45 protein-coding genes and 1 tRNA gene (2 of these 46 cut by a window edge) are annotated in these 57,671 nt (G+C 65.9%); 31 read left to right on the top strand and 15 right to left on the bottom strand.

All coding sequences use genetic code 11. From position 1 onward, the window contains the following. The 4 genes in view from AC1DYS_RS07150 to AC1DYS_RS07165 are tightly spaced (at most 33 nt apart) and all read right to left on the bottom strand, a layout consistent with a single transcriptional unit that may run on beyond the window. Positions 1 to 423: the start of an MFS transporter gene (locus tag AC1DYS_RS07150; protein ID WP_477897510.1), read on the bottom strand. Its footprint begins 825 nt before the window's first position; 423 of the gene's 1,248 nt are visible here — the first part of the coding sequence; its start codon is at positions 421 to 423; the stop codon falls past the left edge of the window. 33 nt (positions 424 to 456) lie between these two features. Continuing rightward, positions 457 to 1,224 (bottom strand): ABC transporter permease, encoded by a 768-nt coding sequence (locus AC1DYS_RS07155; RefSeq protein WP_477897512.1) that lies wholly within the window; start codon positions 1,222 to 1,224, stop codon positions 457 to 459. Beyond that, positions 1,221 to 2,042, bottom strand: coding sequence for an ABC transporter ATP-binding protein (locus AC1DYS_RS07160; RefSeq protein ID WP_477897514.1), 822 nt, complete (start codon positions 2,040 to 2,042; stop codon positions 1,221 to 1,223). The genes AC1DYS_RS07155 and AC1DYS_RS07160 overlap by 4 nt, the downstream gene beginning before the upstream one ends. Continuing rightward, positions 2,039 to 2,872 (bottom strand): alpha/beta hydrolase, encoded by an 834-nt coding sequence (locus AC1DYS_RS07165; RefSeq protein WP_477897516.1) that lies wholly within the window; start codon positions 2,870 to 2,872, stop codon positions 2,039 to 2,041. The genes AC1DYS_RS07160 and AC1DYS_RS07165 overlap by 4 nt, the downstream gene beginning before the upstream one ends. On the opposite strand from AC1DYS_RS07165, the gene AC1DYS_RS07170 reads away from it, so the two are divergent. After that, entirely contained in the window at positions 2,871 to 3,482 is a 612-nt protein-coding gene (locus AC1DYS_RS07170; protein WP_477897518.1) for an ABC transporter ATP-binding protein, read from the top strand. The genes AC1DYS_RS07165 and AC1DYS_RS07170 overlap by 2 nt on opposite strands. Positions 3,483 to 3,990: 508 nt before the next feature. On the opposite strand, the gene AC1DYS_RS07175 is transcribed toward AC1DYS_RS07170, so the two are convergent. Next, the gene (locus tag AC1DYS_RS07175) at positions 3,991 to 5,031 is read right to left on the bottom strand and encodes an ABC transporter substrate-binding protein (RefSeq protein WP_477897520.1); all 1,041 of its coding nucleotides are present in this window, start codon (positions 5,029 to 5,031) and stop codon (positions 3,991 to 3,993) included. 51 nt (positions 5,032 to 5,082) lie between these two features. Continuing rightward, positions 5,083 to 6,387, bottom strand: coding sequence for a guanine deaminase (gene guaD, locus AC1DYS_RS07180; protein WP_477897522.1), 1,305 nt, complete (start codon positions 6,385 to 6,387; stop codon positions 5,083 to 5,085). Between the two features lie 160 nt (positions 6,388 to 6,547). Between guaD and xdhA the strand changes: the two genes are divergently transcribed. The 3 genes from xdhA to xdhC are packed head-to-tail and all read left to right on the top strand — an operon-like array spanning position 6,548 to position 11,275. Further along, on the top strand, positions 6,548 to 8,098 hold the full coding sequence (xdhA, locus tag AC1DYS_RS07185; protein WP_477897524.1) for a xanthine dehydrogenase small subunit: 1,551 nt from the start codon (positions 6,548 to 6,550) through the stop codon (positions 8,096 to 8,098). Next, positions 8,095 to 10,464 (top strand): xanthine dehydrogenase molybdopterin binding subunit, encoded by a 2,370-nt coding sequence (gene xdhB / locus AC1DYS_RS07190; RefSeq protein WP_477897526.1) that lies wholly within the window; start codon positions 8,095 to 8,097, stop codon positions 10,462 to 10,464. Before xdhA ends, xdhB begins: the two co-directional genes overlap by 4 nt. A gap of 4 nt (positions 10,465 to 10,468) precedes the next feature. Further along, positions 10,469 to 11,275, top strand: a complete 807-nt coding sequence (xdhC, locus tag AC1DYS_RS07195) for a xanthine dehydrogenase accessory protein XdhC (protein ID WP_477897528.1) — start codon at positions 10,469 to 10,471, stop codon at positions 11,273 to 11,275. 23 nt (positions 11,276 to 11,298) lie between these two features. Here the strand turns inward: xdhC and ppc are convergent, their stop codons facing one another. Continuing rightward, positions 11,299 to 14,094: a phosphoenolpyruvate carboxylase gene (gene ppc / locus AC1DYS_RS07200; RefSeq protein WP_477897530.1), complete on the bottom strand. Its 2,796-nt coding sequence runs from the start codon at positions 14,092 to 14,094 to the stop codon at positions 11,299 to 11,301. A gap of 121 nt (positions 14,095 to 14,215) precedes the next feature. Here ppc and hemC point away from each other — a divergent pair, with 121 nt between their 5' ends. The 6 genes from hemC (at position 14,216) to AC1DYS_RS07230 (ending at position 19,628) form a co-directional block, all read left to right on the top strand. Further along, on the top strand, positions 14,216 to 15,157 hold the full coding sequence (gene hemC, locus AC1DYS_RS07205; protein ID WP_477897532.1) for a hydroxymethylbilane synthase: 942 nt from the start codon (positions 14,216 to 14,218) through the stop codon (positions 15,155 to 15,157). Between the two features lie 3 nt (positions 15,158 to 15,160). Further along, positions 15,161 to 15,913: a uroporphyrinogen-III synthase gene (locus AC1DYS_RS07210; protein WP_477897534.1), complete on the top strand. Its 753-nt coding sequence runs from the start codon at positions 15,161 to 15,163 to the stop codon at positions 15,911 to 15,913. After that, complete coding sequence (locus AC1DYS_RS07215; protein ID WP_477897536.1) at positions 15,910 to 17,016, top strand: uroporphyrinogen-III C-methyltransferase; 1,107 nt, start codon at positions 15,910 to 15,912, stop codon at positions 17,014 to 17,016. Before AC1DYS_RS07210 ends, AC1DYS_RS07215 begins: the two co-directional genes overlap by 4 nt. 5 nt (positions 17,017 to 17,021) lie before the next feature. Then, complete coding sequence (locus tag AC1DYS_RS07220; RefSeq protein WP_477897538.1) at positions 17,022 to 18,266, top strand: heme biosynthesis HemY N-terminal domain-containing protein; 1,245 nt, start codon at positions 17,022 to 17,024, stop codon at positions 18,264 to 18,266. Between the two features lie 35 nt (positions 18,267 to 18,301). Further along, positions 18,302 to 18,378: transfer RNA gene (locus AC1DYS_RS07225), tRNA-Arg, on the top strand. 266 nt (positions 18,379 to 18,644) lie between these two features. Beyond that, positions 18,645 to 19,628 (top strand): aldo/keto reductase, encoded by a 984-nt coding sequence (locus tag AC1DYS_RS07230; RefSeq protein ID WP_477897540.1) that lies wholly within the window; start codon positions 18,645 to 18,647, stop codon positions 19,626 to 19,628. A 16-nt stretch (positions 19,629 to 19,644) separates the two neighbouring features. Here AC1DYS_RS07230 and AC1DYS_RS07235 read toward each other — a convergent pair whose 3' ends face one another. Both AC1DYS_RS07235 and AC1DYS_RS07240 read right to left on the bottom strand, forming a co-directional pair. Continuing rightward, positions 19,645 to 20,322: a GntR family transcriptional regulator gene (locus AC1DYS_RS07235; RefSeq protein ID WP_477897542.1), complete on the bottom strand. Its 678-nt coding sequence runs from the start codon at positions 20,320 to 20,322 to the stop codon at positions 19,645 to 19,647. Positions 20,323 to 20,423: 101 nt separating this feature from the next. Next, positions 20,424 to 23,285 carry a YncE family protein gene (locus AC1DYS_RS07240; RefSeq protein ID WP_477897544.1) on the bottom strand — a complete coding sequence of 954 codons (2,862 nt, stop codon included), beginning with the start codon at positions 23,283 to 23,285 and terminating at the stop codon, positions 20,424 to 20,426. Between the two features lie 227 nt (positions 23,286 to 23,512). Between AC1DYS_RS07240 and AC1DYS_RS07245 the strand changes: the two genes are divergently transcribed. Beyond that, the gene (locus tag AC1DYS_RS07245) at positions 23,513 to 26,203 is read left to right on the top strand and encodes a winged helix-turn-helix domain-containing protein (RefSeq protein WP_477897546.1); all 2,691 of its coding nucleotides are present in this window, start codon (positions 23,513 to 23,515) and stop codon (positions 26,201 to 26,203) included. Between the two features lie 146 nt (positions 26,204 to 26,349). After that, a complete protein-coding gene (locus tag AC1DYS_RS07250) occupies positions 26,350 to 26,898 on the top strand; it encodes a carboxymuconolactone decarboxylase family protein (protein WP_477897548.1) in 549 nt (182 codons plus the stop codon). 21 nt (positions 26,899 to 26,919) lie between these two features. Here AC1DYS_RS07250 and AC1DYS_RS07255 read toward each other — a convergent pair whose 3' ends face one another. Then, positions 26,920 to 27,747 carry a helix-turn-helix domain-containing protein gene (locus AC1DYS_RS07255; protein ID WP_477897550.1) on the bottom strand — a complete coding sequence of 276 codons (828 nt, stop codon included), beginning with the start codon at positions 27,745 to 27,747 and terminating at the stop codon, positions 26,920 to 26,922. A 69-nt stretch (positions 27,748 to 27,816) separates the two neighbouring features. Beyond that, complete coding sequence (locus AC1DYS_RS07260) at positions 27,817 to 29,118, bottom strand: PQQ-dependent sugar dehydrogenase (protein ID WP_477897552.1); 1,302 nt, start codon at positions 29,116 to 29,118, stop codon at positions 27,817 to 27,819. A gap of 128 nt (positions 29,119 to 29,246) precedes the next feature. Here AC1DYS_RS07260 and AC1DYS_RS07265 point away from each other — a divergent pair, with 128 nt between their 5' ends. From AC1DYS_RS07265 to greB, 13 genes are all read left to right on the top strand, one after another. Continuing rightward, positions 29,247 to 30,074, top strand: coding sequence for a transporter substrate-binding domain-containing protein (locus AC1DYS_RS07265; protein ID WP_477897554.1), 828 nt, complete (start codon positions 29,247 to 29,249; stop codon positions 30,072 to 30,074). Positions 30,075 to 30,176: 102 nt separating this feature from the next. Next, positions 30,177 to 30,602, top strand: a complete 426-nt coding sequence (locus AC1DYS_RS07270; protein WP_477897556.1) for a hypothetical protein — start codon at positions 30,177 to 30,179, stop codon at positions 30,600 to 30,602. A gap of 183 nt (positions 30,603 to 30,785) precedes the next feature. Continuing rightward, positions 30,786 to 32,387, top strand: coding sequence for an ABC transporter substrate-binding protein (locus tag AC1DYS_RS07275; protein WP_047499061.1), 1,602 nt, complete (start codon positions 30,786 to 30,788; stop codon positions 32,385 to 32,387). Between the two features lie 65 nt (positions 32,388 to 32,452). After that, complete coding sequence (locus AC1DYS_RS07280) at positions 32,453 to 34,468, top strand: M13 family metallopeptidase (RefSeq protein ID WP_477897558.1); 2,016 nt, start codon at positions 32,453 to 32,455, stop codon at positions 34,466 to 34,468. 4 nt (positions 34,469 to 34,472) lie between these two features. Next, positions 34,473 to 36,494, top strand: coding sequence for a M13 family metallopeptidase (locus AC1DYS_RS07285; RefSeq protein WP_477897560.1), 2,022 nt, complete (start codon positions 34,473 to 34,475; stop codon positions 36,492 to 36,494). A gap of 65 nt (positions 36,495 to 36,559) precedes the next feature. Next, entirely contained in the window at positions 36,560 to 38,164 is a 1,605-nt protein-coding gene (locus tag AC1DYS_RS07290; protein ID WP_477897562.1) for an ABC transporter substrate-binding protein, read from the top strand. After that, positions 38,161 to 39,738: an ABC transporter substrate-binding protein gene (locus tag AC1DYS_RS07295; RefSeq protein ID WP_477897564.1), complete on the top strand. Its 1,578-nt coding sequence runs from the start codon at positions 38,161 to 38,163 to the stop codon at positions 39,736 to 39,738. Before AC1DYS_RS07290 ends, AC1DYS_RS07295 begins: the two co-directional genes overlap by 4 nt. Further along, the gene (locus AC1DYS_RS07300; RefSeq protein ID WP_477897566.1) at positions 39,738 to 40,766 is read left to right on the top strand and encodes an ABC transporter permease subunit; all 1,029 of its coding nucleotides are present in this window, start codon (positions 39,738 to 39,740) and stop codon (positions 40,764 to 40,766) included. Before AC1DYS_RS07295 ends, AC1DYS_RS07300 begins: the two co-directional genes overlap by 1 nt. A gap of 10 nt (positions 40,767 to 40,776) precedes the next feature. Next, positions 40,777 to 41,688, top strand: a complete 912-nt coding sequence (locus tag AC1DYS_RS07305; RefSeq protein WP_477897568.1) for an ABC transporter permease subunit — start codon at positions 40,777 to 40,779, stop codon at positions 41,686 to 41,688. Beyond that, positions 41,685 to 42,659 carry an ABC transporter ATP-binding protein gene (locus AC1DYS_RS07310; protein WP_477897570.1) on the top strand — a complete coding sequence of 325 codons (975 nt, stop codon included), beginning with the start codon at positions 41,685 to 41,687 and terminating at the stop codon, positions 42,657 to 42,659. Before AC1DYS_RS07305 ends, AC1DYS_RS07310 begins: the two co-directional genes overlap by 4 nt. Further along, entirely contained in the window at positions 42,656 to 43,663 is a 1,008-nt protein-coding gene (locus tag AC1DYS_RS07315) for a dipeptide ABC transporter ATP-binding protein (RefSeq protein WP_477897572.1), read from the top strand. Before AC1DYS_RS07310 ends, AC1DYS_RS07315 begins: the two co-directional genes overlap by 4 nt. Before the next feature lie 85 nt (positions 43,664 to 43,748). Then, positions 43,749 to 45,539, top strand: a complete 1,791-nt coding sequence (locus AC1DYS_RS07320; protein ID WP_477897574.1) for a thiamine pyrophosphate-requiring protein — start codon at positions 43,749 to 43,751, stop codon at positions 45,537 to 45,539. Between the two features lie 46 nt (positions 45,540 to 45,585). Continuing rightward, positions 45,586 to 46,155, top strand: a complete 570-nt coding sequence (greB, locus tag AC1DYS_RS07325; protein WP_477897576.1) for a transcription elongation factor GreB — start codon at positions 45,586 to 45,588, stop codon at positions 46,153 to 46,155. 124 nt (positions 46,156 to 46,279) lie between these two features. On the opposite strand, the gene AC1DYS_RS07330 is transcribed toward greB, so the two are convergent. The 4 genes from AC1DYS_RS07330 to AC1DYS_RS07345 all read right to left on the bottom strand — a co-directional run bounded on the left by AC1DYS_RS07330 (position 46,280) and on the right by AC1DYS_RS07345 (position 50,935). Further along, positions 46,280 to 48,565: a RelA/SpoT family protein gene (locus AC1DYS_RS07330; protein ID WP_477897578.1), complete on the bottom strand. Its 2,286-nt coding sequence runs from the start codon at positions 48,563 to 48,565 to the stop codon at positions 46,280 to 46,282. A 99-nt stretch (positions 48,566 to 48,664) separates the two neighbouring features. After that, complete coding sequence (gene rpoZ, locus AC1DYS_RS07335; RefSeq protein ID WP_047499045.1) at positions 48,665 to 48,868, bottom strand: DNA-directed RNA polymerase subunit omega; 204 nt, start codon at positions 48,866 to 48,868, stop codon at positions 48,665 to 48,667. A 32-nt stretch (positions 48,869 to 48,900) separates the two neighbouring features. Next, entirely contained in the window at positions 48,901 to 49,521 is a 621-nt protein-coding gene (gene gmk, locus AC1DYS_RS07340) for a guanylate kinase (protein ID WP_047499196.1), read from the bottom strand. 178 nt (positions 49,522 to 49,699) lie between these two features. Further along, on the bottom strand, positions 49,700 to 50,935 hold the full coding sequence (locus tag AC1DYS_RS07345) for a YbfB/YjiJ family MFS transporter (protein WP_477897581.1): 1,236 nt from the start codon (positions 50,933 to 50,935) through the stop codon (positions 49,700 to 49,702). A 353-nt stretch (positions 50,936 to 51,288) separates the two neighbouring features. On the opposite strand from AC1DYS_RS07345, the gene AC1DYS_RS07350 reads away from it, so the two are divergent. From AC1DYS_RS07350 to lpdA, 6 genes are all read left to right on the top strand, one after another. Further along, positions 51,289 to 51,576 (top strand): hypothetical protein, encoded by a 288-nt coding sequence (locus AC1DYS_RS07350; RefSeq protein WP_477897583.1) that lies wholly within the window; start codon positions 51,289 to 51,291, stop codon positions 51,574 to 51,576. Between the two features lie 173 nt (positions 51,577 to 51,749). Next, positions 51,750 to 52,010 carry a TfoX/Sxy family protein gene (locus AC1DYS_RS07355; RefSeq protein WP_477897585.1) on the top strand — a complete coding sequence of 87 codons (261 nt, stop codon included), beginning with the start codon at positions 51,750 to 51,752 and terminating at the stop codon, positions 52,008 to 52,010. Beyond that, the gene (locus tag AC1DYS_RS07360; protein WP_477897587.1) at positions 52,000 to 52,869 is read left to right on the top strand and encodes an ADP-ribosylglycohydrolase family protein; all 870 of its coding nucleotides are present in this window, start codon (positions 52,000 to 52,002) and stop codon (positions 52,867 to 52,869) included. Before AC1DYS_RS07355 ends, AC1DYS_RS07360 begins: the two co-directional genes overlap by 11 nt. Positions 52,870 to 53,191: 322 nt before the next feature. Beyond that, on the top strand, positions 53,192 to 55,864 hold the full coding sequence (gene aceE, locus AC1DYS_RS07365) for a pyruvate dehydrogenase (acetyl-transferring), homodimeric type (RefSeq protein WP_477897589.1): 2,673 nt from the start codon (positions 53,192 to 53,194) through the stop codon (positions 55,862 to 55,864). A gap of 8 nt (positions 55,865 to 55,872) precedes the next feature. Further along, positions 55,873 to 57,495 carry a dihydrolipoyllysine-residue acetyltransferase gene (gene aceF, locus AC1DYS_RS07370; RefSeq protein WP_477897591.1) on the top strand — a complete coding sequence of 541 codons (1,623 nt, stop codon included), beginning with the start codon at positions 55,873 to 55,875 and terminating at the stop codon, positions 57,493 to 57,495. Positions 57,496 to 57,509: 14 nt separating this feature from the next. After that, positions 57,510 to 57,671: the 5' end (the start) of a dihydrolipoyl dehydrogenase gene (gene lpdA, locus AC1DYS_RS07375; RefSeq protein WP_477897593.1), read on the top strand. It continues 1,605 nt past the right edge of the window; 162 of the gene's 1,767 nt are visible here — the first part of the coding sequence; its start codon is at positions 57,510 to 57,512; its stop codon lies beyond the right edge, outside the window.

Below are 57,671 nucleotides of genomic sequence, written 5' to 3' on the forward strand. Positions count from 1 at the left end.
CGTCGGCACCACGCGCGACAGCGCGGCCACCTCGGCGATGTTGAAGAACACATAGAGGCTGCCCTCGGCGAATGCGACAGCGTAGATGTGCCAGAGCGTCAAGGAATCGAACCACAGCGCCAGCGGAATGGTGAGCACCACCACGGCACGGAGTACGTCGCTCACGATCATCACGCGCTTGCGGTCCCAGCGGTCGATCAGCGCACCGACCGGCAGGCTGAACAGCAGATAGGGCAGAGCGCGCAGCGCTGACGCCAAGCCAGCAGCGCCGGGGGATTCGGTGATCGCCAGGATCAGCAGCGGGTAGATGATGGCTGCGGCGCTGGACCCAAGCGTGGACACGACCTGGCCGCTCCACAGCAGCATGTAGTCGTGGTTCTTCCACAGCGTTGCGGCGGCGGGTTCTCGGGGCGGTGTAGTCACGTCGGGGGCGACGATATCCGATCAGCTGACGGCTCAGTTGTGATTGGAACCACGGTGCGCCCAGCCGGTGGTGCGCTTCTCGATCACGGCAAAGAGTTCGTACATCGCCATGGCCATCGCACCCACCACCAGCAGGCCGGCAAAGGCCAGACCCATCTGCATTGACGAGCCGGCCGAGATCAGCAGGTAGCCGATGCCCTCATTGGCGGCGGTCATCTCCGACACCGTGGTGCCCACAAAAGCGAGGGTGATCGCGACCTTCAGCGAGCCGTAGAAGTACGGCATCGAACGTGGCAGGCCCACCTTGATGAGCACGTCCCAGCGCTTGGCGCCGAGCACGCGCAGCACGTCTTCGAGCTCGGGCTCGAGCGTGGCCAGACCGGTCGCGATGTTGACGGTGATGGGGAAGAAGGAGATGAGGAACGCGGTGAGCACCGCCGGCCCGACGCCGATGCCGAACCACACCACGAGGATGGGCACGAAGGCGGCTTTCGGGAGCGCGTTGAACGCCGTCATCAACGGGTACATCGCCGCGTAAGCCAGGCGCGAGCTGCCGATCAGAAAGCCGAGCAGCGTGCCGACGACGATGGAGATGCCGAAGCCCACCATCGTGACCCAGAAGGTGCGCCATGCGTGCCCAGCGATCACGCCCTTGAACTCGAACAACTGCGTGGCGATGCGAGAAGGCGCGGGGAAGATGAACTCCGAGACATTGAAGCCGCGGCAGATCAGCTCCCACAGCAGCAGCACCGCGATCAACAGCAGCCAGGGCGCGAGTTGCAAACGCTGAGCCTTCGTCATTGCGCTGCCTCCACCACGCCACCCGCCGGCTTGCGAATGGCGCCGATGTGCTCGCGCAGCTCGAGCACGATGTCGGTGAACGGCTTGGTGTAGGTGATTTCTAGTTCGCGCGGCCGCGGCAGTTCGATCTTGCGCTGGACCAGCATGCGGCCCGGGCTGCGGCTCATCACATACACCGTGTCTGCCAGGAAGACGGCCTCGCGCAAATCGTGCGTGACGAGGATCACATTGAACTGCTGCACCGTCTGCAGGTCGCGCAGGATGCACCACAGCTCTTCGCGCGTGAAGGCGTCGAGCGCGCCGAAGGGCTCATCGAGCAGCAGCATCTTGGGTTCGTGGATCAACGCGCGGCAGATCGATGCGCGCTGCTGCATGCCGCCCGAGAGCTGCCACGGGAACTTGTCTTCATATCCGCCTAGCCCCACGCTCTGCAGCAGCTTGCGCGCCTTGTCGGCGTAGGCTGCGCGTTCCTTGCGGAAGTTGCTGCGGTAGGGCTCGACGATCTCGAGCGGAAGCAGCACGTTGTCCAGCGTGGTGCGCCAGGGAAGCAGCGACGAGGCCTGAAAGGCCATGCCGGTGATCTTGAGTGGGCCGCTGACCTCCTTGCCATCGATCAGGATGCTGCCTTGCGAAGGCATCTTCAGGCCGGTGGCCAGCTTCATGAAGGTGGACTTGCCGCAGCCCGAAGGCCCGACGATCGCGATGAACTCCCCGCGCCCTACCTGCAGGGAGATGTCTTCGACGGCGAACCGCTTTTTCGCCAGCAGCTCGTCGTTGTACGCGAGCCAGACATTGCGAAAGTCCACGAAACTGGTCATGTGGGAGGTGATTTGGGCAACTGGTTGATGACAGACTTCACGGCCTGCTGGTAGAGCTGAGGCGCCTCGCGGTGCAAGCCGCTGTGGCTGCCGCCGGGCACTTCGAGCCACCGCACGCCGGGGCGCGCAGCATCACGCAATTTTCGGCCCAGCTCCACCGGCACCGTCTTGTCTTCTTGGCCGTGCATCATCAGGATGGGCGCGTCGACCTTGCCGATCTTGTCGATGGAATCGAACTTCTGGCGGGTGATCCACGAGGCCACGGTGCCGATCATGCCCACCGACGCCGCCACGTCGGGCAGGTTAGTGAAGGTCGATTCGGTGATGAGTGCGGCGTAGTCGACGAGGTAACGCTTGCGGCTGGCCAGGTCGATCGCCACGCCGCCGCCCATCGAGTGGCCGAAGATCACGCGCTTGCGCGGGTCGGGCACGTGCTGGATGAACTCCGTCCAGGCCACGTCGGCGTCATCGAGAATGGTTTTTTCGGACGGGATGATGGGCGAGCTGTCGCCCCAGCCGCGGTAGTCGACCGCCATCACCGCGAAGCCGGCATCGCGCAGGGCTTCGATCTTCGGGTAGTTGCGGTACAAGCTGCGGAAAGTGCCGTGCAGGTACAGCAGCGCGGGTGCGTCGGGGTTGTCTGGCTGCGGCATCCACCAGATCTCGAGCTTGTCTTTGGTGCCGATGGCTGCACCGGGCACGCTCACCGAATACATCTCGTCGCTGGGCCGAAGCCCTTTGAAGTCGGCGTTCTTGCCGGGTGTGGGCCGGTAGACCAGTTCGCGTTCCTTGTTGTCCCACCAGGCGCAGCCCCCGAGTGCCGACAGCATGGAAAGCGTCACACAGAGCGTTGCGAAGCTTCGTATCCCCCAGCCAGAAGTGCTCAAAAATCTGGCGACAATTGCGAGCATGAGATTCCTTGTTCCTGCGCTGGCCACGGGCCTGTTCTGCTGTGTTTTTTCTGCCCACTCACAGACCGCTCAACCCGCGTCAGTGTCGCCCAGCGAACCGGCTCCTGCGGTTGCTGCCCCGGGCAGAGATTTCTGGCGCCTGATGGCGTCGCCCTACACCTTCCATTATTCACGCGACCCTGAGCACCGCCCGGTCCGCATGATCGGCCTGGAGCGGCAGCGCGCCGACGGCATCGTTTTCGGCGGCACTTATTTCAGCAACTCGTTCGGGCAACCCAGCACTTACCTGTACGGCGGGCAGCGCCTGGAGAACTGGAGCGACTATTCGCAGCTCTTCGCCCAGTGGACGGCGGGTGTGCTGTATGGGTACAAGGGTGAGTTCAAGGACAAGGTGCCGTTCAACCACGGCGGGTTCTCGCCGGGACTCGTGTTGTCCATGGGCTGGCAGTTCACACCGGTTTATTCGGCGCAGGTGAATGTGCTGGGGAATTCGGCGTTGATGTTTCAGGTATCGGTGGATTTGCCTTAGCGGCTGGCTTGCCAGCTTGCTTGGCTCGTGGCCGCGTCCACTACCCCAGCGCGGGGCCGCTTCGCAAACCTCGAACCGTTCGGGCTGAGGTATCGAAGCCTCGCTTTGTCGCTGATCTTGTTCACTGCGTGAGACCGCGCCGGGATGTCGCCCCGGCAGGCGACCCACTTTCTTGTATCGACAAGAAAGTAGGCAAAGAAGCGACCCCTGCCGACTCGGCCCTCGCGATGCGAGGGCTGCCTTGCGCTGCTCGGTCTTTGCGGCCGCGCCMAACTCACTTCGTTCGCTGCGCTYACTGCGTTCARACAAACGGCGCGAAGTCAGTTGTGGATGCGCGCTTGCGCGCGCGCCGCAAAGCCCTGTGCTGCTCAGCTCGTCCGAAGGGGAGACGAACACCAGAYTCRGCTCGCTKCGCATCGGCACGAKGACGCGTCGCTTCGCTCGCGCCTGAGGCAACTACCGCACTGCTTCTCTGGGGCGCTGTGCGCCCCGATCGAAGCGACAGAGCCTACTTCCTGACCACCTTGAAGATGTCCCGCTCTGCGGCCGTTGGCAAGTACCCCCCGTTCCATACCGCCCCTGCATTCACGCGTTCCTTGGTCCCGAACGCATCTGACACCTGGCTTGCCATCAACGCCAGCCGTCCGCCCTTGGCCTCGCCAAAGCCTTCGGCCTTCGCGTCCGCGGTCAGAACCGTCGCGTCCAGCGCCAGCTTCAGGCGCCGGGTTTCAAGTTCCTCGTTAATGATTCCGTCGCGCGCCTTCACCGTGGCGATCGACGCCTTCGGGTCGGCGACGACGTCTTTCATGCCCTTGCTGAAGGCACGCAAGAACGCTTTCACTGCCTCGGGGTTCTTCTTCAGGAATTCCTCGCCCACGATGACCGCGTTGCCGTACAGCTTCACGCCGTAACTGGGGTAGGGGAGGATCACCACGTCATCGGCCTTGATGCCGCGCGCTTCGAGGTTGAGCAGTGAGGTGAACGAGAAGCCGGTGATGGCTTCGATGTCGCCGCGCACGAGCATGGTTTCGCGCAGCGGCGGGTCCATGGCCGTCCACGTGACGCCGGTGATGTTGTTGGCCTTGGCGAAGATGGGCCAGGCCTTGCGGCCGGCGTCGAACACCGGGGCGCCGAGTTTCTTGCCGTTGAGGTCGGCCGGGGTCTTGATGCCTGACTTCTTCAGCGCGAGCACGGCGGCCGGTGTGTTGTTGTAGACCATCATCACCGCCACCGGCTTGTTGGGTGCCGTGGGGTTGTTGGCGTGGAATTCCATCAATGCCGCCAGGTCGGCGAAGCCCATGTCGTAGGTGCCGGAGGCCACGCGCGTGACGGTGCCACCCGAGCCGTTGCCGGCGTCGACGGTGACGTTGAGCTTCTCGTCCTTGAAGTAGCCCTTGGCCACGGGCACCAGGAACAGCGCGGCCGGGCCTTCGAAGCGCCAGTCGAGCTGGAACTTGATGGCGGTTTCTTGCGCCTGCGCGAGAGGCAGGGCAGAGACCAGCGCAGCGGCGCAGAAGGTGACGAGCAGAGAGCGTTTGCTGTGGGTCATGGAGCGGCTTCTTGTTGGAACGAGGGTGCACTGAAGGTGCAAGAACTGTGCTCAAGCCGGCACGCGACTCCCGGCGACATAGGTGGCGGCGAGGTTGCGCTCGTCGCCCTGGATCATCCAGGCGAACACCTTTTCGTGCAGCTCGCGGGCGACCTCCAGCCGGCGTTGGGCCACCGGGCCGACCGCCCAGTTCCACACGCACACGTCAGCCATGCGGCCGGGCTCGAGCGAGCCGATCTCGTCGGACAGGCCGAGTGCCGTGGCGGCGCCCAGGGTGGCTGAGTGCAGCGCTTTCCAGGCCGTGAGGCGCTGGCCGGCCATGGCCTGCACACGGTAGGCGTCGGCCAGGGCACGCAGCATCGACAGGCTGGTGCCGCCGCCCACGTCGGTGGCCACGCTGACCGCAGCACCGGCGGACTCGGCCGCCCGCCAGTCGAAGAGACCGCTGCCGAGGAAGAGGTTGGACGAGGGGCTGTGGGCGATCTGCGCGCCGCTGTCGCGCAGCGCAGCGCGGTCTTCGTCGTCCAGCCAGATGCCGTGGGCCAGCACGCTGCGCGGATAGAGCAGGCCGGCGCGGGCATACACGTCGAGGTAGCTGCGCGCTTCGGGGAAGAGCTGGCGTGCCCAGCGCACCTCGTCGCGGTTCTCGGCCACATGGGTCTGCATGTAGACGCCGGGGTGCGCCTTGCACAGCGCGCCTGCCATGGCCAGCTGTTCGGGTGAGCTGGTCGGCGCAAAGCGCACCGTGACGGCATAGGCCAGCCGGCCGGTGCCGTGCCAGCGCTGGATGAGGTCGACGCAATCCCGCTCGGCCTGGGCCACGTCGTCGCGCAGACCATCTGGCGCGTGGCGGTCCATCAGCACCTTGCCGGCAATGAGTCGCATGCCGCGCGACTGCGCCGCCGCAAACAGCGCTTCGGTACTGACCTTGTGGACGGTGGGGAAGACCACCGCGCTGGTCGTGCCGTGGGCCAGCAGCGCATCGAGGAAGCGCGCTGCTCCGGCCACCGCCTCGGCCGCATCGGCATAGCGCTGCTCGGCTGGGAAGGTGTAGTTGTTGAGCCAGTCGAGCAGCTCGGTGCCGTAGCTCGCGATCACGTCGAGCTGCGGGCTGTGCACATGGGTGTCGATGAAGCCGGGCAGGATCAAGTGGCCGCTGTGGTCGTGCTGCACCCAGCTGGCATCGGGTGTCCGTGTGCCGGGCTGCGTGCCGACGATGCGGCCATCGTCAACCAACAGCCAGTAGTCTGGCCGGTAGCGCACCAAGGGGGACTCGGTTGCACCCCATTCGGGCGCCCCGGTGAAGTCGAGCAGATCGCCTCGAAGGGCCAGGCGCGAAGTGGTGGCGTTGGGCATGAGGCTCAGCGGTGCAAGCTGCGTACCCGAGCGCACCGCTGCGGCATGCGGCGTGCTAGTTGGTTGGCTGCTTGTTGACTTGCAATAGCGTGAAAAACCGCGTGCTGTGACATATGCTTTCCTGCATGAACTTCGCTTGGCATCCTAACCATCTCAGACCATGAATCCGCAACCCATTCGCTTCTACCACCGCGGGGCGCTTGTCGAGGTGAACGGCGCCCACCCCACGCGCTCGGTGCTCGACTGGCTGCGTGAAGACGCTCGTTGCACCGGCACCAAGGAGGGCTGCAACGAAGGCGATTGCGGCGCCTGCACGGTGGTGATCGGCGAGCTGGCCCAGCCGGGCGACACCTCGGCCGTGCGCGGCCTGAGCCTTCAGACCGTCAACGCCTGCATCCAGTTCCTGCCGACGCTGCATGGCAAGGCCTTGTTCACTGTCGAAGACTTGAAGGCCCCTGATCGACTGCACCCGACGCAGCAGGCCATGGTCGAGTGCCATGGTTCGCAGTGCGGCTTCTGCACCCCGGGGTTCGTGATGTCGCTGTGGTCGACGTATGAGCACCACCAGGCCTGCAACACGCTGCCGAGCCGCCAGCAGCTGGCAGACGACCTCTCGGGCAACCTGTGCCGCTGCACCGGCTACCGGCCCATCCTCGATGCCGGGCAGCGCATGTTCGACCTGCCTGCCGCGACGCTCGACACGGCGCCCGTCGTCTCGGCCCTGCAGGGCCTGCAAGCTGATCAAGGCTTGCACTACGTCGCCGTCAACCGCCAGGTCGACGGGTCGCCGCAGCGCGTCGATCATTTCCACGCACCGCGCACGCTGGAGGCCCTGGCCGCGCTGCGCGAAGCGCATCCGCAGGCGCAGCTGCTGGCCGGGTCGACCGACGTCGGCTTGTGGGTCAACAAGCAGTTCAAGCAGCTGGGCGACATCGTCTACGTCGGCGATGTCGAAGAACTCAAACGCATCGAGGAGAAAGACGGTGAATTGCTGATCGGTGCCGGCGCCTCGCTCGAAGCCGCGTGGCGCGCGTTGGTGCAGCGCGCGCCCAGCCTCACTGACGTGTGGCTGCGTTTTGCTTCGCCGCCGATCCGCAATGCGGGCACGATGGGCGGCAACGTGGCCAACGGCTCGCCCATCGGCGACTCGCCGCCAGTGCTGATGGCGCTCGATGCGCAGATCGTGTTGCGCAAGGGTGCGCGCGTGCGGCGCATGCCGCTGCCCGAGTTCTACCTCGACTACATGAAGAACCAGCTGCAGCCCGGCGAGTTCGTGTTGGCCATGGCGGTGCCGCTGCCGGCCTTCGCGCGGCAGGTGCGTGCCTACAAGATCAGCAAGCGCTTCGACTGCGACATCTCGGCGCTGTGCGCCGGCCTGTCCATCGAACTTGATGGCGATGTGGTGAAGCAGGTGCGCATTGCCTTCGGCGGCATGGCCGGCACGGTCAAGCGGGCCGAGGCAGCCGAAGCTGCGTTGACCGGCCAGGTGTGGACGCAGGCCAGCGTGAAGCTCGCGCAGGCGGCGCTCGCGCAAGACTTCAAGCCGCTGTCGGACATGCGGGCCAGCGCGGCGTATCGGCTGCAGGTGGCGCAAAACCTGTTGCAGCGCTTCTGGCTCGAAACGCGTTCGCAAGACGCGCTGCCGCCGCAAGCCACGAGCGTGTGGAGCACGATGGCGCATGCCGAGCTGTCGGCGGAGGGCACGCCGTGAACAAGCCTCTCGAGTCCTTTCTGCAGCCACCGTCCGAAGCGCAAGCACTGCGCGAAGGCGTGCGTGTGGGCATCAGCCGTCCGCATGAATCGGCGCACCTGCATGTCGCTGGCGAAGCGGCCTATATCGATGACCTGCCCGAGCTGGCCGGCACGCTGCATGTGGCCCTTGGCCTGTCTCCGGTGGCCCATGGCCGGTTGACTGAGATCGATGTCGACGCTGTGCGCGCGATGCCCGGCGTGGTGGACGTGATCACCGCCGCCGACATCCCCGGCCCCAACGACTGCGGCTCGATCATCCACGACGAACCCATCCTCGCCGAAGGCGAGTTGCGCTACCTGGGTCAGCCGGTCTTCGCGGTAGTGGCTCACACGCGCGATGCCGCACGCCGCGCGGCTGCGCGGGCCAAGAGCGTGCTGACGGTCGAGGCTTTGCCGGCGGTGCTGACGCCGCAGGAGGCGCACGCCCAGGGGCAGTACGTGTTGCCGCCGATGCACCTCACACGAGGTGACGCGAAGAGTGCACTGGCCGCATCGCCGCATCGTCTGAAGGGGACGCTCGACGTCGGCGGCCAGGAGCAGTTCTATCTCGAGGGCCAAATCAGCTACGCCATCCCGAAAGAGAACGACGGCATGCTGGTGCACTGCTCCACCCAGCACCCGAGCGAGATGCAGCACCTGGTGGCGCATGCGCTGAAGCTGCATGCGCACCATGTGCAGGTCGAGTGCCGGCGCATGGGCGGCGGCTTCGGCGGCAAGGAATCGCAATCGGCCCCGTTCGCCTGCATCGCTGCGGTGGCGGCGCGCAGGCTCAACCGCCCGGTGAAGCTGCGGCTCGACCGCGACGACGACTTCCTCATCACCGGCCGGCGCCATTGTTTCTGGTACGAGTACGACGTTGGCTACGACGACGAAGGCCGCGTGCTCGGCGGCGAGATCACGATGGTCTCGCGCGCCGGCCATTCGGCCGACCTGTCGGGCCCAGTGATGACGCGCGCGCTGTGCCACTTCGACAACGCCTACTGGCTGCCCGACGTGGCCATGCACGGCTACTCGGGCAAAACCAACACGCAGAGCAATACCGCCTTCCGCGGCTTCGGCGGGCCGCAGGGCGCGATCGCAATCGAGAACATCCTCGACACCATTGCACGCACGCTGGGCAAGGACCCGCTCGACGTGCGCACGCTCAACTATTACGGCCCGAGCGACGGTGCCGAAAAAATCACCACGCCATATGGCCAGATCGTCGAAGACAACATCATTCACGAGCTGAGCGCCCAGCTCGAGGTGACGAGTGACTACCGCGCGCGCCGTGCAGGCATCGCGCAGTTCAACGCGACGAGCCCGGTGCTCAAGCGCGGCATCGCGTTCACACCGGTCAAGTTCGGTATCTCGTTCAACGTGGCGCATTTCAACCAGGCCGGCGCGCTGGTGCATGTGTACAGCGACGGCTCCATCCTGGTGAATCACGGCGGTACCGAGATGGGCCAGGGCCTGAACACCAAGGTGGCGCAGGTGGTCGCGCATGAGCTAGGTGTCGGTTTCGACAGCGTGCGTGTGACGGCCACCGACACGCACAAGGTCGTCAACACCTCCGCCACCGCCGCATCCACCGGCACCGATCTCAACGGCAAAGCGGCGCAAGACGCGGCGCGGCAGATCCGCGAGCGGCTCGCCGCATTCGCTGCTGCGCAGAACGGTTGCGATGTGGGCGAAGTTCGCTTCGCCAACGACCGCGTTCATCTCGGTGGTCACCACGATCTCTCGTTCTGTGAACTGGTGACGCAGGCCTACCTCGCTCGCGTGCAGCTGTGGTCCGACGGCTTCTACGCTACGCCCGGCCTGCACTGGAACCGCGAGACGCTGCAAGGCAAGCCCTTTTTCTACTTCGCCTACGGCGCTGCCGTGAGCGAGGTGGTGGTGGACACCCTCACAGGTGAGTGGAAGCTGCTGCGCGCCGACGTCTTGCATGACGCGGGCCGTTCGCTGAACCCTGCTGTCGACATCGGCCAGGTGGAAGGCGCCTTCATCCAGGGCATGGGCTGGCTCACGACCGAAGAGCTGGTGTGGCACCCGAAGACGGGCATGCTGAGCACGCATGCGCCCAGCACCTACAAGATACCGACGGCCAACGACTGCCCTCCCGTCTTCAACGTGAAGCTGTACGAGACCGACAACGTCTCGGACACCATCCATCGCAGCAAGGCGGTCGGCGAGCCGCCGCTGCTGCTGCCGTTCTCGGTGTTCTTCGCAATCCGCGATGCGATCTCGTCGGCGGGTGACCACAAGGTGGACCCGCCGCTGTCGGCACCGGCCACGAGCGAGGCGATCCTGCGTGCGCTCAACGCCGTGCAGGCCGGAGGCTGAACCGATGCGCCTGAGCAGCGTCGCACGCGAATGGCTGGCCGCCGGCGAAGCGGCCGTGCTGATCGAAGTGCGCGAGGCGCAGGGCTCGGTGCCGCGCGAGAACGGCACCCGCATGCTGGTGTCGCTGCGACGCGCAGCAGGCACCATCGGCGGTGGTCACCTGGAGCTGAAGGCGATGGCGCAGGCGCGCGAGATGCTGAGCAGCGGCGAGCAGGCCGTTCGCTCGCTGCACCTGCTGCTCGGGCCGGCGTTGGGCCAGTGCTGCGGCGGTGCGGTGACCTTGCACTTCGAACGCTTGCAAGAGCGCCATCTGCGGGCATGGCCCGAGGCTGCGCCACTGTTCTATCTTCAGCTTTACGGTGCTGGCCACGTGGGCCGCGCCATCGCGCGCGTGCTGGCCACGCTGAACGTGCAGGTCGACTGGATCGACGAGCGTGAAGAGGAGTTCCCGTTATCGCTGGGCGATGCCAACTGGCCGCCTCACATTCGCAAGCTGGTCGGCGATGGCGTCGAAGCCGAAGTGCGGCACGCGCCTCGCGGTGCGTTCTATCTCGTGCTCACTCACCAGCACGACCTCGACCTGCGCATCACCGAAGCGATTCTTAGGCGCGGCGATTTCGGCTTTCTCGGGCTCATCGGCTCGCGGACCAAGAAGCACAAGTTCATCCACCGCTTCCAGGAACGCGGCATCCCGGCAGCGGCGATCGACCGCATGACCTGCCCGATCGGCCTGCCGGGCATCACCGGCAAGGAGCCGGAAGTGATTGCCGTCGCGGTGGTGGCGCAGCTGCTGCGACAAGCCCAGGGCTGAAACGCCCGCGCTTGCCGCGCCGTTCAGCCAGTGTTGCGCAGGCCTGCAGCCACCCCGTTGATCGAGATGTGGATGCCGCGCCGCACGCGCTCGTTGGCCGGGTCGCCTTGCTGCTGGCTGCTCTGGTTCCGATATCGCCGCATCAGTTCCACTTGCAGGTGGTTCAAAGGGTCGAGGTAGGGGAAGCGGTGCTCGATGGACCGCGCGAGCGACGGGTTCGAGGCCAGCCGCTTCTTGTCGCCGGTGATCAGGCTGAGCGTGTCCGACGTCGCCTGCCACTCGGCCTGGATGGCCGTGAAGATGCGCTTGCCGAGGCGCTTGTCTTCTACCAGTTCGACATAGCGCGCGGCAATGCCGAGGTCGCTCTTGGCCAGCACCATGTCGAGGTTGGAAAGCAGCGTGCGGAAGAACGGCCACTGCTTGTACATACGCTGCAGCAACAGCAGGCGTTCCTTGCGTTCCTTTGGCGACTTGCCGAGGTAGCCGTTGATAGCAGAGCCGAAACCGCACCATCCGGGCAACGCCACGCGGCACTGGCCCCAGCTGAAGCTCCAGGGGATGGCGCGCAGGTCTTCGATGGCGCGCGTGGCCTTGCGTGAGGCCGGGCGCGAGCCAATGTTGAGTTCGGCGATCTCGCGGATGGGCGTGGCAGCGAAGAAGTAGTCGGTGAAGCCCGGTGTCTCGTACACCAGCTTGCGGTAGGCGGCCATGCTGGCAGTGCTGATGGCATCGGCCGCGTCGAGAAAGCTCTTGGGCGCGCTCTTGGTCGGGTGGAGCAGCGTGGCTTCGAGCGTGGCCGCGACCAGCGTCTCGAGGTTGCGCCGGCCGATCTCGGGGTGGGCGTATTTCGACGCGATGACCTCGCCCTGTTCGGTGAGGCGGATCTGCCCGTTCACCGTGCCTGGAGGCTGCGCGAGGATGGCCTGGTAGCTCGGGCCGCCGCCGCGACCCACGGTGCCGCCGCGGCCATGGAAGAGGCGCAGCGTGATGCCGTATTCAGCGCGCACGGCGGTGAACAGCTCGACCAGCGCGATCTCGGCGCGGTACAGCTCCCAGTTGCTGGTGAAGAAGCCGCCGTCCTTGTTGCTGTCGCTGTAGCCGAGCATGATGTCCTGCTCGCCGTGTTCACCCACGCGTGAACGCTGGATCATGGCGGCGATGCCGGGCAGCGCGTAGTGGGCCCGCATGATGGGCCCGGCGTTGCGCAGGTCGCCGATGGTTTCGAACAGCGGCGAGACGATGAGATCGCACACCGCGCTGTCGTCGAGCGTGCCGCGCATGAGGCCCACTTCCTTCTGCAGCAGCAGCACCTCGAGCAGGTCGCTCACGTCTTCGGTGTGCGAGATGATGTAGTGGCGCAGCGCTTCGCGGCCATAGGCGTTCAGCATCTGCAGCGCCGCCTCGAAGATGGCCAGCTCGCTTTGCGCGTGCTCCGAGTAGGCGGCCGCGTGCACTCGCAAGGGCCGCGCGTCGTTCAGCAGGCGCAGCAGCAGGGTGCGGCGCGCGGTTTCGTCGAGCGCGCTGTAGTTGTCTTCGATGCGCGCGACTTGCAGCAGCTCGGCGACAACCGCCTCGTGCTTGTCGGAGCTCTGGCGCAGGTCGACGGTGGCGAGGTGGAAGCCGAACACCTGCACGGCGCGCATCAGAGGGCGCAGCCGGGGCGTGACCAGCGCTTGCGCGTGGTGGGACTGAAGGGACTGCTCGATCACGCCCAGGTCGCGCAGGAATTCATCGCTCCTGGCGTACGGCGACTGCGGTGCCACGGCATGGCGCAGCGCTTCGGTGCCGGTCAGCTGATGCAGCGTGGCGGCGAGCCGCGCGTACATGCCGATCAGCGCGCGGCGATAAGGCTCGTCTTCGCGGTGCATGCCGTGGTCCGGCGACGAGTTGGCCAGCGCCTGCATCGCGGGGGTGATGGGGGCCAGCATGGCCGAGATCGACAGCTCGGCGCCCAGCTCGTGCACCTCGGTCAGGTAGAAGCGCAGCGCGGTTTCGCTCTGGCGTCGCAGCGCCATCTGCAAGGTGGCGGCGCTGACATTGGGGTTACCGTCGCGGTCGCCGCCGATCCAGTTGCCCATGCGGAAGAACGGTGCGATGGCGTGGCCGGGCAGTGCCTCTTCGAGCTCGCGGTACATGCGCGGAATCTGCCGCAGGAAGGTGCTCTGGTAGTAGCTGAGCGCATTCTCGATCTCGTCGGCCACGGTGAGCTTGGTGTAGCGCAGCATGCGCGTCTGCCACAGCTGGGTGACGCGGGCGCGGATCAGGCTTTCGTTCTCGGCCATCTCGCGCGCGGTGTGCAAGGTGTCGCGCTGGCCGATCAGCTCGGCAATGGCGCGCTCGGCGTCGAGGATGCTCTTGCGCTGCACCTCGGTGGGGTGCGCAGTGAGCACCGGCGAGATGAACGCGTGCTGCAGCGTGGAGGCGATGGTCGTGGCGCGGATGTCGGCTGCAGCCAGGCGCTCCAGGCTCATCGCGAGCGAGCCTTCCTGCAGGTGGCCCTGGCGCTCGTGGTGGTCGCGGCGGCGCACGTGGTGGCGGTCTTCGGCGATGTTGGCCAAGTGCGAGAAGTAGCTGAAGGCGCGGATCACGCTCACCGTCTGGTCGCCCGACAGGTTCTTCAGCAGCCGGTCGAGTGCGCGGCCGGCCTGGGCGTCGCGCTTGAGCCGGTAGGCCACCGAGAGTTTGCGCACCCGTTCGACGAGTTCGTAGGCGGTCTTGCCCTCTTGCTCGTGGATCACGTCTCCCAGAATTCGGCCCAGCAAGCGGATGTCTTCGACGAGGGGTTGATTCTTGTCATCGTCAGGCGTGGCGCGGGGCATGGTCGTCCTTTTGAACTTCGAAGCGGGCTGTAATTTGGTTACGCGCTTTCAATGGTACCGGTTCCGTCGGCTTGGCCGTGGCGGCAGGCGTGACTGCGAGCGTGCCTGCTAGCATCGCCCGATGCCTCACCCAGACCCTTCGCCGCTGCTGATTGCCACCCGAGAAAGCCGCCTTGCCCTGTGGCAAGCCGAGCACGTGCGAGCGTTGCTCAAGCAACGTTTGGGCCTTGACGTGGGCTTGCTCGGCATGACGACGCGGGGCGACCAAATCCTCGATCGCACGCTGTCCAAGGTCGGTGGCAAGGGCCTGTTCGTGAAGGAGCTCGAGACTGCACTCGAGGAGGGCCGTGCCCACCTCGCCGTGCACTCGCTCAAGGACATGCCGATGGACCTGCCCGACGGCTTCGAGCTGGCCGCCGTGCTCGAGCGCGAAGACCCGCGCGATGCGCTGGTGTCTAACCGCTACGCCACGCTGGCGGAGTTGCCGCAGGGGGCACGTGTCGGCACCTCGAGCCTGCGCCGTGTGGTGCTGCTGCGGGCGCTGCGCCCCGACCTGCAGATCGAGCCCTTGCGCGGCAACCTCGACACGCGGCTGCGCAAGCTCGACGAAGGCCACTACGACGCCATCGTGCTGGCGGCCGCCGGCCTGATGCGCCTGGGGCTGGAAAGCCGCATCCGCATCCGCTTCGAGCCCACCGAGATGCTGCCGGCCGCAGGGCAGGGCGCCCTCGGTATCGAGGTGCTGGCGGACGCCGCGCCCTTGCGCGCGCAACTCGCCGAGCTGATCCACCGCCCCACCTGGCTTGCGGTGCATGCCGAACGGGCGGTGTCACGCGCGTTGGGCGGCAGCTGCAGCATGCCGCTGGCGGCTCACGCCACCTGGCAGGGCGATGCACTCCATGTGGCTGTCGCGTTGGGCGACGGGCAAGACACTGCGCGGCCCTTGTTGCGCGCCAGTGCGCAGGGCGCTGTCGTCGACGAGGCGGCAGCACGTGCGCTCGGCGAGCAGGCCGCCGAACGGTTGCGAGAACAGGGCGCGGCTGGTTACCTCGCCGCGCTGTAAGCCATGCGCGTTCTCGTCACGAGGCCCGCTTCGCAGGCGAGCGAGTGGGTACAGCAGCTTCGTGGTGCGGGCCTGCAGGCCGAAGCACTGCCGCTGATTGACATCGAGCCCGCCACGGATGTTGCCGCCGTCGCATCGGCCTGGGCCAGCCTGCCCGAACAAGCGATGGTGATCTTCGTCAGCCCCAACGCGGCGACGTGCTTCTTTGCCGCGAAGCCTGCGTCATCCGTCTGGCCCGACGCGTTGCTGGCGGCATCGCCGGGGCCGGGCACGAGCAAGGTGTTGCGAGAGCTTGGCGTGGTGGCGGTGGTCGAGCCCGCGGCCGATGCACCTCAGTTCGACTCCGAAGCCTTGTGGCAACAGATCTCTAACCGCGACTGGGCCGGCCGGCGCGTGCTGGTGGTGCGTGGCACGAGCGGGCGTGACTGGATCGCAGAGCGCTTGCGTGAGCGTGGCGCCGAGCTGAGCTTCGTGGCAGCCTATGGCCGCATGCCGCCGCAGTGGTCGGCCCCCCAACAGGCTCTGTTGGGCGAGGCTTTGTCGCAGCCGCGGCAGCACCTCTGGTTCTTCAGCAGCTCCGAAGCCATCGACCACCTGCAGCTGCTGGCACCGCAGGCCGACTGGGCACATGCTGTTGCGGTGGCGACTCACCCTCGCATTGCCGAGCGCGCCCGCACGCTCGGCATTGGCCGTGTGATCGAAGTCCGCCCCGCCTTCGAGGCCGTGGTGGCGTGCATACAATCAATCGCATCGTGAACGATGTCTCTCCTGCTCCTGCCAATGCACCCGCCGTACCCGCGGTAGTCGTGCCCTCACGCGCCCGCATTCGTTGGATGTGGACCGGCGTCGCTCTGCTGAGCCTGCTCGTGTTGGCAAGCCTGGCGCTGGGCTGGTCCGCGGAGCAGCGTGTGCGCAAGCTCGAGCAGGAACTGGTACGCCGTCAGCAGGACAGCCAGAACGTCTCTGGCGAAGCCAGGCTCCTGGCCAAGCGCGCCGACGAAACCGCGCGCGAGAGCGCAGCCAAGGTCTCACTGCTTGAAGCGCGCCTGGCCGAAGTGGCCATCCAGCGCACACAGCTCGAAGATCTGATCCAGTCGCTCTCTCGCTCGCGTGACGAGAACGTGCTGGTCGACATCGACGCCGGCCTCCGTGTGGCGCAACAGCAATCGACCATCACCGGCAGCGCCGAGCCGCTGGTCGCCGCGTTGAAGCAGGCCGACGAGCGTCTGGCACGCTATAGCCAGCCTCGCCTTGAGGGTGTTCGCCGGGCCATCGCGCGCGACATCGATCGCGTCAAGGCGGTTGGCGTGGCCGACATCTCGGCCTTGTCGATCAAGCTCGACGAATCCATCCGCCTCGTTGACGAGCTGCCCCTGTTGTCGCAGGCCGAGCCGCGCAAGGAAGCGGCCAAGCTGCCGGCGCCCGCACCCAAGCCGATGGCGCGTAGCGCCTCAGGCGTGATGGACAAGCCCGCGGCCTGGACGGCGGCCTTGTCCGAAGGCTGGACCACCGTGGTCGATCGCGTGTGGGGCGAGACGCGCTCGCTGGTCCGCGTGACCCGCATCGATCACCCCGACGCGATGCTGGTCGCGCCCGAGCAGGCGTTCTTCCTGCGCGAGAACCTGAAGCTGCGCTTGCTCAACGCGCGCCTGGCCCTGCTGAGCCGCCAGTTCGACACCGTGCAGACCGATCTGCAAAGCGCACAGGCGGCGCTCGACCGCTATTTCGATCGCAGCTCGCGCCGCACCGTGGTCGCCGGCGACTTGATCCGGCAGGTCGCGGCGAGTTCGCGCCACGTGGGCTTGCCCAGGCCCGACGACACGCTGGCCGCGTTGGCTGCGGCCACGGCCGGGCGATAGGCTTCATGCGCGCCATCATCTGGTTCGTCTTGTTGTTCGTGGTGGCGGTGGTGGCGGCCACCACCTTTGGCGCGAACGACGGCCTGGTCTCGCTCTACTGGAGCGGCTGGCGCATGGACGTGTCGATGAACCTCTTCGTGCTGGCCATGCTCGCCACCTGCCTCGCGCTGGTGACGATCTTCCAGGCGGTGAATGGGCTGGTCGGCTTGCCGCGACGTGCGCACGAATGGCGCGTGGCACGGCGCGACCGCACCGCCCAGGCCGCGCTTCGCGATGCGCTGGCACAGTACTTTGGCGGGCGCTACAGCCGAGCCCAGAAGTCCGCTCAGCGCGCTCTGCTGATTCAAGCCGATACGCCCGACCTGATTCAAGACAACGAATTCACCGTGCTCGGCCACCTGCTGGCCGCCGGCAGTGCGCACAAGTTGCAAGACCGCAGCCGCCGAGACGATCAACTGGAGCGTGCGCTCGAACTGAGCAGCAGCAGCCTGCTTGCTCGCTCGGCGGAAGAGGGCGCGCGCTTGCTGGCTGCCGAGTGGGCGCTCGACGATCGCGATGCCACGCGTGCGCTCAGCTTGCTTGCTGCCTTGCCGCCCGGCGTGGCTCGCCGCACGCATGCGCTGCGCCTCAAGCTGCAGGCCAGCCGGCTGGCCCGCCAACCGAACGAGGCCTTGAAGACGGCACGCTTGCTGGCCAAGCACCAGGCCTTCTCCAAAGTGGCCGCGCAAGGTCTGCTGCGCTCGCTTGCTTTCGAGTCGCTCGACGGTGCGCGTGATGCCGATCAGGTGCGCCGGGTCTGGTTCGCGCTCGACAACGCAGACCGTCGCGATCCCGTCGTGGCTGCGCGCGCCGCCACCCGCCTCGCCAGCCATGGCGCCGCGGCCGAAGCCCGGGGCTGGCTGCGCCCGTTCTGGGACCGCCTGGGCGACCTCACCGAAGACGAACGTGCTGCACTGGCCCAGGGTTTCGTCGCCAGCCTGGCCGGCCTCGGTCCCGAGTGGCTGGCGCGTCTCGAATCGGCCAGCCAGACCTACCCGCGCGAACCCGCCGTGGCGTTTGCCGTGGGTTGTGCACTGGCCGAGCGCGAACTGTTCGGCAAGGCGCGCCTGTTGCTGGAGCAGGCGGCGGCCTCTCCCGATCTGGCGACCGCGTCGCGCCGCCATGCGTGGCTGCTGTTGGCACAGCTGGCCGAGAAGCAATCTGACGTGGAGCGTGCCGCTTCTTGCTACCAGGCGGCGGCCAAGTTGTAGAAGGTCAGGAATTTGGTGCTATAGTTCGAGGCTTCGCGGCTGTAGCTCAGCTGGATAGAGTACTTGGCTACGAACCAAGGGGTCGTGGGTTCGATTCCTGCCAGCCGCACCAGAACAACTTGTTCTAGAACGACAGCTTGGAAACTTCGGTTTCCAGGCTGTTTTTCTTTGTGCGCAGCTTTTTCCCAACTTGCGATTGGCGACCTGTTGCAAGCGGTGGCCGCAGGTCTCGATGACCGTTTGGTTGCGTCGACCTGCCGCTCCCCACCGCGCGTCATGCAGCGCTGTGGCACTCCGTCGCACGAATGTCCCGTCGTTCGATGCGGCGCATTTGCCGGTGTTAGATTATCGATAATCCTTCACGACAATCGGAACATCATGCAATACAGGGAACTCGGCCGCACCGGATGGCGGGTATCGACCATCAGCTTCGGGGCCTGGGCCATTGGTGGTACCTGGGGGCAGGTCAATGACGACGAATCGATGGCAGCGCTGCACCGTTCGCTGGATCTCGGCGTCAACTTCATCGACACCGCCGACGTCTACGGCGACGGCCACAGCGAGCGCTTGATCGCCCGCCTGCGCAAGGAGCGCAGCGAACCGTTCTACGTCGCGACCAAGGCCGGCCGGCGGCTCAGCCCGCACGTGGCCGAGGGCTACGACCGCGCAAACCTCACGGCATTCGTCGAACGAAGCCTGCGCAATCTCGACACCGAGGCCATCGACCTGCTGCAGCTGCATTGCCCACCCACGCCGGTCTTCTACATGCCCGAGGTGTTCGAGGTGCTCGACGACCTGGTGCGCGCCGGCAAGGTTCGCCACTACGGCGTCAGCGTCGAGAAGGTCGAAGAAGCGCTCAAGGCCATCGAATTCCCGAACGTGCAATCGGTGCAGATCGTCTACAACATCTTTCGGCAGCGCCCGGCGGAGCTGCTGTTCCGCGAAACGCTGGCGCGCCGCGTTGGCATCCTCGCGCGGCTTCCGTTGTCGTCTGGCTTGCTCTCCGGCCACCTCAAGCCCACGACGCAGTTCTCTGCCGACGATCACCGCAGCTTCAACCGCGACGGCGCTTCCTTCGACAAGGGCGAGACCTTCTCGGGGCTCGACTACGACAGCGGGCTCCAGGCTGTCGAGGCGCTGCGCCCGCTGGTGCCGCCCGGCCAGACGATCGCACAGTTCGCGCTGCGCTGGATCCTGCTCCAGCAGGCGGTCACCTGTGCGATCCCAGGCGGACGCCGGCCGGCGCAGGTCGAAGAGAACATGCGCGCCGCCGACCTGCCTGCGCTTCCCGACTCCACGGTGCGCGCCATCCAGGCCGTTTACGAGCGGCATGCGAAGCCGCAGGTCCACCACCGATGGTGAACGAGGCGCTCCCTCGCTACAGGTGCTGTCCCGTCGCCACCTCGAGGTAGCTGCGCTTCGCCTGTTGCAGGTGTTCAACGCACAGCTTGGCCAGCGCCACGTTGTCGCGGCCCTTCAACAGCCGGATCATGCGCAAGTGCTCTGTCGCGGCAGCTTCTGAATGGCCTGTCTCGGCGGTTCGCTTCGCGCGCACCGGCAGGCTCAGCCACATGTAGTGGCGGATCGACTCGACGAGGTACGGGTTGCCGCAGCCGGAGAAGAGCGTCAGGTGGAACTCGTCGTTGATGCGGTGCACGGCGCCGTAGTCTCGCGCCTTCAGATGCTGCACGAATTCTTCGTGCAGCGTTTCCAGCGTTTGCAACAGCGCAGGGTCGGCCGGCAGCGGGATCTGCATCGCGGCTTGCCGCTGCAGAAGCTCGCGTACCTCGTAGATCTGCAGCACCTGGCTCGCGGCGAGCGCGCGCACGCTGGCGCCCTTGTTCTTCTCTCGCACCACGATGCCAATGCGCTCGAGTTCGGCCAGCGCCTGCCGCACGCCATGGCGCGTGGCACCGAAGCGCGCGATCAGCTCGTCTTCGATCAACCGGCAGCCGGGCGCCAATCTACCGAAGATGATGTCTTCGCCCAGCAGCCGCACGACGGCATGCGTGTGGGTCGATACCGCACTGGCGGGCGCATCAAGGGGGAAGTCCATGAGGGCCGATTCTGCCAACGGTGACGCCATAAAAGACGCCCGGGAGGTTTGTGCCTCCAAGGCGTTTCTCTACCGGGGCTGTCGTCGCCCTTCAGCCGCGTTCAGGAATCGAACGCGATGCGCGGCCCCGAGCCTGGGGGCGTGCAGGTGTACGTGACCTCTTGCCCCGAAGCCGTGGCCAGCGCGCGGACGGCCGCGTCGCTGCGCTGGCTGCCGTCCGAGGCGACAAAGGCCTGGGCCGTCGGGTTGTAGACCAAGCCGCGCGAGACGCCACCCTCGACCACGCGGGCGACCAGGCTGCACTCGGTCGTGGCGCCGCCAAGCTCCTTGGAGACGAAGGGCGTTTGCGCACGCTGCAGCAGCAGGTTGATGCGGCCTGACACCGCCGACGCATTGGTGGCGGTCAGCGTGATCTGCTGCCCCACGATCGGTGCGAGGTCGCTGTCGAAGGCCATCATGAAGTCCACCACGTCGCGCCTTGTCGCGTCGGGGTTGAGGATGGGAAAGCCGGTCGTGAGCTGCGGGTCGAAGACCTTGGCAGTGAAGAAGCGGAACAGCGTGTCCACCGCGCCGTCGTTCACGAAGCCGAAGCCACGCACCTGGTCGCCCACGAAGCCGGTGTCAGGGGCACCGAAGAAGTTCACTTTCGGTGAGCCGAACATGCCGACCTTCTGGTACATGTTGCGCAGGTGCGGGATCTTGATGATCTGCGGGATGCCCTCGAAGCTCGCGCGCCCGCCGGTGCCGAAGAAGCCGTTCGCCGGGTCGAGGCGGTGGCAGCCTTCACATGTGAACGCCGTCTGGTTGGGCACCAGGCCGCCGAGCGGGCCCACGTCAATGCCGTCCGACGGGCGCGAGCCGCTGTAGAAACTGCGCCCGCGCTGTTGTGACGCGGTGAGCGAGTTGTCGAGCTTGCGGATCGGGTTGGGCGGCAGCATCACCGGCAGCTGGAAGTCGGCGAACTTCTGCATCTCGGCCTCGGTGAGCGGTGCGGTGCCGCCCAGCAGGCCCTCGAACGCCACGGCGAAGTTCTTGAACGACAGCGTGCTGTCGGTGCCGCTGCTGCCGAAGATGCCGGTGGCGCGGTCGCCTCGCCAGTGCATCGCGCCGGCGTTGCGCATGCCGCGCAGCGTCTGCGTCGTCATCGGCCCCTTCATCGGGTGGAACTCGTTGGCGTTGTCGCTGCCGTTGATGGGCGAGGTCACGCCGAAGAGCACCTTGCCCAACGCGATCTCTAGCGCCGAGGCGAGGTTCTTGGTGATCGGGTTGTTGGTGACGCGGTCGTCGGGGTTGCCGAGGTCCCAGGCCAGGTCGTCCATGTCGCCGAAGGTGTGACAGCTCGCGCACGAAGCCTCGCCATTGGCGGAGAAGCGGCGCGCGTCGTAGAGGAAGGGCCGGCCGGTCACGACCGACGCCGGTTCGGGGTTCTTCATCGCGACCGACGACAGCGTGGCGTGCGAAGCCAGGTCGACCACCTTGACGGCGTTGTCGAAGCGCGTGGTGACGTACAGCCGGCCACGCGCTTCGTCGAGCACCAGCCCGCTCGGGCCACCGCCGCCCACTTCGATGTAGCGGCTGCTTGCCGTGCGCGGGTTGAAGCTGTCGTTCTCCAACTCGGCCGTGTCGAACACGCCGATGCGGCTCGAGCTGAAGGCTGCGACGTACAGCGTGCGGCCGTCGCCAGTGACCGCCATTTCCAGCGGCATGGCGAGCGAATGGTCCTTCATCGTCCAGTCGAAACCTGGCTGGCTGGGCAGCTTGGAGTAGTCGATGTGCTTGTTCAGATGGCGTGGCGAGACGGCCCCGCCCGAGATCACCGTGATGCGTGTCTGCGCCAGCTTGCCCTGCACGGTGTGGCCGGCATAGTTGCCCGGACCTTCGAAGCGCGCTTCGTTGATGGCATCGGTGTTCGAGACGTACACCTTGCCCGTGACCGGGTTGGTGACCATGTTGAACAGCACCGTGCCCACGCCGGTGTGTGCGGCCTTCTGCGCGAGCGTGTTGGCGTCGACAGCGAACACGTCCTGGTCGGGCAGGCGGAACTGCACCGCGTTGTTCCAGTTGCGCCGCAGCTCGTCTTCCCACTTGCCGGTGGCCTTGTTGAACTTGACGATCAGGCCGACCTCGGGCGCCTTCTTGCCTTCGAAGTTCGTCTTCGGGCCGGGATTGCCGCCGGGCATGATCTTGCCGTTCTGGCCGATGCAGGGCAGGTTGGGGTTGAAGCCTTGGCACACCAGCGGCTGCAGCACGGTGGTGGTCTGGTTGCCTGATTTGAATGCCGCCACGTAGACCGTGCTGCGGTCCGGGCTCACCGCCAATGCGCGTGGCGTGTCGCTGAAGAAAGTCATGATGCGTTGCGGCAGGCCACCCACCGCGCTGCCCAGGTTGGCGGTGTTGAACACCCACACGTCGGCCCGCCCGATGCTGGGGGTAGTGAGCTGCGGGTCTCCGGCGCCGGGCACGTTGGCAAGCGACCGATCGCTGCGGTGCTGGCCGCGGTGTGCGGTGGTGATGAAGGCACGCTCGGGGCTCCCAGCGAAGACCACGTCACGCGGCTCGTCGCCCACGAGCAGCGTGCGGACCACGCGCGGCGTGCCGCTCAGGTCGACCACGCTCACGCTGTCGGACAGGTGGTTCACCACCCAGACCTCCGTGCTGCTGCGCGCAGCCACCGCGACCGGCTCCAAGCCCACCGGCACGCGCGCGAGCAGTTGCGGCGCGGCACCGGTGATGTTGAAGACGTCCAGCGTGTTGTTGGGCGTGTTGGCGACGAAGAGGCGCGTGCGGTCGGGCGACATCGCCATCGGTCGCACCGGCCCGCTCTCGAACTGCATGAAGGACGGCGACTGGGCCGCTGCCGGCCCGATGGACAAGCTCAGGGCCAGGCCCAAGACCCAGCCTAGCAAGGGCAGCAGCAGGTTCGCCAGGGGCCTGCCCCGGCGTGGCATCGGTAGCGCGTGCATGGTTGTCTCCTTCTCTCTTTGTGGTGATGCGGCCAGCGTGTGGCGCCGGCTCGCAGAGGCATCGTAAGAAGCACACCCGTGCTGCGCCCCCTCCGCCGGGAGGGGGCGGCCGAGCAGGTGCGGCTCGCCCAAGGCATCGGCGCGCTCCGCTACACTCGCGCGCCTTCCGGGGGGACACCCGACCGGCGCTTGCCGGATCAGGGTTCACCCTCCCCGGGTTGCCCGTGATGTCAGACACGACGATCGAGCCACCGCTGCTTGCCCCCTCCAGCGTTTCGCGCCCCGCCCTGATGGCGCGGCTCGACGCTGCCTCCAAGCTGCGGCTGGTGGTGATGGCGGCACCCGCCGGCTCGGGCAAGACAACGCTGCTCACGCAATGGTTTCGGCGCAGCCGGCAACGACGCGCTGCGGCCTGGCTCACCCTCGATCCCGCGCCCCAGGGCCCCGCTGCACTGGCAGCCCGCCTGCTGGCGAGCCTGAGTGCCGCGGTGCCCGATCTGCAGCCGCATGCCACCCACCCGCCCGATGGCGAGCGCCTGGTGCCGACCCTGCAAGCCCTCTTGGCGCAGCGCAGCGGCGACTTGCTGATCGTGATCGACGACATGCACCGAGCCCAGGACGCGCCCTGCATGGCCCTGCTTGATGCCTTGCTGGCGGCGTCGGCCCCTGGCGTGCACTGGGTGCTGGCCGGGCGCTGCCTGCCGGCGCTAAACCTGCCGGCTTGGCGGCTGCGCGACCAGCTCGAGATGGTGGACGGTGGCGACCTGGCGTTCGACGCAGGCCAAGTCATGCAGCTCGGCCGCAAGCTGATGGACGAGCCGCTCAGCCGCGCGCAGGCCGAGCGCCTGCTTGAAGCCACACAGGGCTGGACGGCCGGCGTGAAGCTGGGCCTGCTCGCCGTCAGCACCTCGGCCGCGCACCCACAGCAAATCGACGCTGCGCTTGCCGACTTTGACGGCGGGCACGTGGACATGGCTGCGTACCTCGAGCACGAGGTGCTGCAGGAGCAAAGCACGCCGCTGCAAAACTTCCTCCTGTCGACCAGTCTGGTCGACACCATGACCGGCGAGCTGTGTGATGCACTGCTCGGTCGCGACGGCTCGCAGGGAGTGCTGGAGAAACTGGAGCGCAAACAGTTGTTCGTCACGGCGCAAGACAGCCATGGGCTCGCCTTCCGCTACCACCCGCTGTTTCATGCCTTCCTGCGCAGCCGGTTGGCTGCCGAACCGGCACGCCAGCGTGCGCTGCACGAACGCGCCAGCCGCTGGTATGCGGCGCAGCTGCGCTTCGCCGAAGCGCTGGCCCATGCCTTCAAGTCGGGCGAGGTGGGCTGGTGTGCCGAGCTGGTCGAACGGGCCGCGCTGCGCTGGCAGCAGTCGGGCGACATCGCGGAGGTGGTGCACTGGTGCGAGCGGCTGCCGCACGAACAGCTGCTCGCCCGCCCTGCATTGGGTGTGACCTACACCACCTGCCTGGTCCTGTGCCGCCGCTTCGACCAGGCCCACGCGATGCTTCGCCGTCTGGCCGAGAACGGGACCGCCTCGGGCTTCCACCTTCGCACGCTGCAGCAGATCCTGCAGGCCCTGAGTGGCGAGCACGAAGCGCTCGCCGACGAACCGCCCGCTGCCGACCAGACCGACGGCGACGCGCAATTGCGAGGCCTGCATCTCGTCAACCGCGCCTACGCGATGTTCTGCGCCCACCGGTTCGATCCGGCCTGGCGTCTGGCCATGCGCGCGCGCGAGATCCTGCAGCCGATCAGCCCCTATGGCGATGGCTATGCGAGCAGCGTGCTGGCGCTCGTCGAGCGCGCGAAGGGCGACTTCGGCTCGGCGGCACGCCGCGTGGAGCAGCTCTGGGCCGGCGTGCGCAATGCCCCGCGCAACGCGGCGTGGGCCAATGCGGCCACAGCGCTCGCGGTGCTGCGCTACGAGACCAACCGCCTGGCCGAGGCGCGAGCGCTGTGCGAAGAGTTGCTGCCGCTGGTCGAAGCTGGCGGCACCTACGAGACGCTGGTGGCGGCCACACGCACGCTGTCGCGTGTGCGCGCGGCAGAGCGTGAGCCCGAGGCCGCCATGCGGCTGCTCGACTACCTGCATGGGATTCTGGAAGGCAGCCTCGAGCGGCGCTTTGCCGCGCAGGTGTGCTTCGACAAGGTGCGGCTGTGGCTCGCGATGGGCGAGCCCGTGCGGGCGCGCGATTGCGCGGCCGAATTCGGTGTGGGCGACGACAGCGCGGAATGGCAGGCGACACGCCCTTACGACGAGGCCTGGGAACGCCGCGGCATGACCCGCGCCGCGCTGCTGTCGCACGCACAGCGGCACGAGGAGTCACGCGCCATCCTCCAGGTGTTGCGCGGCAGTGCCGAAGCAGCAGGCCATGTGCTTCGCCTGCATGCGGTCGAAGCCGCGCTGGCCAGCACCCTGTGGGAAGCCGGCGCGCGCGACGAGGCCCTGCAGTGCCTGCTCCAATCTTTGCTGCGTGCACGCGGCCACGCGCCTTCACGCAGCTGGTTCGACGACAACCCGCGCTTCCACCAGGTGCTGATCGCGGCCCTGCAGATGCCGCAGATGCGCCGGCTGATGCCCGAGCACGTGCTGCGTGTCTTCGGGGCGGCACTGGGGCGCACGGACTCCCCTCAAAAATCAGGTAAGCAAGCCGTCGGTGGCCGGCCTGCCCACGCCGTCGACACGCTGACCGCGCGCGAACTGGAGGTGCTGGGTTTAATGGCCCAGGGTCTGACCAATCAGCAGATCAGCGCCCGCGCACAGATATCGATGACGACCGTGAAGTGGCACGTGAAGAACATCTTCGCCAAGCTCGGCGTGGGCACTCGCGTGGGCGCGCTGGTCCGGGCGCGCGAGCTGCGGCTGGTCGAGTGGGGCGAGCGAAAAGGCGCGGGACACGGCGGGCGATAGGGCTCAAGGGACTGAAAAGACAGTCCAGCCGACCGCCCCGGCAGGCTGGTTCTGATTACCTGGCATGCAATTGCTGGGCAGCGGCGTCGATCCTAGTCTTGGTGCTCGCCATCCAACCATTCGCCCAAGACATCAAGAGGTACGCCATGTCCAACTTTCCACTGCATACGATCAAATCCGCCCCCGAGAAATCAAAGCCCGTTCTTCGGACACTTGAGCACACGTTCGGCTTCATTCCGAACGTCGCCGCAGCCATGGCGGAATCGCCAGTGCTCATCAACGGCTTCATCGGCGTATTCGAAAACGTCCACGCCGGCAGCTTCACCGAAGCGCAGATACAGACCTTGCTGCTGACCAACGCCGTCACGAACGCGTGCCCCTGGGCAGTTGCCTTTCACACCGCGCTGGCGCTGAAGCAGGGTCTCGACCCAGCTGATGTGCAAGCCATCCGCGAACGCCGCGTACCGACTGACGCGGATCACGCAGCTCTTTCCACCTTGGCAAAGAGGCTGATCGAGAAGCGCGGGCGCCTCGATGAGGGCGACCTTCGGGCGTTCTTCGCCGCAGGCTTCGGCAGCGAGCATGTGCTGGAAGTGATCACCGTCGTCGCTGCCTCGACGATCACCAACTATGCGGGAAACGTCGCCGCTCCGCCCCTGGAGGATGCGTTCGCGGCGCATGCCTGGAGCGCGTAGCGCCCACCTGCGGCGTCGCGATCAGGTTTCGTGATGCCGCTCGGTCGCTTCGTCCGCCGGGAACATGCATTCGATGCGGAGCTCCTGTGCGGCAACCGTTTGAGGTGTTCCGACGGTCGTGATCATCGAGTGGTAGCTGAGCGTTACGCCGTCCTTGCTGAACGCAATCGGGATGAAGGGCATCGACGTTGCTTGCGGCATCACGTTCAACGCCCTCGGGTTCTTCCACTCTGCATCGATCCCCGGATACGCCATCAATTGCGAGAGCAGCTCCTTGGTGCCATCGTCGATGACACGATCTACCGACTCCCGATAGACGCGCTGAATCAAACTTTTTCCCACGCTGTCCCAGTTCGCGATGAAAGGCCGCATGCCTTGCGGGTCGAACATCAGGTGAAGCAGGTTGCGGGGAGTCCGGCGTTGCGAGAGATCGATGAAGCGGTTGAAGAACCTCGGAGCCGACTCGTTGCTCATGAGGACGTTCCAGTGCCGGTCCATTACCACCGCCGGGAAGGGTTCGTGCTGCCGCAGCATGCGTTCCAGCACCTTGTTGATGCTCAGCATTTCGGCGGCGTTCCAAGGCTCTTGCGAAAACACCGGGGCGTACCCGGCCGCAAGCAGCAGCGCATTGCGGTCGCGAAGCGGCACATCCAGGGCCTGGGCGATCCCCATCAGCGTTTGCCGCCCGGGGGCGCTGCGACCGCTCTCGATGAAGCTGATGTGCTTCTGCGATACGCCGGTGTCGAGAGACAGGTCGAACTGGCTTCTGCCTCGCATGGCACGCCAATGGCGCAAGAGCACGCCCACTTCGCTGGTCGTTGAGGGGTCGGCGGGCTGCGGCTGGTTCATGGGGCTTTCTGGTCTGTCTGAGACTAGCCGACGCTATCGCCCGGTCTCAACTACCTTCGAAGTAATCGCTCAAGCGGCGGTGACGCGCCAGATCACGTCGCCCACGTCGTCGGCCATCAGCAGGCAGTTGCCCGGGCCGATGGTGACGCCCACCGGTCGTCCATACGACTCTTTCTCGTCAGGCGAGAGAAAGCCGGTGAGGATGTCTCGCGGCGGCCCGCTCGGGCGCCCGTTGGTGAACGGCACGAAGGCCAGCTTGTAGCCGCTGAGCTTGCTGCGGTTCCACGAGCCGTGCTGCCCGATGACCATGCCGTCCGGAAAGCCGGGCAGCGTGCCCGCGGGCATCCAGCACAGGCCCAGCGAGGCGGTGTGCCCGCCAAGCGCGTAGTCCGGCATGAGCGCCTTGGCGACGGCGGCGGGGTCTTGCGGCACGCGGTCGTCGACCGTCTGGCCCCAGTAGCAATACGGCCAGCCGTAGAAGCCCCCGTCGAGCACCGAGGTGAGGTAATCCGGAGGCGTCTCGTCGCCGAGGCCGTCGCGCTCGTTGACCACCGTCCAGAGCCGGCCGGTCTGCGGCTCCCACGCCATGCCCACCGGGTTGCGAAGGCCCGAGGCGAAGATGCGGTGGCCGCCCGTGGCGAGGTCGAGTTCGTAGATGCAGGCGCGGCCTTCCTCGACCTGGAAGCCACTCTCGGCGATATTGCTCAGCGAGCCCACGCCGACGAAGAGCTTGCGCCCATCGACGCTCGGCAACAGGCTGCGCGTCCAGTGGCCGCCGGGCTTGTAGGTCGTGAGCTTTCGTCCGGGCGCGTTGATGCGCGTGGCCCCGTTCGTGTACGGGAAGGCGACCACGCCGTCGGTGTTGCCCACATAGAAGGTGTCACCCAGCATAGCCATGCCGAAGGGCTGCCTCAGGCCTTCGAGAAAGGTCTCGCGGGTTTCGGCGACGCCATCGCCGTCGGTGTCGCGCAGCAGCGTGATCCGGTTCGGGCTGACGCCCACGGCTGCGGCGCGCCGCATGGTGCTGACCATGGCGTAGTCGAAGATGGAGCGAACCGTCCCCGGCACGCTGAGGGATTCGGCAACTGTCACGTCGCCATTCGGCAGCGTGTGGACCCAGCGGGGGTGCTTCAGGCCGCTGGCGAATGCGTTGACCTTGAGGCCGGGTGCCGCCATCGGTGTCTGCCCGGGAGCCCAGCCTTTGGCCGTCGGCATCTTGAGCGTCGGGATGGCGCCTTGCGGCTTGGCCGTGGGGATGGTCGGCGAGGTGCCGACGGCCTGCTGCTTCACATCACCCTGCCGTCGCCGCCACACGATGGCCGCGTCACCCACCAGCGCGACCGCTCGCGCGAAAACACCAGACAAGCTCATTGCGTTCTTCTCCTTGGTTTTATTGCGCCCGAGGCAGACCCCATGGGCGCGACATCCTTGCATTGTCCTGTCCACGGGGCCTGGCCCGATGCAGCGCGATACTGCGACCCCATGCCTTGGGAGCCGCCATGTTCGACATCATGACCCGACGCCGCTTGACCTTGTGCTGTGCCGTGGCACCCATTGCGGCCCTGGTGGCCTGCGCGACGACGAAGGCTACTGCCTCGCTGCCCGCGGGCGCAGTGGCAGCGTTGGCGCCCAGCGGTCGCCTGCGAGCCTGCATCAACCTCGGCAACCCGATCCTTGCCAACCGCGACAGCGCCGGAGTCGTGAGCGGTGTGTCGGTGGACATGGCCACCTTGCTCGCCGAGCGCCTGGGTGTGCCCTTGGACCTGGTCGTCGTCGATGCCGCATTGAAATCCGTCGACACGGTGAAAGCCGACGCGGCCGACATAGGCTTCTTCGCCATCGACCCGCGGCGCAGCGATGGCATCGGCTTCACCGCACCCTACGTGCTGATCGAAGGCGCCTACCTCGTGCGGCAGGACTCGGCCCTCACCGACAACGCACAGGTCGACCGTGCCGGCGTTCGCATCATGGTCGGGCGCGGCAGTGCTTACGACCTGTACCTGTTACGCGAACTGAAGGCCGCGCAGTTGATGCGCACGCCCACGTCGCAAACCGTCGTCGATCGCTTTCTCGCGGAGAACGCCGACGTGGCGGCCGGCGTTCGACAGCAGCTCGAAGCCGACGCCGCTCGGCTCGGCGGCTTGCGGCTGTTGCCTGGGCGCTTCATGGTCATTGAGCAGGCGATGGGGCTGCCGTTGACGCGCGGTGCCGCTGCGACAGCCATGCTCACGAGCTTCGTCGAGCAGGCCAAGGCGAGTGGCTATGTGGCGCAATCGCTCGCGCGGCACAACATCCGCGGCGCCATCGTCGCACCGGCCTCGCGCTGACGTCTCTCGCTGATGTCGCTCTTGATGTCGGCATTGACGCCTCTCGCGCTACATTGATGCGCGGTCCCGATTCCCGGGCCTTCACCTGACCGAGGCGCATCGATGACATCCACCTGGCTCATTGCCTTCGCTTCGTTGTGCGCCTGGCCGGCCGTTGCCGGAGCGCAGCAGCTCTACCGCTGCGGCAATACCTACAGCCAGACGCCGTGCGCGGCCGATGCCGCTTCGATGCGCATCTCGCCCGGTGCCGCACCGGAGCAGGTACCCGGAGCCTCGGGCAAGGACCTCTGTGCGTCCGATGGCGTGGCGCAGCTGCACTTTCCCGACCCGGACAGCACCCGCATCCAGTCGGTCACCAAGGCGGGCTCCGAGGCGATTCAATATGCCGGCAAGCCCATGGCGGCACGCAAGTACCACCTGGCCATCAACACCAAGGACGGCAACGGCGCTTACACCGGAGACCGCGTGTACGTGTGCTACCTGAGCGAAGACGAGCGGCGCGTCCTGAAGGTCGACCTGCGGCGCTGATCTGAAGTCTCGAGGGCCGAAGGACCGAGCGAGTGAGAAGGGCCTTGGCATCAGCCTTGCTCCGGGCTGAACGTTCCAAATTGTCTCGCCCGGCTGGCTTACTCGGACTATCCCGACAAGCTGCCGCCAAAGCGCTTGTTTGCATTTAGACTCGCGCGTCGTTTGTCATCCACAAGGTGGCCCATGAAGAAAATCTCCCGCATTGCCCGTCATACCCTGGCGGCTTCTCTCCTGATCGGTGCTGTCTGGGGCGCACAAGCTGCCACCACGCTGATCTATTGTTCCGAAGGCAGCCCCGAGGGTTTCGACCCCGCGCGCTACACCGCCGGCACCACCTTCAACGCCAGCTCACGGCCGATCTTCAATCGGCTGGTCGAGTTCGAAGACGGCGGCACGACCCTCCAGCCTGGCCTGGCCGAGCGCTGGACCATCAGCCCCGATGGGCTGGTCTACACCTTCTTTCTGCGCAAGGGCGTGAAGTTCCACACCACGGACTACTTCAAGCCCACACGCGACCTGAATGCCGACGACGTGATCTTCACGTTCGACCGCATGATCAACAAGGAAAACGCCTTCCAGAAGGCAGTGCCGGCGTCGTTCGAATACGCGTCCGACATGGGCTTGGACACCAACATCGCGAAGCTCGAGAAGCCCGATGCGATGACGGTGAAGATCACGCTGAAGACGGTCGATGCTGCCTTTCTGGCCGATCTGGCGATGGACTTCGCGTCGATCAACTCCGCCGAATACGCCGACAAGATCCTGAAGGCCGGCACCGGCGTCGACCTGAACACCAAGCCCGTCGGCACCGGCCCCTTCGTGCTGAAGCGCTACGAGAAAGACGCGCAGATCCGCTTCGCTGCCTTCGAAAGCTACTGGGGCGGCAAGGCCAAGATCGACAACCTCATCTTCTCGATCACCATCGACTCGGCGGTGCGCGCGCAGAAGCTCAAGGCCGGTGAGTGCCACGTCTCGTCGTATCCGAAGCCGGCCGAGGTCGAGGCGCTCAAGAAAGACCCGAAGATCAAGCTGATGTCGCAGAACGGCCTGAACGTGGGCTACCTCGCGATGAACGTCACGCACAAGCCCTTCGACAGCCTCGAGGTGCGCCAGGCCGTCAACATGGCCATCAACAAAAAGTCGCTGGTCGATGCGGTGTACCAGGGCGCCGGCGCGGTGGCGGTGAACCCGATCCCGCCGACGATGTGGTCGTACAACAAGTCGATCAAGGACTACGAGTACAACCCCGAGAAGGCGAAGGCCCTGCTCGCCAAGGCCGGTTTCCCGAACGGCTTCGAGACCAAGCTGTGGGCCTTGCCGGTGCAACGGCCTTACAACCCGAACGGCCAGCAAGCAGCCGAGCTGATCCAGGCTGACCTGGCCAAGGTCGGCATCAAGGCAACCATCCTCAAGTACGAGTGGGCCGAGTACCTCAAGCGTGCCAAGGCAGGCGAGAGCGACATCGGCATGTTCGGCTGGACGGGCGACAACGCCGACCCCGACAACTTCATGGCCACGCTGCTCAGCTGCGCGGCCGTCGGTGGCTCCAACTACGGCCAGTGGTGCAACAAGGAATACGACGCCTTGATCAACAAGGCCAAGCAGACGGCGAACGTGGCCGAGCGCACGAAGCTCTACGAGCAGGCGCAGGTCGTGTTCAAGCGCGAAGCCCCGTGGGTGCCGATGGCGCACTCGGTGGTCTACCAGCCGATGCTGCAGAACGTCGAGGGCTTCAAGATGAGCCCGCTCGGCACCGTGCAGTTCTACGGCGTCAGCCTGAAGTAAAGCGGCTGCCTCGCCGCGCGCCCGCTCTGGGCGCGCGGCCTTTCCCTTTTGATCGAGGCACATTCATGCGTTCGCACGTCACGCTGGCGATTGCGCTGCTCGTCTTGCATTCCGGCATGGCCGGTGCGCAGGCGTCGGGTGCGGGCCTGGACCGCAGCGGCTTCGACCCAGCGGTACGGCCGCAGGACGACCTGTTCAAGGCCGTCAATGGCCAATGGGTCAAGGACACGCCGATTCCGGCCGACAAGTCCAACTACGGCACGTTCATCCTGCTGCGCGACCGCTCCGACGAGCGGGTGCGCAAAGTGATCGAAGAACTCGCGGCCGCGCCCGCGGCGACGGGCAGCAACGAGCAGAAGGTGGGTTCGTACTACCGCAGTTTCATGGACGAAGCGGCGATCGACGGCGCCGGTCTTGCACCGTCGTTGCCGTGGCTCGCGCAGATCGACGGCCTCAAGAACAAGGCTGCGCTCGCCGGCTTGATGGGGCAGTGGCAAGGCCAGGTCGCGGTGCCGTTGACCGCGCGCATCACGCCCGACCGCAAGCAGCCCGGCATCTACAGCGTGACCGTGTGGCAAAGCGGCCTGGGCTTGCCCGACCGCAGCTACTACGTCGAAGACGGTGAGCGATTTGCCAAGGCTCGCGCCGCCTACGTGGGCTATGCGGAAACATTGCTGCGCCTGAGCGGTGACGCGCACGCCGCGCGCAGTGCGGCGACGGTGTTTGCACTGGAGAAGCGGCTGGCCGAAGTGCAATGGGCGCCGGTCGACAACCGCAATGCCGTCAAGACCTACAACCCGACAACGCCGACGGAACTGAAGCGCGCGGACCCGGGGCTGGCGTGGGACCGCTTCTTCGCAGCGGCAACGCTGCCGCCGATGGAGCGGCTGTCCGTCGGCCAGCCGAGCTATGCCAAGGCGATGGCCCGGCTGGTGCGCGAACTGCCGCTGGCCGACTGGAAACTCTATCTGCGCGTGCGCCTGCTCGACGCTGCCGCGCCGGTGTTGCCGCAGCCGTTCCGCGAGGCGCACTTTGCCTTCAACGGCCGCGCGATTCAGGGCAGCGAACAGCAGAAGCCGCGCTGGCAACAGGCGACGGCAGCACTCGATGCCGCACTCGGCGAGGCCGTGGGGCAAGGCTACGTGGCGCGCTACTTCCCACCTGCCAACAAGGCCCGCATGCGCGAGCTGGTGACCAACCTGCTGACGGCGTATGGGCAGTCGATCGACAGCGTGACGTGGATGGGCCCGCAGACCCGGCTGCGCGCCAAGGAGAAGCTCGCCAAGTACGGCGTGAAGATCGGCTACCCCGATGTGTGGCGCGACTACTCGGCGCTCACGGTGCGTGACGGCGATGCGCTGGGCAACCAGATGCGCGCCAATCGCTTTGCGTACGAACGCCGAGCGCGCCGCGTCGGCGGGCCGGTCGACCGCAGCGAATGGAGCATGACGCCGCAGACGGTCAACGCCTACTACAGCCCGCCAGTGAACGAGATTGTGTTCCCTGCCGCGATTCTCGAGCCGCCGTTCTTCGACATGAACGCCGACGACGCGGCCAACTACGGTGCCATCGGCGCCATCATCGGCCACGAGATCAGCCACGGCTTCGACGACCAGGGCAGCCAGTTCGACGGCGACGGCAAGCTCGACAACTGGTGGACGGCCGACGATCGCAAGGCCTTCGACCAACTGGCCGCGAGCCTCGCTGCCCAGTACGACACATACGAACCCATTCCAGGGCACAAGGTCAACGGCCGGCTGACGCTGGGCGAGAACATCGCCGACCTGTCGGGCCTGCAGATTTCGTACAAGGCCTATCAGCTGTCGCTCGCCGGCAAGCCCGCACCGGTGATCGACGGGCTGACCGGCGAACAGCGTTTCTTCCTCGCGTGGGCGCAAGCATGGCGTGGCAAGGTGCGAGAAGCGCGTGCCTTGCAGCAGCTGACCGTCGATCCACACTCGCCGCCCGAATTCCGCGCCAACGGCGCTGCCGTCAACCACGATGGCTTCCACTCGGCCTTCGGCACACAACCCGGCGACGGCATGTTCAAGCCCAGTGACGCCCGCATCCACATCTGGTGACCCCATGAAAAATTCGACGATTCGACGTTGGGGCGCTGCCCTCGCGGCGCTGTGCACCGGCACCGTGTTCGCGGCCAGCCTCGGGAGCGGTATCGACCGCAGCACCGCCGATCCCGGCGTGCGCCCGCAGGACGATCTGTTCCTCGCTGCCACGGGGCAGTGGATCAAGAGCACACCGATCCCCGCCGACAAGGCGGCCTACGGCGTGTTCCAGGAGCTGGCCGACCGTGCCGATGTGCGTGTGCGCAAGATCTGCGAAGAGCTGAGCCAGGGTGAAGCGGCGAAGGGCAGCATCGAGCAGAAGGTCGGCTCGTACTACCGTAGCTACCTCGATGTCGATGCCATCGATGCCGCGGGCATCGCGCCGCTGACACCGTGGCTCGCGCAGGTCGATGCCGTGAACACGCCGGCCGAGCTGGCCGTTCTGTGGGGCCGCTGGCAGGGCGTGGTCGACAGCCCGATGACGTTGGCCGTGGGCGGTGACCCGAAGCAGCCCACCATCAACCGCCTGGTGGCGAGTCAATCGGGCCTGGGCCTGCCCGACCGCGACTACTACCTGAAGCGCGAACCCAATTTCGCCAAGGCGCGCGCGGCCTACCTGACCTACATGGAAACGCTGCTGCAGTTGGGCGGCGATGCACAAGCGGCCGCCCACGCCAAGGCTGTGATGGCGCTCGAGACCACGCTCGCGCGAGCGCAGTGGTCTGCCGAAGACAGCCAGGACGCGATCAAGACCTTCAACCCGATGACGATGCCGGTGCTGGCACGCCATGCGCCGGGGCTCGACTGGGCCGCCTTCTTCCGCGCCGCCGCGCTGCCCGAGATCGACCGCCTGTCGGTGCAGCAGCCGAGCTATGCCCGCGCCATGGCGCGCCTGGTGCAAAGCACGCCGATCGACACGTGGCGGCTGTACCAGCGCGTGCGGCTGATGGATGCGCAGGCCAGTGTCTTGCCTAAACCCTGGAGAGACGCAGCGTTCATGCTGCGTGACAAGACCTTGCGCGGGCAGGAAGTGGAGCGGCCGCGCTGGCAGAAGGCCACGGCCGCCGTCGACGCAGCGCTCGGCGAAGCGGTGGGGCAGGTCTACGTGGCTCGCCACTTCTCGCCCGAAGCCAAGGCGCGCACGCAGGAGATGGTGGCCAACCTGTTCGCAGCCTTCGGGCAGTCCATCGACCGCCTGAGCTGGATGACGCCGGCAACTCGCCAGCGTGCACAAGAGAAGCTTGCCAAGTACACCGTCAAGATCGGCTACCCCGACAAGTGGCGCGATTACTCGGCCCTGGAAGTGCGCAATGGCGATGCCTTCGGCAACGCCGCCCGCGCCGGCCGCTTCGAGCACGAGCGCCGCGCCGTGCAAGTGGGCAAGCCGGTTGACCGCAGCGAATGGGGCATGACGCCTCAAACGGTGAATGCGTATTACGACCAGAGCGTGAACGAGATCGTCTTCCCGGCGGCCATTCTCGACACGCCGCTGTTCGATATGGGCTTCGACGACGCGGCCAACTACGGCGCCACCGGTGCGACCATCGGCCACGAGATCAGCCACGGTTTCGACGACCAGGGCAGCCACTACGACGGCAACGGCAAGCTGCAGAACTGGTGGACAGCCGCCGACCGCAAGGCCTTTGACGCTTTGGGCAACCGGCTGGTGAAGCAATTCAACGGCTATGAAGCCCTGCCTGGCCACAAGGTCAACGGCCGGTTGACGCTGGGCGAGAACATTGCCGACCTGTCGGGCCTGGAGATCGCCTACAAGGCCTACCTCCTGTCGCTGAAAGGCCAGCCGGCGCCGGTGATCGACGGACTCACCGGCGACCAGCGCTTCTTCCTGGCCTGGGCTGCCTCGGGGCGCGAGAAGATGCGCGACGCCCGCATGCTCGAACTCGTGACCCATGACCCGCATGCCCCGGCGAGGTTCCGCGCCAATGGGGCGGCCATCAACCTCGATGCGTTCCACGCCACCTTCGCCACTCAGCCCGGCGACCGCATGTACAAGCGCGGCGACCAACGCATCCGCATCTGGTAAGCCCCGGGCACGGGGGTTGCTGCACCCGCTAAAGTGAATGATCTTCTGAATTGTCTGAACCGCCCATGAACAAGCGCTCTTCTCTGGTCTCTGCGACCCTGGCTTCTGCGACGCTGGCTGCAGCCGCCCTCGGCCTCGGCGGCACCGCCCACGCCGCCGGGACCTTGACGGTCTGCACCGAAGCGTCGCCCGACGGCTTCGACATTGCGCAGTACGAGTCGGCCGTCACCAACGACGCGGCAGGCCGCACGATTTACGACCAGCTGCTGGGTTTCAAGCTGGGCACCACCGAGATCGAACCCGGCCTGGCCGAAAAGTGGGACGTGAGTGCCGATGGCACCGTCTACACGCTGCACCTGCGCAAGGGCGTGAAGTTCCACAGCACGGCGTGGTTCAAGCCCACGCGCGAATTCAATGCCGACGATGTGCTGTGGTCCATCAACCGCGTGAACGACAAGAAGCACCCTGCGTACGGCGCCGCGAAGAACGGCTACGTGTACTGGGAGGGCATGGGCATGTCGTCGCTGATCAAGGCGGTGGACAAGGTCGACGCCTACACCGTTCGCATCACGCTGACGCACCCCGAAGCGCCGTTCCTGGCCGACCTCGCGATGGAGGCTATCGGGTCGATCTTCTCCGCCGAATATGGCGAGCAGCTGCAGAAGAGCGGCAAGTTCGACCAGCTCAACACGCAACCCATCGGCACCGGCCCCTTCATCTTCAAGAGCTACCAGAAGGACGCCATCATTCGCTACACGGCGAACACGGCCTACTGGGGTGGCGCGCCGAAGGTCGACAACCTGATCTTCGCCATCACGCTCGACCCGAACGTGCGCATCCAGCGCTTGAAGGCCGGCGAGTGCCTCGTCGGCACGAACATGAAGCCCGAGACGGTGAGCACCTTCGACAACGACCCCAACGTGAAGATCGTGCGCAACAACCCGCTGCTGGCCGCCTACATCGCGCCCAACACCAAGCACAAGTTCCTGAGCGACAAGCGCTTCCGCGAAGCGATGTGGCTGGCGCTCGACAAGAAGACCTACATGTCGGCGGTTTACGGTGGCAATGCCACGCCGGCGGCGAGCTTCCTGCCGCCGCCGATGTGGAGCTACGACAAGACGCTGGTCAACCGCTTCGATCCCGAGAAGGCCAAGCAACTCGTCAAGGCCGTGGGCTACGACGGCACCGAGCTCGCGCTGTTCACGCGTATCGGCGGTTCCATCGACGGCAAGCGCGCCGCCGAGCTGATGCAATCCGACTGGGCACGCGTCGGCATCAAGGTGCGTGTGCAGATGATCGAATGGGGCGAGCTGCTCAAGCGCACCGGCAAAGGCGACCACGACATCACCTTCCTGAGCTGGGCCGGCGACAACGGCGACCCCGACAACTTCCTCACACCCAACCTGACTTGCGCTGCAGTGACTGGCGGCGGCAACAAGAGCCAGTGGTGCAACAAGGAGTTCGACAACCTGATCGATACAGCGCGCAAGACGGTCGACCCGAAGAAGCGCACCGAGCTTTACGTCAAGGCACAGAAGCTGGTGTACGACGAGGTGGCGGTGATCCCGACGGTGTACCCCGTGAACATGACGGCGCTGAACAAGCGCGTCGAAGGCTTCGTCCCCAACCCATTCACGCACAACGACTTCCGCGCGGTGAGCGTCAAATGAGCGCGCTCGCGCTGAGACGCTGGCTGGTCGCCAGCACGATCTCCTGCACGCTGTGTGTGGCGCAGGCGGCGGGCACCGTGACCTTCTGCTCCGATGGCGCGCCCGAAGGGTTCGACGTGGTGCAGTACGAGACGGTGATCACCAACGACGCATCGGGCATTCCGCTCTACGACACCTTGCTCCAGATGAAGCCCGGCACCACCACGGTGGAGCCCGGTTTGGCCGAGCGCTGGGACATCAGTGCGGACGGCACCGTCTACACGCTGCACCTGCGCAAGGGCGTGAAGTTCCACACCGCGCCCTGGTTCAAGCCGACACGCGACTTCAACGCCGACGACGTGCTGTGGTCCTTGAACCGCATCAACGACAAGAGCCACCCGGCGCATGGCGTGGCGAAGAACGGCTACCCGTACTGGGCCGGCATGAGCATGCCGGAGCTCATCAAGTCGGTGAGCAAGGTCGATGACCAGACGGTTCGCATCACGCTGAGCAAGCCCGAGTCGCCCTTCGTCGCCGACCTGACGATGACGTCCATCGCATCGATCTACTCGGCCGAGTACGCCGATCAGCTGCTGAAGGCCGGCAAGCTGGAGCAGATCAACACCCAGCCCATCGGCACCGGACCGTTCGTGTTCAAGAGCTACCAGAAAGACGCCGTCATCCGCTATGCGGCCAACACGGCGTACTGGAACACGCCACCCAAGGTCGACCTGATCTTCGCGATCACACCCGACCCGAGCGTGCGCATCCAGCGCCTGAAAGCAGGTGAATGCCTGGTGAGCCTGGTGGGCGGCGACAACGCCCGTGCCTTTGATGGCGATGCGCGCATCAACCTGCTGCGCAGCAAGCCCCTGACCACCAGCTACCTCGCGCCCAACAGCAAGCACCGGTTCCTGTCGGACAAGCGCTTCCGGGAGGCGCTCTCCATCGCCATCGATCGGAAGACCTTTGTGCAATCGGTCTATGGCGGCGAAGCGGTGCCTGCGGGCAGCTTCCTGCCGCCCGGCATCTGGAGCCATGACGCCTCGCTGAAGACAACGCAGGACATCGAGCGCGCCAAGCAGCTCGTCAAGGCGTCGGGCTATGACGGCAGCGAGTTGACGTTTTTCGCCACGGCACGCACCAGCGATATCAAGCGCGGCACCGAGCTGCTGCAAGGCGACTGGGCACGCATCGGCGTGAAGGTGCGCGTTCAGTTGATGGAGCTGGGCGAGCTGTACAAGCGCACCGGCAAAGGCGAGCACGACCTGGCGCTGCTGAGCTGGTTCAGCGACAACGGCGACCCCGACAACTTCTTCACCCCCAACTTGAGCTGTGCTGCCGCCGAGGGCGGCGGCAACAAGTCGCAGTGGTGCAACAAGGCTTTCGATGATTTGCTGGCCGCCGCACGCGCCACGCCCGACCTGAAGAAGCGTAGCGAGATCTACGTCAAGGCACAACAACTTCTGTTCGCCGAGACAGGCTTGATCACCCTGGCGAACAAGCTCGATGTGCGAGGCGTCAACAAACGCGTGCGCGGCTACGTGGCCACGCCCTTCGGTGGCAGCGATTTCCGCGCGGTGCAGGTGGACTGATGCTCGGCTTCATTCTCAAGCGCCTCGCGCTCGTCGTCCCCACCTTCATCGGCATCACGCTGCTGGCGTTCTCGCTCATTCACCTGATCCCCGGCGATCCGGTGCAGGTGATGGCGGGCGAGCGCCGGCTCGACCCGGCGTTCCACGCCGAGGTGCTGCACCGTCTCGGCCTGGACCGGCCGCTGTGGGAGCAGTACGGCAGCTACCTGTGGAAATCAATGCACCTCGACCTGGGTGAATCGTTCGTGACGCACGAGGCCGTGTGGAGCGAATTCCTGAAGCTCTTCCCGGCCACGGTCGAGTTGTCGATCTGCGCGCTCTTCATCGCCACGGTGGTGGGGCTGCTGGCGGGCGTGCTGGCGGCCATCAAGCGCGGCTCGGTGCTCGACCATGGCGTGATGGGCCTGTCRCTCACGGGCTTCTCGATGCCCATCTTCTGGTGGGGCCTGCTGCTCATCATGTTCTGCTCGGTGAACATGCGCGAGTGGGCGCCGGCGTGGGCACTGCCCGTGTCGGGCCGCATGGCGCTCGAATTCGACATCGCGCCGCGCACCGGCTTCATGCTGATCGACGCGTGGCTGTCGGGTGAAGAGGGCGCTTTCCGGTCGGCACTGTCACACCTGGTGCTGCCGGCGATCGTGCTCGGCACGGTGCCGCTGGCGGTCATTGCGCGCATGACACGCTCGTCAATGCTCGAGGTGTTGCGCGAAGACTATGTGCGCACGGCCAAGGCCAAGGGCTTGTCGCCTGCGCGGGTGGTGTTCGTGCACGCGCTGCGCAATGCCCTGGTGCCGGTGATCACTGTGATCGGCTTGCTGGTCGGCACGCTGCTCGGCGGGGCGGTGCTCACCGAAACCATCTTCTCGTGGCCAGGCATCGGCAAGTGGCTGATCGACGCGATCAGCCGGCGCGACTATCCGGTGGTGCAAGGCGGCATCCTGATCACTGCGACGCTGGTGATCGTGGTCAATCTTCTGGTGGACTTGATGTATGCGGTGGTGAACCCGCGCATCCGGCATGCGAAATGAGTGATGTGACATGAGTGCAGTTCTCTCTACTGAAGAAGTCGCGACAGCAGGCGCGCCACCGGCGTCGTCGCTGGGTGACTTCTGGCGCAGTTTCGCCACCAACAAAGGCGCGGTCGCGGGCCTGTTCGTGTTCATCTTCGTCATCCTGTGTGCGCTGTTTGCCAATCTGCTCGCGCCGCACGATGCCATCGAGCAGTACCGGGATGCGCTGCTCACGCCACCGATGTGGGCCGAAGGCGGCAGCAGCAAGTTCATCCTGGGCACCGACGACATCGGCCGCGACGTGCTCTCGCGCCTGCTGTTCGGTGCACGGCTGTCCTTGCTGATCGGTTTCGTGGCGGTGCTGCTGTCCATGCTGCCGGGCATGGCACTGGGTTTGACGGCGGCGTTCTTTCCTCGCGTCGGCGTGGCCATCCTGCGGCTGATGGACGTGATGCTCGCGCTGCCCAGCCTGCTGCTCGCCATCGCGGTGGTGGCGGTGCTTGGTCCGGGGCTGCTGAACACCATGCTCGCAATCGCCATCGTGGCGGTGCCGAGTTATGTGCGCTTGGTTCGTGCCTCGGCCATGTCGGAGCTGACCAAGGACTACGTCATCGCCTCGCGCCTGGCCGGTGCCGGAACGCTGCGGCTGATGTTCAACACCGTGCTGCCCAATTGCATGGCGCCGGTGATCGTGACGGCCACGCTAGGTTTCTCGGATGCGATCCTGACCGCGGCGGCGCTCGGCTTCCTGGGCCTTGGCGCGCAGCCGCCCACGCCGGAGTGGGGAACGATGCTGGCGTCGGCACGCGACTACATCGAGCGCGCCAACTGGGTCGTCACCCTGCCGGGCCTCGCGATCCTGATCACGGTGCTGTCGATCAACCTGATGGGTGACGGCCTGCGCGATGCGCTCGATCCGCGGATGAAGAAATTGTCATGAGCCACCTTCTGGAGATACGCAACCTGACGGTCGAGTTCGGTTCGAAGGAGCGCCCGTTCGCGGCCGTGCAAGGCGTCGACATGACGCTGGACCGCGGCGAGCTGCTCGGTGTGGTGGGCGAATCGGGCTCGGGCAAGAGCGTCAGCATGCTGGCGCTGATGGGGCTGGTCGAAGCACCGGGCCGCGTGACGGCCGACGTGCTTCGCTTCGATGGCCACGACCTGATGGCCCTGTCGCCGCGCGAGCGCCGCGACATCGTCGGCCGCGACATGGCGATGATCTTCCAGGACCCGATGAGCAGCCTGAATCCCAGCTACACCGTGGGGTTCCAGATCATCGAGACGCTGAAGGTCCACCAGAAGGGCAACAAGAATGCGCTGAAGGACCGCGCGCTCGAACTGCTGAAGCTGGTCGAGATTCCCGATGCCGAATCGCGCCTCTCGGCCTACCCGCACCAGCTGTCGGGTGGCATGAGCCAGCGCGTGATGATCGCGATGGCACTCGCCTGTGCGCCCAAGCTGCTGATCGCCGACGAGCCCACCACCGCGCTCGACGTCACCATCCAGGCGCAGGTGCTCGACCTGCTGGTGGCGCTGCAACGCAAGCAGGACATGGCGCTGATCCTCATTACGCACGACCTGGCGCTGCTGGCCGAGCATGCCAAGCGCATCGCGGTGATGTACGCGAGCGAGGTGGTGGAAGTGCAAACCGTGCCGGCCCTGTTCGAGAAGCCGCACCACCCCTACACCGAGGCATTGCTCGCCTCCATTCCCGAACACAGCCGCGGCGCGCGGCGCCTGCCCACGCTCGCCGGCGTGGTGCCGGGCATGCACGAGCGGCCGAAGGCCTGCCTGCTGTCGCCACGCTGCCCCTACGTGCAAGACACTTGTCGTGTCACACACCCCGGCCTGCTGCCCATGCCGGATGGCAGCCAGGCGCGTTGTCTCTTTCCGCTGAACCTGAGCTCATGACCGCCACTGCACCTGCTCCTTTGTTGGACGCGAAGAATCTGTCGCGTCACTACCAGGTCTCGCGTGGCGTCTTCAAGCCGCCCGCGACCGTGAAGGCACTCAATGGCGTCAGCTTCTCGCTCGCTGCCGGGCAGACACTGGCCGTGGTGGGCGAATCGGGCTGCGGCAAGTCGACGCTCGCGCGCGCGCTGACGCTGATCGAAAAGCCCACCGGCGGCAGCCTGGAGCTCGATGGCACCGATGCCGCCACCGCCGGCGAATCGCAAGTGCGTGCGCTGCGCCAGCGGGTGCAGATGGTGTTCCAGAATCCGTATGCCTCGCTGAACCCGCGCAAGCGCATCGCGCAGATGCTCGACGAGCCGCTGCTGCTCAACACCCAACTCACGGCACCCGAGCGGCGCGAACGCATCGCCGCGATGCTGTCGCAGGTGGGCTTGCGGCCCGAGCACGCGCAGCGCTACCCGCACATGTTCTCGGGCGGCCAGCGCCAGCGCATCGCGATCGCGCGCGCGATGATGCTGCAGCCCGGCCTGCTGGTGGCCGACGAGCCGACGTCGGCGCTCGATGTGTCCATCCAGGCGCAGATCCTGAATCTGTTCATGGACATCCAGGAGCGCACGAAGATTGCGTACGTGTTCATCTCGCACAACCTGAGCGTGGTGGAGCACATCGCCGAGCGCGTGATGGTGATGTACCTCGGCCGCGCCGTCGAGTTCGCACCCAAGACCCAGCTGTTTTCGCAGCCGCTGCACCCGTACACCCGCGCGCTGCTGTCGGCCACGCCGAGCATCGACGCGGCACGCCGCGCCAACAAAATCCGCATCGTTGGCGAGCTGCCGTCGCCGCTGAATCCGCCATCGGGTTGCAGCTTCCACAAGCGCTGCCCGTACGCGCAGCCCAACTGCAGCGTCGACGTGCCGCCTCTGCGCAGCGTTCGCGGCAGCGAGGTCGCGTGCCACTACGCTGAGGCCATCGCCGACGGCATGGCGCCTTCACGCAGCTGAATTACCGCTCGTTGAAGGCGGCTGTGTTCCGCTGAATCGGAACGCCGTTTGCCACGTTTTTCCATCAACGATGGAAGGACGCAGCATGAGCCACACCGCCGCCGATCACCTGTTGCAGCGCTTGCGCGAATGGGGCGTGCGCCGCGTCTTTGGCTACCCGGGCGACGGCATCAACGGCCTGATGGGTGCCTTCGACCGGGCCGGCGATTCGATGGAGTTCGTGCAGGCTCGGCATGAGGAACTGGCCGCCTTCATGGCCTGCGCGCATGCCAAATTTACCGGCGAGCCGGGCGTCTGCATGGCGACCTCGGGTCCGGGCGCCATCCACTTGCTGAACGGCCTGTACGACGCACGGCTCGACCACCAGCCTGTCGTGGCGATCGTCGGGCAGCAGGCCCGTGCATCGATCGGCGGCGACTACCAGCAAGAGGTCGACCTGCAGACCTTGTTCAAGGACGTGGCGTCGGAGTACGTCATCACCGTCACGGTGCCGGAGCAGGTGCGCCATGCGGTGGACCGCGCGTTGCGCATCGCGATCGACCAGCGTAGCGTCACTTGTGTGATCGTGCCCAACGACGTGCAGTTGCTGCCGGCCGTGGAGAGTCCGCCGCGAGAGCATGGCACCGTGCATTCGGGCATCGGCATCTCCCGCAAGCGCATCGTTCCTGCCGACGACGAGTTGCGCCAGGCGGCCGAGATTCTCAACACCGGCCAGCGGGTGGCCATCCTGGCCGGTGCCGGCGCGCTGGACGCGTGTGACGAACTGATCGAAGTGGCCGACCTGCTCGGTGCCGGCATTGCCAAGGCGCTGCTCGGCAAGGCGGCAGTGCCTGACGATCTACCGTTTGTTACCGGCTCGATCGGCTTGCTGGGCACCGAGCCGAGCTGGGAGCTGATGAGCGGCTGCGACACCTTGCTGATGGTCGGCTCGAGCTTTCCGTATTCGGAATACCTGCCGAAGGAAGGGCAAGCGCGCGGCGTGCAAGTCGACATCGACGGCCGCCGCCTCAGCCTGCGCTACCCGATGGAATTGAACCTCGTGGGCGACAGCCGGCTCACGCTGCGCGCGCTGATCCCGCACCTCCAACGCAAGGCGGATCGCGCCTGGCGCGGCAAGGTCGAGGCAAGCGTGGAGAAGTGGTGGCGGGTGCTCGAGGCGCGTGCGATGAACGAAGCGAACCCGATCAATCCGCAGCGTGCGTTCTGGGTGCTGTCGCCACGGCTGCCCGACGATTGCCTCATCGCCGCTGATTCGGGGTCGACCGCGTTCTGGTACGCACGCGACCTGAAGCTGCGCCGCGGCATGCAGGCCTCGCTGTCGGGTGGGTTGGCCACGATGGGTTCGGCCGTGCCGTATGCACTCGCCGCGAAGATGGCGCATCCCACGCGGCCCGTGCTGGCCATCGCTGGCGACGGTGCGATGCAGATGAACGGCATCAACGGGCTCATCACCGTGGCGCACCGTTGGCGGCAGTGGGCCGACCCGCGGCTTGTTGTGCTGGTGCTCAACAACGCCGACCTCAACATGGTGACCTGGGAGCAGCGTGTCGGTGCGGGTGACCCGAAGTACGAGGCGTCGCAGACGCTGCCCTTCTTCCCGTATGCCGACTACGCGCGTCTGCTTGGTCTCGGTGGCATCCGTGTCGACGATCCCAACCAGCTTGCATCGGCGTGGGAGCAGGCCTTCGCTGCCGACCGGCCGACGCTGGTGGAGGTGATTGCCGACCCGGCTGTGCCGCCCTTGCCACCGCATTCGACCGGCAAGCAGGCGAAGGCCTACGTCTCGGCATTGCTGCATCGCGACCCGGAGGCGATGCGCACCGTGATCGCCACGGCCCGGGAGTGGTGGGACGGCGTGCGTACACCATCGCGCTGACCTCAGCATTCGGCAGGTGGGGCCGCCCCTCATCGACAATCGAGCCATGAACAAAGCCTTCACCAAGGAGCCGAGCGGCGAGGACGATGACGACGACATGGCGCTGCCGGAGTTGCCGCTCGGCGGCAAGAACTACGTCACGCCCGAAGGCTATCGGCGCCTGCGAGAAGAGCTGATGGAGTTGCTCGACACCGAGCGCCCAAAGATCGTCGAAGTGGTGTCGTGGGCCGCCAAGAACGGCGACCGCTCCGAGAACGGCGACTACCTCTATGGCAAGAAGCGCCTGCGAGAGATCGACCGGCGCATCCGCTTTCTGACCAAGCGCCTCGACATTGCCGAAGTGGCCGACCCCTCGGTGCACCACGGAAGCGACCAGGTCTTCTTCGGCGCGACCGTGACCTACGAAAACACGAAGGGCGAGGAGCGCACCGTCACGATCAAGGGTGTCGACGAGGTCGACAACCTGAAAGGCGAAGTGAGCTGGGTGTCACCGATTGCGCGGGCGCTGCTGAAGGCACGCGTCGGCGACGAGGTGTCGCTGATGACGCCAGGCGGCGTGGAGCACATTGAAGTGGTTGAAGTCCGCTACCCACCGCAAGCTCCGACCGCTGAATGATCAAGCAACGCCCGCGGAACCGGCTCCGCCGGGCCGCCAGGCCCTTCGGCTGGCACATCTTGTCCATTGGACAAGATGTGCCTGGGCTCAGCCCCTCGGGGGCAGGAGCGAAGCGACTGGGGGGCTAAGGCTTCACGCGCAGGACCTTCAGCACAGCCGGCGCGCGGCGCAGGGTGCGCATCACATCGGCCAAGTGCAGCCGGTCGCGAACGCTAATCAGCAAGCGCAGTTCGATGGTCTCCGAGGCGGGCTCGTCGTCCATGTCGATGTGGGTGATGTCGGCCTCCGCAGCGCTCACGGCGGACGCCACCTGGGCGAGGACACCCTTGCCGTTGTTCAACAGCAGCGTCACCCCGGTCTCGAAGGGCCGAGACGGTTCTTCGGACCAGTCGACCGTGATCCAGCGCTCGCTGTCGCGTTCGAACAGGCGTTTGCCGATGCTGCATTCGGCGGTGTGCACCAGCAGGCCTTCGCCGCGGCCGAGGTAGCCGACGATGTCGTCGCCAGGAATGGGGCGGCAGCAGCTGGCCATCTGCACCGAGGCGCCTTCGGTGCCGTCGATCACCACCAGGCCCTGTGTCGGCGTGGCGTCGTCCTCGGTGGCATAGCGGCCCATGGTCAGCGTCAGCGCGTCGGGCTTGGCGCCGCGCTCGAGCATCAGCTGCGCCAGGCGCTTGGCCACGATGATGGCGATCTTGCGGCCGAGGCCGATGTCGGTCAGCAAATCGCCGCGGGTGCGGTTGCCACTCCACTTGGTGAGCGACTGCCACAACGCGGCGCCAGACGCATCGGTCGGGTCGCTCGAGGGCAGGGCGAGGCCTTCGGCGCGCAGGGCTTGGGCCAACAGCTTCTCGCCCAGCTGCTGCGACTCTTCCTGCTCCATGTTCTTCAGGTAATGGCGGATCTTCGAACGCGCCCGGCCAGTGCGCACGAAGTTGAGCCAGCCTGGGTTAGGCCGCGCACCCGGGGCGGTGACCACCTCGACCACGTCGCCGCTGCGCAGCTCGGTGCGCAAGGCCACCGGGTCGCCGTTGACCTTGGCGGCGACGCAGTGGTCTCCGACGTCGGAGTGGATGGCGTAGGCGAAGTCGACCGGCGTGGCGCCTCGCGGCAGCGCCATGATCTTCGACTTGGGCGTGAACACGTAGACCGCGTCGGGGAAGAGGTCGATCTTCACGTGCTCGAGGAACTCGCTCGCGTCGCGCGTCTCATCCTGGATGTCGATCAGCGATTGCAGCCACAGCGCACCCAGGCGCTGCGCGTCCTGCGGCTGGCCCGAGCCGCCGATCTTGTACATCCAATGCGCCGCGATGCCTTTTTCGGCCACGGCGTGCATGGGCTCGGTGCGGATCTGAAACTCCACCGCCGTGCCCAGCGGGCTCACCAGCGTGGTGTGGAGCGACTGGTAGCCGTTGGCCTTGGGGATCGCGATGTAGTCCTTGAAGCGGCCGGGCAATGGCTTGTAGAGCTGGTGCAGAACGCCGAGTGCGAGGTAGCACTCGGGCAGGGTGTTCACGACGATGCGGAAGCCGAAGATGTCGTTCACCTGCGCAAAGCTCAGGTGCTTCTCGCGCATCTTGGTGTAGATCGAATAAAGCGTCTTCTCGCGGCCGTAGACCTGCACCTTCTGGCGGGCGTCGGTGAACGCCTTTTCGACCTCGCGCTGGATGCGTTCGACGATGTCGCGGCGGTAGCCGCGGGCTCGCAACACGGCCTTGGACAGCGCTGCATGGCGCCATTGGCGCAGGTGCTGGAACGACAGCTCCTGCAGTTCGCGGTAGGTCTGGTTGAGGCCCAGGCGGTGGGCGATGGGGGCGTAGATCTCGAGCGTTTCGCGGGCGATGCGGATGCGCTTCGGAGCCGCCATGGCTTCCATCGTGCGCATGTTGTGCAGCCGGTCGGCCAGCTTGATGAGGATCACGCGCACGTCGCGCGCCATCGCCAGCAGCATCTTGCGGAACGACTCGGCCTGCGATTCTTCCTTGGTCGAGAACTGCAGCTTGTCTAGCTTGGTGAGGCCGTCGACTAGGTCGGCAGTGGCGGTGCCGAAGCGTTCGATCAGCTCGACCTTGGTGACGCCGCAGTCTTCCATCGCGTCGTGCATCAGCGCGGCCATGATGGCCTGGGCGTCGAGCTTCCAGTCGGCGCACAGGCCGGCCACAGCGATCGGGTGGGTGATGTAAGGCTCACCGCTGGCGCGGAACTGGCCCAGGTGGGCTTCATCGGCGAAGCGGTAGGCCTCGCGCACGCGCTTGATGTCCGAGGCTTCGAGGTAGTCGAGCTTGCGCGTCAGCGTGGCAAACGAGGCGGCCGCGGCGTCGCTGGTGGCCGCCGGCACGGCCGGCTCGCGCACGCGCCGGCCCACGCCGGTTGCAGCGTCGCGAATCCAGGTCGAAATGGGGCCAGCCATGCCTCGAATTTATCGCGGATCGGGAAATACCGGATCAGGGCTTCCCAAAAGCAAACGGCCCGCGTGGGGCCGTTTGCAATTAGTTGACAGAAGAGCCGATCAGATCGGCACCTTGCGCAACATTTCGATGCCGACTTCGCCAGCGGCGATTTCGCGCAGCGCGGTCACACCGGGCTTGTTCTTGGTTTCGATCTTGGGGGCGTGGCCCTGGCTCAGCATGCGGGCACGGTAGGTGGCTGCGAGCACCAGTTGAAAGCGGTTCGGGATCTTGACGAGACAGTCTTCGACGGTGATGCGGGCCATGGAATGCTCCGGTGAGGATCCAACTGAAGGATCTAGCTGAGATTGAGGGCCGCAAAGACAGCAGGTTTGCTTCTTCGCAGGGCAGCGTACTTGAGTCGCTGCGAATGAACGATCGCTTTCAGGTCGAACAGCGCCGTTTCAAACAGAGCGTTGATTATAACGAAGTCGAAATGCCGGGCTTGGGCCACCTCGATGCGTGCATTGGTCAAGCGCTGGGCGATCACCTCGGGGTGGTCTTCGCCGCGGCGGGTCAGGCGCTGGGCCAGTTCGTCCCAGCTGGGGGGCAGGATGAAGATCAGGATGGCGTTGGGAAACAGTTCCTTGATCTGCAGCGCGCCCTGCCAGTCGATCTCGAGCACCACGTCCTGGCCGCCGGTGATGAGGGTTTCGACCGCAGCGCGTGAGGTGCCGTACAGGTTGCCGTGTACTTCAGCCCATTCGAAGAAGGCGCCATCGGCGATCTTCTGGCGGAATTCGGGTTCTTCGATGAAGAAGTACTCGCGCCCATCCTGTTCCTGGCCGCGCGGCTTGCGGGTGGTGTGCGAAATGGACACCACCAGGTGCGAATCCATCTGCAGCAAAGCGTTCACGAGGCTCGACTTGCCTGCGCCGCTGGGGGCCGCCACCACGAAAAGATTACCGGGGTAGTCCATCATTCGAGATTCTGAATTTCGAGTACGAAGCCGCGCTGGAATTTCCGTGGCAACTGCAGCCCCGAACTGTAGCTTGTGCTGCTGCGGTGCGGCCACCATCGGTCGTTGCCTGCATGCAGGCTGCTGGTTTGCGTCGAAAGGTGCACAGACCCGTGCCGGCTCCGCCGGGATCACGGGGTCAGTTCGATCGTCCTGGATGCTGGCGCGCGATCAAGATATAGAGCGCTGCCCCCAGCACCAGCAGCCCCGTGGCGATCCACAGCGAAGCGTTGAATCCTGCAGCGGCATTCGCACTTCGCGCGACCAGCCAAGCGGCAAGCGGTGGCCCCATGATCTGCCCCAATCCGTATGAGGCGGTGAGCAGGCCCATGAAGCTGGTGGCATCCAACGGCCTCACGCGGCGCACCTCCTGCATCGCGAAGAAGGTGATGGCGGTAAAGGGCAGCCCGAGCAACAGACTGCCGGCCGCGAAGCCGACAAGGCTGGGGCTCACGAGGCTCGCGGCCACACCGGCGGCCTGCAACAGGTAGCAGGCCGCCAACCGCAGCCGGAGGTCGCCCTGCGGGCTCAGGCGCGAGGCGCCCACCGCCCCGAGCATCACGCCGACACCAAACAGTGGCCAGAAGAGGTCGAGCAAATGCGAGCCAGGCAAAGCCTGGCGAGCGATCACGGGCAGGAATGTTGCGGTGATGATGTAGCCGATGCCGGCCAGCCCGTAAGCCAACGTGAGAAGGCTCATCTCGCCGGCGGCAGCGGGCGCGCGCAACGCGACCTGGCCGGTTGGTCCGGCAGTCGGTGTCGACGGAGCGAGACCGCGTCTGGCGTCGAAGGCGTGCCACACGGCGGCTGTCAGCAGCGCAGCCAGCACGCCAAAGGTCAGCCAGCCTGCGGCTGCAGGCCCTTGCAGCTGCACCAGCACGGTGGCTGCCAGGCCGCTTGCAATGATGCCCAGGCCTGGCCCGACGTAGATCAGCGCTCCCATTGCGGGTACCCCACGCCGTGCCAACTGCTCCAAGCAAAAGCCCGAGGTGTACAGGAAGACCACGGCGCTCGCCACGCCGGCGGCGAACCGCAGGAGCGCCCAAGCCGCTGGCTGGTGCGCTGCCATGCCCAGCGTCAGAAGCGCCGTGACGACCAGCCCGCCACGCACGAGTAGGGGGCCGTTGACCGTGCCAGACCACCCCAAGCGCCGCCAGATCCAGGGTTGGAACGTGCATGCCACGGCGCCGATGAGGTATCCCAGGTAATTGGCGCTCGCCAGCAGGCTTGCCCCGGTGAGATCCACAGAATGTTCCGCCAGCATCAGGGGCAAGAGCGGTGTGAACGCGAAGCGGCCGATGCCCATTGCCACAGCGAGTGCAACGAGGCCCCCTACGGCGATGGAGAGGGGCGAGAGGGGACGTGGGGTCGACATGCGGTCGATGAGTTTCTCACGCGTCCCGACCGGCTTTCATCACGGCGCCACGGCTCGCGAGAACGGTGGCGGCCACGAACTTTCTTTCACGAGCGGTGCAGCGCCTTGTCCAGTGCCGCCACGCTGGCCGTGGGTATGTCAACCCCAGACGAACAAAGTGCTAGATTCATCCATGGCCCGTCTCCTCGCACCTCGCAACGCGGTAGCCCATCTGCCGGGTGTCTTGGTGTAGCTCTGCTGACCTCCGGTCTGCAACCTACGGCAAAGCGAGGGACGGGCCGCCGGATTCACAAAGCCATCCTGTTCAGAGGTCTGACTTGCTTCTGACGTAAGCCATCGGGGATTCGCTTCACATGCCACACGATCTGGTTGCATTCGGCGCCATCTTCTTCTTCGAGCAGGCGGGAGCTGCGGATCCTCGGCCCGAGGTGGCGTCCGTCGTTGCCTTTGTCTGCATCGCAGCCACGCAACTCGTGTTCTGGGTGTTCACATTTCCGGTCAATCGAGCAACGCAGAACTGGACCCAGGCTCCCCCACACTGGGAGAAGCTGCGTCGGCGGTGGGAGTATTCGCACGCCACATCCGCGGTGCTCAACGTCGTGGCCTTTGGTGCTGCCGTGCTGGCGACGCTGTGGTCGTGAACGCGATGCCCGTTGCAGACGTCAGACCCAATTGACCTCGATGCCAGCCAAGCGCAACGTACCCTCTGCGACGAGCCAGCCCAAAGGTTGTGGTTCGCCTCGTTCCTCATCAAAAGCGTCAAAGCCCGAGGCAAGGCAGTCAACGCAAAGTGAAGTAGAGGCACTGGCGTCGCTTGCCAAAGTCGGCGCAGGCGCTCGTTGCATCTGGCATCTCGTCATTCAGTGAGGTCCAGCGCCTCGGCTCGGTAGCCACCTACGCACGCATCAAGCAAAGTGATCCGCGCGTCACGCTGAATCTGCTCTGGGCGCTGGAAGGCGCCTTGTCGGGTCTTTCCTGGCAAGTCGTGGCCAGGGAGCACCGCACCAGCCTGCTGCTTGCACTCGACACACTGCAAAATCGACAGAACAACGGAAGGGGAGCCCGTGCTGGTTGAGATTGCAATTGGCGACGCATACGGAGCCGGATTCGAATTCTGCAGCCGCGAGAAGATCGAGCGCAGCAACACGCTTGCGTCGTATGTCGACCATGAACTCGGCATAGCGGCTGGCTGCTACACCGACGACACGCAGATGAGCATTGCGATCTCGGAGGTGCTACTTTCCGAGGCGAGCGCTACCAGCGCCACGTTCGCCGATGCATTCGTCCGCTGCTACAAGCGCGACCGGCGAAAAGGCTACGCGAAAGGGATGCAAGCCCTTCTGGACGAGTGTCCRGATGGGTCATCCCTGCGTTCTCGCATCAAGCCGGAAAGCCGGCGCAACGGAGCGGCCATGAGGTCGGCTCCACTCGGGCTGATTCCAGACAAGAGCCTGCTCCTCAGCGTCGCCGAAGAGCAGGCCGCCATCACGCACAACACAGCCGAGGGCATCCTCTCGTCCCGCGTGGTTGCGCTCAGCTCACACCTGCTGTTGTACGAGCAAGCGAAGCTGTCGAACCTGCCGAAGCTGGTTCAGGAAGAGCTTGGTTTTGAGTTGCTCAGCAATTGGCAGCAAGAAGTCGAATGCGATGCCATACAAACCCTGCACGCCGTCAACACAGCATTGCAGCGGAATCGGCGCATGTCAGATCTCCTGATCGACTGCGTGAACTTCGGGGGTGATGTGGACAGCGTTGCGGCAATCGCGATGGGACTCGCATCGCTATCGCCCGAGTACGCCTCGGATGTGCCGAAGGTTCTTCGGGAGGGGCTGGAGGCTGGGTCCTATGGAACTTCTTTCCTCCAGAGACTCGACGCTGCACTGGCAGGGAAATTCACCGTTCTCGCCAACCGGCTGCAGGGAGCTGTCGTCTAGGCTTCGATCGGCATCGCCGGGCTGAGCAACAAGAAAGTCGAAAAGGACGGTCAGACCATCGCTCACGGCCGTTGAAGTTGGGTGCGCAAGCGGCTGTGAAGCCTAGGGTTTGCGCGGAGACGTCGAGCCGGGAGGCCGGACGAACGAGGTTTCCGAAAGCTGGATGCCCGGCCATTCCGAGATCTCGCGCACCGCTCATCTCCAAGCAAATCAACGACTTACCGCGGCTCTTGGAAACCGTGACATATGGCACACGTGTTGCGATAACTGTGCGCTGGCCGCGTCGACAGACGCGGAAAGACGACAAACACAGGAGACAGCAATGAGCACGATGGGCGACCTCGACCCCACCGAAACCGGCGAATGGGTCGACGCATTGAGCGCGGTCCAGCAGCACCGCGGCAGCGACCGCACCAACTACCTCATCAACCGGCTGGTGGACCAAGGCAGGCGCGATGGTGTTTATGTGCCGCGTTCGCTGACCACCGCCTACTGCAACACCATCCCGCCCGAGCGCGAGGACAAGAGCGCCGGCGACCGCGAGATTGAGCACAAGCTGCGCTCGATCATCCGCTGGAACGCGATGGCGATCATCCTGCGGGCGAACAAGGACTCATCCGAGCTCGGTGGCCACATCGCGAGCTTTCAGTCCGCGGCAACGCTCTACGACATCGGCTTCGGCCACTTCTGGCATGCGCCGACGGACACCCACGGCGGCGACCTGCTGTTCATCCAGGGCCACAGCTCGCCCGGCATCTATGCACGCGCCTTCCTCGAAGGGCGGCTCACGGAAGCGCAGCTGCTGAACTACCGCCAGGAGACCGACGGCCAGGGCATCCCGTCGTACCCGCACCCCTGGCTGATGCCCGACTTCTGGCAGTTCCCGACCGTCTCGATGGGGCTCGGGCCACTGATGGCGATCTACCAGGCGCGCTTCCTCAAGTACCTGCACGGCCGCGGCCTGGCTGACACCGCCAAGCGCAAGGTCTGGGCCTTCATGGGCGACGGCGAGATGGACGAGCCCGAGTCGCTCGGCGCGATCTCGCTGGCCGGCCGCGAGAACCTCGACAACCTCGTCTTCGTCATCAACTGCAACCTGCAGCGCCTGGACGGCCCGGTGCGCGGCAACGGCAAGATCGTCCAGGAACTCGAGAGCGTGTTCCGCGGTGCCGGCTGGAACGTCATCAAGGTGCTGTGGGGCAGCGGCTGGGACGCACTGCTCGCCAAGGACAAGAGCGGCAGGCTGCTGCAACGCATGGAAGAGTGCGTCGACGGCGAGTACCAGGACTTCAAGAGCAAGAGCGGCGCCTACGTGCGCGAGCACTTCTTTGGCAAGTACGACGAGACCCGGGCGCTCGTGGCCCACATGAGCGACGACGAAATCTGGAGCCTCACGCGGGGCGGGCACGACCCGGTCAAGGTCTTCGCCGCGTACTCCGCCGCGGTCAAGCACACCGGCCAGCCGACGCTGATCCTGCCGAAGACCGTCAAGGGCTACGGCATGGGCGAGTCGGGCGAAGGCCAGATGATTGCGCATCAGGCGAAGAAGATGACGCAGGACGCGCTGCGCGGCTTCCGCGACCGCTTCCAGATCCCGGTCTCCGACGAAGAGCTGCCCAACGTGCCCTTCGTCAAGCTCGCCGAAGACAGCCCCGAGATGCAGTACCTGCACGCGCGGCGTGCGGCGCTCGGCGGCTACCTGCCGCAGCGGCGGCGCAAATCCACCGCGCTCGAGATTCCGCCGTTGGCCACCTTCGAGCGGCTGCTGAAGGACACCGGCGAACGCGAGATCTCGACCACGATGGCTTTCGTGCAGATGCTCGGCACGCTGGTGCGCGACAAGACCATCGGCCGCCACATCGTGCCCATCGTGCCCGACGAGTCGCGCACCTTCGGCATGGAAGGCATGTTCCGCCAGCTCGGCATCTATTCCTCGCTCGGCCAGCTCTACAAGCCGCAGGACGCCGACCAGCTGATGTACTACCGCGAGTCCAAGGACGGCCAGGTGCTGCAAGAGGGCATCAACGAAGGCGGCGCGATGTCGAGCTGGATCGTCGCGGCCACTTCGTACAGCACGAACAACGTGCCGATGATCCCGTTCTACATCTACTACTCGATGTTCGGGCTGCAGCGCGTCGGCGACCTGGCCTGGCTGGCCGGCGACATCCGCGCGCGCGGCTTCCTGCTCGGTGGCACCGCCGGGCGCACCACGCTGAACGGCGAAGGCCTGCAGCACGAGGACGGCCACAGCCACATCCTGGCCGGCACCATTCCCAACTGCATCTCCTACGACCCGACCTTCGCGTTCGAGGTCGTCACCATCATCCGCGACGGCATGCGCCGCATGTACGCCGAGCAGGAGGACGTTTACTACTACGTCACCTTGATGAACGAGAACTACCCGCACCTCGGCATGCCCGAGGGCAGCGAGGCGGGCATCCTCAAGGGCCTGTACCAGCTGAGCGACGGCGGCAAGACGGCCAAGAAGGGTCAACGTGTGCAGCTGATGGGCAGCGGCACCATCCTGCGCGAGGTGATGTTTGCGGCCGAACTGCTGAAGAACGACTTCGGCATCGCGGCGGACGTGTGGAGCGCGACCAGCTTCAACGAGCTGCGCCGCGACGGCATGGCCGTCGAGCGCTGGAACCGCTTGCACCCGACCGCACCGGCGCACAAGAGCCACGTTGAGTTATGCCTCGAAGGCCACGACGGCCCGGTGATCGCCGCGACCGACTACATGCGCAACTACGCCGACCAGGTGCGCGAGCAGGTGCAGGCTGCCGGCCGGCGCTACACCGTGCTCGGCACCGATGGCTTCGGCCGCAGCGACTACCGGCGCAAGCTGCGCCGCTTCTTCGAGGTTGACCGCTGGCACGTGGTGGTGGCTGCGCTCAAGGCGCTGGCCGACGACGGCGTGATCAAGCCCTCGGTGGTTGCGGATGCGATCACGAAATATGGGCTCGATGCCGAGCGCGCAGCCCCTTGGACGGTGTGAGGCACGACATGAGCAATTCATTCGACATCAAGGTGCCTGATATCGGCGACTTCGCCGGCGTGCCCGTCATCGAGATCTTCGTGAAAGTGGGCGACACGGTGAAGGCCGAAGATCCGCTGCTCTCGCTGGAGTCCGACAAGGCGACGATGGATGTGCCCGCGCCGCGTGGCGGCAAGGTGAAGTCCATCGCCGTGAACATCGGCGACAAGGTCAGCGAGGGCAGTGTGGTGATGGTCTTCGAAGGCGAAGGCGAAGGCGAAGGCGCTGGCGCCGCATCGGCTCCAGCGGCCGCGCCTGGCGAAGCCGCCAAGCCCAGCGTCACGGCGCCGCCTTCGGCCGTCAATGCGCCGGCCGGCGTGGCCGAGGTGCGCGTGCCCGACATCGGCGAGTTCACCGACGTGCCAGTGATCGAGATCTTCGTGAAGGTCGGCGACACGGTGAAAGCCGAAGACCCGCTCGTCTCGCTCGAATCCGACAAGGCGACGATGGACGTGCCCGCGCCGCTGTCGGGTGTCGTCAAGGCCGTCAAGGTCAAGGTTGGCGACAAGGTCAGCGAAGGCTCCGTGATCCTGTCGCTCACGACGGGCGAGGTGAGCGCCGTACCCACCGCGGCACCGGCAGTCGCTGCGGCGACCGGCAACGATGCGGCCAAGGCCCCGGCCGCAACAGCATCGGCAGGCACCGTCGACGAAGCCAGCTTCGCGCTCGCCTACGCCGGCCCGGCCGTGCGTAAGCTGGCGCGTGAACTCGGCGTCCACTTGGGCAAGGTGAAGGGCAGCGGCGACCACGGCCGCATCGTCCGCGAGGACGTTGAGGCATTCGCAAAGGGTGGTGCGCCGAGCGCAGCATCCGCGCCCGCCAAAGCGGCAGCGGCGCCCGCAGCCGGCGGCGCCGGCCTGGACCTGCTGCCCTGGCCCAAGGTCGACTTCGCCAAGTTCGGCCCGATCGAGCGCAAGGAGCTGTCGCGCATCAAGAAGATCTCGGCGGCCAACCTGCACCGCAACTGGGTCGTCATCCCGCATGTGACGACGCACGACGAGGCCGACATCACCGAGCTCGAGCAGTTCCGCGTGCAGATGAACAAGGAGCTCGAGAAGTCGGGCGTCAAGCTCAGCATGCTGCCGTTCATGATGAAGGCGGCGGTGGCGGCACTGAAGAAGTTCCCCGAGTTCAACGCGAGCCTGGAGGGCGACGCGCTCGTGCTGAAGAACTACTGGCACATCGGCTTCGCCGCCGACACGCCCAACGGCCTGATGGTGCCGGTGATCCGGGACGTCGACAAGAAGACCGTGCCCGACATCGCGAAGGAGATGAGCGAACTCGCCAAGCTCGCACGCGAAGGCAAGCTCAAGCCCGACCAGATGCAGGGTGGCACCTTCACGATCAGCTCGCTCGGTGGCATCGGCGGCATCTACTTCACGCCCATCATCAACGCGCCCGAGGTCTCGATCATGGGCGTGTGCAAGAGCTACTGGAAGCAGCACTCCACCGACGGCAAGACCTCCAGCTGGCGCCTCACGTTGCCGCTGTCGCTGTCATGGGACCACCGCGTGATCGACGGCGCCGCCGCGGCGCGCTTCAACGTGCATTTCGCCAACGTGCTCGCCGACCTGCGGCGTGTGCTGTTCTGAAGGGGACCCGGTTCATGGCCAATCTGGTTGAAGTGAAGGTCCCGGACATCGGCGACTTCAAGGATGTCGCGATCATCGAGCTGATGGTCAAGCCCGGCGAAGTGATCGCCGTCGAGACCGGCTTGATCATGGTCGAGTCCGACAAGGCCTCGATGGAGATCCCGTCGACGCACGCG

Source organism: Rhizobacter sp. P2_G4, assembly GCF_056403575.1.

What these genes read in the sequence shown, in the direction of transcription:
- AC1DYS_RS07155 (WP_477897512.1), bottom strand. Translation starts at nt 1,224, where the DNA reads ATGACGAAGGCTCAGCGTTTGCAACTCGCGCCCTGGCTGCTGTTGATC.
- AC1DYS_RS07160 (WP_477897514.1), bottom strand. Translation starts at nt 2,042, where the DNA reads ATGACCAGTTTCGTGGACTTTCGCAATGTCTGGCTCGCGTACAACGAC.
- AC1DYS_RS07170 (WP_477897518.1), top strand. Translation starts at nt 2,871, where the DNA reads ATGGAAAGCGTCACACAGAGCGTTGCGAAGCTTCGTATCCCCCAGCCA.
- AC1DYS_RS07165 (WP_477897516.1), bottom strand. Translation starts at nt 2,872, where the DNA reads ATGCTGTCGGCACTCGGGGGCTGCGCCTGGTGGGACAACAAGGAACGC.
- AC1DYS_RS07175 (WP_477897520.1), bottom strand. Translation starts at nt 5,031, where the DNA reads ATGACCCACAGCAAACGCTCTCTGCTCGTCACCTTCTGCGCCGCTGCG.
- guaD (WP_477897522.1), bottom strand. Translation starts at nt 6,387, where the DNA reads ATGCCCAACGCCACCACTTCGCGCCTGGCCCTTCGAGGCGATCTGCTC.
- xdhA (WP_477897524.1), top strand. Translation starts at nt 6,548, where the DNA reads ATGAATCCGCAACCCATTCGCTTCTACCACCGCGGGGCGCTTGTCGAG.
- xdhC (WP_477897528.1), top strand. Translation starts at nt 10,469, where the DNA reads ATGCGCCTGAGCAGCGTCGCACGCGAATGGCTGGCCGCCGGCGAAGCG.
- ppc (WP_477897530.1), bottom strand. Translation starts at nt 14,094, where the DNA reads ATGCCCCGCGCCACGCCTGACGATGACAAGAATCAACCCCTCGTCGAA.
- hemC (WP_477897532.1), top strand. Translation starts at nt 14,216, where the DNA reads ATGCCTCACCCAGACCCTTCGCCGCTGCTGATTGCCACCCGAGAAAGC.
- AC1DYS_RS07210 (WP_477897534.1), top strand. Translation starts at nt 15,161, where the DNA reads ATGCGCGTTCTCGTCACGAGGCCCGCTTCGCAGGCGAGCGAGTGGGTA.
- AC1DYS_RS07220 (WP_477897538.1), top strand. Translation starts at nt 17,022, where the DNA reads ATGCGCGCCATCATCTGGTTCGTCTTGTTGTTCGTGGTGGCGGTGGTG.
- AC1DYS_RS07230 (WP_477897540.1), top strand. Translation starts at nt 18,645, where the DNA reads ATGCAATACAGGGAACTCGGCCGCACCGGATGGCGGGTATCGACCATC.
- AC1DYS_RS07235 (WP_477897542.1), bottom strand. Translation starts at nt 20,322, where the DNA reads ATGGACTTCCCCCTTGATGCGCCCGCCAGTGCGGTATCGACCCACACG.
- AC1DYS_RS07240 (WP_477897544.1), bottom strand. Translation starts at nt 23,285, where the DNA reads ATGCACGCGCTACCGATGCCACGCCGGGGCAGGCCCCTGGCGAACCTG.
- AC1DYS_RS07245 (WP_477897546.1), top strand. Translation starts at nt 23,513, where the DNA reads ATGTCAGACACGACGATCGAGCCACCGCTGCTTGCCCCCTCCAGCGTT.
- AC1DYS_RS07250 (WP_477897548.1), top strand. Translation starts at nt 26,350, where the DNA reads ATGTCCAACTTTCCACTGCATACGATCAAATCCGCCCCCGAGAAATCA.
- AC1DYS_RS07255 (WP_477897550.1), bottom strand. Translation starts at nt 27,747, where the DNA reads ATGAACCAGCCGCAGCCCGCCGACCCCTCAACGACCAGCGAAGTGGGC.
- AC1DYS_RS07260 (WP_477897552.1), bottom strand. Translation starts at nt 29,118, where the DNA reads ATGAGCTTGTCTGGTGTTTTCGCGCGAGCGGTCGCGCTGGTGGGTGAC.
- AC1DYS_RS07265 (WP_477897554.1), top strand. Translation starts at nt 29,247, where the DNA reads ATGTTCGACATCATGACCCGACGCCGCTTGACCTTGTGCTGTGCCGTG.
- AC1DYS_RS07270 (WP_477897556.1), top strand. Translation starts at nt 30,177, where the DNA reads ATGACATCCACCTGGCTCATTGCCTTCGCTTCGTTGTGCGCCTGGCCG.
- AC1DYS_RS07275 (WP_047499061.1), top strand. Translation starts at nt 30,786, where the DNA reads ATGAAGAAAATCTCCCGCATTGCCCGTCATACCCTGGCGGCTTCTCTC.
- AC1DYS_RS07280 (WP_477897558.1), top strand. Translation starts at nt 32,453, where the DNA reads ATGCGTTCGCACGTCACGCTGGCGATTGCGCTGCTCGTCTTGCATTCC.
- AC1DYS_RS07285 (WP_477897560.1), top strand. Translation starts at nt 34,473, where the DNA reads ATGAAAAATTCGACGATTCGACGTTGGGGCGCTGCCCTCGCGGCGCTG.
- AC1DYS_RS07290 (WP_477897562.1), top strand. Translation starts at nt 36,560, where the DNA reads ATGAACAAGCGCTCTTCTCTGGTCTCTGCGACCCTGGCTTCTGCGACG.
- AC1DYS_RS07295 (WP_477897564.1), top strand. Translation starts at nt 38,161, where the DNA reads ATGAGCGCGCTCGCGCTGAGACGCTGGCTGGTCGCCAGCACGATCTCC.
- AC1DYS_RS07305 (WP_477897568.1), top strand. Translation starts at nt 40,777, where the DNA reads ATGAGTGCAGTTCTCTCTACTGAAGAAGTCGCGACAGCAGGCGCGCCA.
- AC1DYS_RS07310 (WP_477897570.1), top strand. Translation starts at nt 41,685, where the DNA reads ATGAGCCACCTTCTGGAGATACGCAACCTGACGGTCGAGTTCGGTTCG.
- AC1DYS_RS07315 (WP_477897572.1), top strand. Translation starts at nt 42,656, where the DNA reads ATGACCGCCACTGCACCTGCTCCTTTGTTGGACGCGAAGAATCTGTCG.
- AC1DYS_RS07320 (WP_477897574.1), top strand. Translation starts at nt 43,749, where the DNA reads ATGAGCCACACCGCCGCCGATCACCTGTTGCAGCGCTTGCGCGAATGG.
- greB (WP_477897576.1), top strand. Translation starts at nt 45,586, where the DNA reads ATGAACAAAGCCTTCACCAAGGAGCCGAGCGGCGAGGACGATGACGAC.
- AC1DYS_RS07330 (WP_477897578.1), bottom strand. Translation starts at nt 48,565, where the DNA reads ATGGCTGGCCCCATTTCGACCTGGATTCGCGACGCTGCAACCGGCGTG.
- rpoZ (WP_047499045.1), bottom strand. Translation starts at nt 48,868, where the DNA reads ATGGCCCGCATCACCGTCGAAGACTGTCTCGTCAAGATCCCGAACCGC.
- gmk (WP_047499196.1), bottom strand. Translation starts at nt 49,521, where the DNA reads ATGGACTACCCCGGTAATCTTTTCGTGGTGGCGGCCCCCAGCGGCGCA.
- AC1DYS_RS07345 (WP_477897581.1), bottom strand. Translation starts at nt 50,935, where the DNA reads ATGTCGACCCCACGTCCCCTCTCGCCCCTCTCCATCGCCGTAGGGGGC.
- AC1DYS_RS07350 (WP_477897583.1), top strand. Translation starts at nt 51,289, where the DNA reads ATGCCACACGATCTGGTTGCATTCGGCGCCATCTTCTTCTTCGAGCAG.
- aceE (WP_477897589.1), top strand. Translation starts at nt 53,192, where the DNA reads ATGAGCACGATGGGCGACCTCGACCCCACCGAAACCGGCGAATGGGTC.
- aceF (WP_477897591.1), top strand. Translation starts at nt 55,873, where the DNA reads ATGAGCAATTCATTCGACATCAAGGTGCCTGATATCGGCGACTTCGCC.